Below are 57,671 nucleotides of genomic sequence, written 5' to 3' on the forward strand. Positions count from 1 at the left end.
TCGTCCTGAGCCAGGATCAAACTCTCCGTTGAAAACAAACACCCACGAAGGGTCAATCACTAGCCGAGCAAGAACACCAGCAAATAACTGCTGAATATTCGTTGTCAACCAAAGGAAAATCGTGCAGGACCAAAAGACCCTGCAACGAGGTATTGGCATCGATTTTTGACACGCTGTTGAGTTCTCAAGAATCGGACACACACCATCACCCAGCCACACGACCGGACTCCGGGGCAACCCTTCAATTTTGCCGCGCGTCTGCTTGGGAGTCAAATCCGTGATCCGCCTCTTGGAGGGGCCGGACTCGCTCGCTTGGTTTCCCTTGCGGCGAAGAGAACATTACACGGGGTCCCCGGGATCTCCTAATCGGGCCCCCCGGGCGGCCCCATATGGGCTCTGACCTGCGCAAACGCGCCTCCCGTGCGGCCCATGGGTGCGACCCAGGAGGCCCCTGTGACAGGAGAGACGGGGCGCCCACTCGACCAAGCCGGTGGGCCCCGGTGACAGGAGGGACGACGCGCCCACTCGACCCAGGCGGTGGGGCCCCCGTGACAGGAGAGACCACGCGCCCACTCGACCCAGGCGAGGTGGGGCCCCCGTGACAGGAGAGGCGACGCGCCCACTCGACTGGCAGCGTGAGGCGGGCCCTACGACCGCCGTGCGGGCAGGCGGGTGACCGCGCCGGCTCGGTGGGCGGTCCTCAGGCGACGCGGTCGATGACGATCGGCGCGAGGTCGGGACGCGAACCCTCGGGAGCGATGAGGTATCCGCCCTCGAGCGCCTCGATGGCCCGCTCGAACCGCTCGGGCTCGTCGGTGTGCAGGGTCAGCAGCGGCTCGCCGCCGCGGACGGTCGCACCGGGCTTGTAGTGGATCTCGACCCCGGCCCCGGCCTGGACCGGGTCCTCCTTGCGCGCGCGCCCCGCCCCGAGGCGCCAGGCCGCCACGCCGACCGCGAGGGCGTCGAGCTCGACAAGCACGCCGTCGGCCGGTGCGAGCACGTGGTGCTGCTCCTTGGCGACCGGTTGGGGCGCATCGGGGTCGCCTCCCTGCGCCCGGATCATCCGCTTCCACGCATCCATCGCCCGTCCGTCGGCGAGGACGTCGGCAGGGTCGACGTCGTCCCGGCCCGCGGCGGTCACCATCTCCCGAGCGAGCGCGACGGTCAGCTCGACCACGTCCTCGGGACCGCCTCCGGCGAGGACCTCGACCGACTCCCGGACCTCGAGCGCGTTGCCTGCTGTGAGCCCGAGCGGGGTCTGCATGTTGGTCAGCAGGGCCACGGTCCGCACCCCGGCGTCCGTGCCCAGCCGCACCATGGTCTCGGCAAGCTCGCGCGCCTGGGAGAGCTCCTTCATGAAGGCGCCCGAGCCCACCTTGACGTCGAGCACCAGCGCGCCGGTCCCCTCGGCGATCTTCTTGCTCATGATCGAGGTCGCGATGAGCGGGACGCACGAGACCGTGCCGGTGACGTCCCGCAGCGCGTAGAGCTTCTTGTCGGCCGGTGCGAGCCCCGACCCCGCAGCGCAGATGACCGCGCCGACGTCCTCGAGCTGGCGCATCATCTCGTCGTTCGTCAGCTCGGCCCGCCAGCCGGGGATCGACTCGAGCTTGTCGAGCGTGCCCCCGGTGTGCCCGAGCCCGCGCCCGGACAGCTGCGGCACCGCGACCCCGCACGCCGCGACGAGGGGCGCCAGCGGCAGCGTGATCTTGTCGCCGACGCCTCCGGTCGAGTGCTTGTCGGCGGTGGGCCGGCTCAGGCCCGAGAAGTCCAACCGCTCGCCCGTGCGGATCATCGCGTCAGCCCAGCGCGAGATCTCCCGCGCGTTCATCCCGTTGAGGTAGATGGCCATGGCCAGCGCGGACATCTGCTCCTCGGCGACGACGCCACGGGTGTAGGCGTCGATGACCCAGTCGATCTGCGCGTCCGACAGCTCGGACCGGTCGCGCTTGGTGGCTATGACGTCAACGGCATCGAAGGCTTCGCTCACGGGAGACATCATGTCCCAGCGGTCGCCCGCCCGGCGGGTGTACGCAGGTCGAGGTGTTCAGCCCTCAGCGTGATGCAGGTTGTCGGCCCCGAATGCCTGCGGAAGGACTTCGGTCATGGGCAGCACGCCCTCAGGGGTCATGAGCAGGCACGTCGGCCCGCCGTTCTCCCACAGCAGCTGCCGACACCGCCCGCAGGGCATGAGCGCCTGGCCGTCGCTGCCGACGCAGAAGACCGCGGTGAGGCGTCCGCCCCCGCTGGCGTGCAGGTCGGAGACCATCCCGCACTCCGCGCAGAGGCCCACGCCGTATGCCGCGTTCTCCACGTTGCAGCCCGCCACCACCCGGCCGTCGTCGACGAGGCCGGCGACGCCGACCGGGAAGCCGGAGTAGGGCGCGTACGCGCGGCGCATCAGCTCTTCGGCGCGCTGACGCAGCGCCTCCCAGTCGACCTCGACACCCGCAGAGGCGCCTGTGGGCACCTCCGCGGGAGTGCCGGCATACCCGGAGTCTCTGGGTATGCCGGTCGCGTCCTCGCGTGCCGCGGGCACTAGGCGCCCTCACCCTTGCGGTAGATCTGGCCGTCGGCCGCAGGCATCCTCAGGCGCTGCGAGGCGAAGGCCAGCACGAGCAGCGTCGCGACGTAGGGCGTCGTGCCGGACAGCTCCTGGGGCACGACGTCCGTCGCGGCATACCAGAAGCCGACGAGGGCGCCGACGACGATCGCGATGATGCCCTGCAGGCGACGGTTCCGGCGCACGATCTGCCAGATGCCGATGCCGAGGAGCAGCACTGCGAACAGCAGCAGGAACGCATGGACCGTCGTGCCGCCGCCGCGCAGCTGCGCGGCGTCGGTGTAGCCGAACAAGCCGGCGCCGGCCATCAGGCCACCGGGCCGCCAGTTGCCGAAGATCATCGCGGCGAGGCCGATGTAGCCGCGCCCGCCGGTCTGTCCGTCGCGGAACAGGTTGGCCGCGACGAGCGCCAGGAAGCCGCCACCGAGGCCGGCCAGGCCGCCCGAGATCAGCACCGCCGTGAACTTGTACCGCAGCACGTTGACACCCAGGGACTCAGCCGCGACCGGCGACTCGCCACAGGACCGCAGGCGCAGGCCGAAGGCGCTGCGCCACAGCACCCAGGCCGTCGCGATGAACAGCAGCACGGCGATGATCGTCACGACCGACACGTCCGTGCAGAACGCCCGCAGGATGCCGGCCAGGTCGGAGATGAAGAAGATGTGCTGCTGCTCGATGTCGCCGAGCCAGTCGGACAGCCCCGGCAGGGTGAACGTCGGCAGCTGGTCGAGCGGCGGCGACTGCGTCGGGCCACCACCGGGCAAGGTGCTGAAGAAGCGGACCGAGAGGTACTTGGCGAACCCGAGGGCGATGATGTTGAGCGCCACACCCGAGACGATGTGGTCGACACCGAACGTCACCGTGGCCATCGCGTGGATCGCGCCTCCGATGGCGCCGCCGATGACCGCGCCGACCAGGCCCATCCAGGGCCCCATGTGGTAGCCGAGGAAGCCCGCACCCCACGTGCCGAGGATCATCATGCCCTCGAGGCCGATGTTGACCACACCCGCGCGCTCGGACCACAGGCCGCCGAGACCCGCCAGCCCGATCGGCACGGCGAGGCCGATACCGGCGATGAGAAGACCCGAGGAGTCGATGTCATTGGCGCCCGTGACGACGCGAAGGACCGACAGGACGAAGACCGAGGCAAGGAAGACGCCCACCCACTGTGTCGGGGTGAACCGGAACCGCTTGCCCGCGGGGGCCGTGCTGACCCGCTTGGTGCCGACCTCGAGACCGGTGGCGCTCATGCCGGGGCTCCTTCCACGGCCGGGGCATCGGGTCTCGACGCCGACAGCTCCCGGGCCACGCGCTGCTGCTCGAGGCGGACGTCGGCCCGGCGAATCAGCTCGTAGGCGATGACGACGGCGAACAGGATGATGCCCTGGATGATGAATACGACCTCCGATGCCACACCGGCCCGGATCTGAAGAGCGTTGGACTGGACGTCGAGGAACGACCACAGCAGCGCCGCGACGGCGATCCCGAGCGGGTTGTTGCGGCCGAGCAGGGCGACGCCGATCCCGGCGAAGCCGAGGCCGGCCTGGGCCGTCGTGCCGTAGTAGTGGTCCTCACCGAACAGCAGCGGCATACCGACCAGGCCCGCAAGGGCGCCCGAGGAGATCATCGTCGTCAGGACCATCCGCTTGACCTTGACGCCGCTCGCGACGGCCGCGGTCTCGGACCTACCCGTGGCTCGCAGGTCGAAGCCGAACCGCGTCTTGCCCAGGACGAACCAGTATCCGACGCCGACGATGATGGCGAGGATGAGCAGCGTGTAGACCTTGTTGGACGCCCCGGGGATCAGGCTGAGGCCGTCGAGCTGCGACGACTCCGGGATCGGCTGGGTCGTGATCGTGTTGCTACCGGGCTGTTTGACCGCGACTTGTATGAGCAGCCACTGCACCACGCCGGTGGCTATGGCGTTGAGCATGATCGTGCTGATGACCTCGGAGATGCCGCGGGTGACCTTGAGGTATGCCGCGATGCTGGCCCAGAAGCCACCGGCGAGCATCGCGACGATGATCGTCAGGATGACGTTGATCGGGCCGGGGAACCACGCCTGGCCCGCGAACAGCGCCCCGGTGAAGGCGGCGACGCGGTACTGCCCGTCGACGCCGATGTTGAACAGGTTCATCCGGAAGCCGACGGCCACGGCGACGGCCGACAGGTAGTACACGGTCGCGCCGTTGATGATCTGGACGATCTGCCTCGGCTTCGGCCAGGACAGGATCGTGGCCCACACCTCGCGCACGGGGTCGCCGAGGGCCAGCAGGATCGCGGACGTGAGCAGGAACGCGACGAGCAGCGCCAGGACCGGAGCCGCGACGCCGAGCAGCAGCTTGCGGGGCGAGAAGCGGTTCATCGCTGGTCCTCCGTCCCCGGCGCGGTGCCGGTATCGGGCTCGGCGGTCGGCTGGGCGGTCGGCTGGGCGGTCGGCTGGGCCGTCGGCTGGGCCGTCGGCTCCGCAGTCGGCTCCGCAGTCGGCTCAGCGGTCGGCTCGGCGGTCGGCTCGGCGGTCGGCTCGGCGGTCGGCTCGGCGGTCGGCTCGGCGTTCGCGTCGCTCGCCTCACCGGACGAGTGGGCGGCACCGGTCATCGCTGCGCCGAGGTCCTCGGCGGTCACCGTGTCCGGGTCGAACGTGCCGGTGAGCCGGCCGCGAAGGATGACCTCGATGGTGTCGGACAGGCCGATCAGCTCCTCGAGGTCGGCGGAGATGAGCAGGACCGCGAGGCCGTCACGCCTGGCCTGGCGGATGATGTCCCAGATGCTCGCCTGAGCGCCCACGTCCACGCCGCGCGTCGGGTGCGCCGCGACGAGGACCTTCGGCTGGTGGCTCATCTCGCGGCCGACGATGAGCTTCTGCTGGTTGCCGCCCGAGAGCGACCCGGCCTTGACGAAGATCGACGGGGTGCGCACGTCGAAGTCCTTGACGATGCGCTCGGTGTCGGCCTTGGCCCCCGCGGCGTTGATGAGGTAGCCGCGGGCGTTGGGCGGCTCGGTCTGGTGGCCCAGGATGCGGTTCTCCCAGAGCGGCGCCTCGAGCAGGAGCCCGTGGCGGTGCCGGTCCTCGGGGATGTAGGCGACTCCCGCCTCGCGGATCTCCCGGGTAGCCCAGTCGGAGATGTCGACGCCACCGAGGTGGACGGTGCCGGAGGTCGGCTCGCGCATGCCCATGATGACCTCGACGAGCTCGGCCTGGCCGTTGCCCTCGACGCCCGCGATGCCGAGCACCTCACCGGCATGGATCGTCAGGGAGATGCCGTCGAGGACGTTGCGGGTCTCTCCGTCGCCGGCGAGCACGATGTCCTCCGTGCGCAGCACGACGCGGTCGGTGACCGTCGACTCCTCGGTCTGGGGCGTGGGCAGCTCGGCGCCGACCATCAGCTCGGCGAGCTGGCGCGCGTTGACCGACTTGGGGTCGACCGTGTCGACCGTGGTCCCGCGGCGGATGACGGTGATCGAGTCCGCGACCGAGAGCACCTCGTCGAGCTTGTGCGAGATGAACAGGACCGTCAGCCCCTCGGACTTGAGCCCGCGCAGGTTGTCGAAGAGCTCCTCGACCTCCTGCGGCACGAGGACCGCGGTCGGCTCGTCGAGGATGATGATCTTGGCGCCCCGGTAGAGCACCTTGAGGATCTCGATCCGCTGCCGGGCGCCGACGCCAAGGTCCTCGACAAGGGCATCCGGGTCGACGTTGAGGCCGTATGCCGCCGAGAGCTCGCGGATCTTGTCGCGCGCCTCGTCTCCGATGCCGTAGAGGCGCTCGGCGCCCAGCGCGACGTTCTCGAGGACGGTGAAGTTGTCGGCCAGCTGGAAGTGCTGGAAGACCATGCCGATGCCCTCGCGGATGGCGTCCGAGGGCGAGTGGAGGTTCACCTCGTGGCCGTCGACGTGGATCGTGCCCTCGTCGGGCCGTTGCACGCCGTACAGGATCTTCATGAGCGTCGACTTGCCGGCGCCGTTCTCGCCCACGATCGCGTGGACGGTGCCGCGGCGCACCTTGAAGCCGATGTCCTTGTTGGCCACGACGCCGGGGAACCGCTTGGTGATCCCCTCGAGCTCGACGGCATACTCGGCGGCTGCGGGTGCGGCGGTTCGCTCGGTTGCTGCAGCGGTGATGGCGACTACTCCTCGTCCGGGCCCGGCGTGGGCCGGGCAGAAGGTGGTCACGGCTCTCGGCAGGCCGACCGCCACGGATGGCCACGGACGGTGGGGCTACTGCCGCTTACGCCCGCAACCGGATCCGGGGACGGACACGGCCCGCGACGACGCTACCGCGACGCACGGGCCGTGTCGCCCATCTGGAGCCAATTACTGGCGAGTGTCAGCTCAGGGCTTGGTCGGGACGGTGATCTGCCCCGAGATGATCTTCTGCTTGTAGTCGTCGAGCTGGGCCTTGATGTCGTCGAGGTGGCCACCGGTCGTGGCGTAGTCGACACCGTTGGCCTTGAGGTCGTAGACCTTGTTGCCGGTGATGTTGTTGCCCTCGGAGGCCGACTTGAGGAAGTCGTAGACCGCGACGTCGACCTTCTTGATCATCGAGGTGAGGATGATGTCGCGGACATCCGGCGTGGCCGTCAGGGCCTGGTCGGAGTCGACACCGATGGCCCACTTGCCGGCACCGGCAGCCTTCGCCGCGGTGAAGACGCCCGAGCCCGAGCCACCAGCGGCGTGGTACACGACGTCAGCACCACCCTGGAAGAGACCCTCGGCGGCCGTCTTGCCCTTGGCCGGGTCGTTGAAGCCCGAGAAGTCCGGCGGCTGCGAGAGGTACTGGCTCTTGACGACGATGTTCGGCTTGGCGGCCTTGGCGCCCGCGATGTAGCCGGCCTCGAACTTCTTGATGAGGTCGACGCCGACACCACCGACGAAGCCGACGGTGTTCGTCTTCGACTTGAGCGCGGCGGCCGCGCCGACGAGGAACGAGCCCTGCTCCTCGGCGAAGGTCAGCTGGGCGACGTTCGAACCGGCCGAGTCGGCGGACGCGTCGTCGATGATGGCGAAGTGCACGTCGGGGTTGTCCTTGGCGACCTTGCCGATGGCCTTGGCGTAGGCGAACCCGACCCCGATGACGTGGGTCGCGCCTGCGTCGACGAACTGCTGGAGGCGCTCCTCGGTCGCGGCCTCGCTCTCGCCGTTGACCTGGGTCGCTTCCTTGTACGTGATGCCGAGGTCGGCCTTGGCCTTGTCGAGGCCCGCCGCCGCCGAGGCGTTGAAGGACTGGTCACCGCGACCGCCCACGCCGTAGGCGATGCCGACGACGATCTTCGACGCAGGTGCCGAGCTCGTGCCGCCGGCGGGCGAGGTGTTGCCGCCGGTGGACGTGTTGTCGCTGCTGCTACCGCAGGCGGCGAGGCCGAGCGCAGCAGCCGCGACAACAGCCGCGACCTTGGTTGCAGAACGCAAGGGGTGCTCCTTAAATTCGGTCGGGCCGACGACGACATCGGCCCACATAGCAGGGAAGGGTAATCCCCGCCGCTGCAAGATCTGATCGCCTCGGCACAACTCGCAGGAAGTGTTACCGATCCGCGACCGCTGAGAGCGGCGAAACGCCCCCAAGGGTGCGCGTTCCTGCCAGCTGGGCGGCCGCGGCGAACACCACGCCGGCCAGCGTGCGGGCCCCCACCGGGATGGCGGCCTCGTCGACGACGAGGTCCCCGCGGTGCAGGTCGTAGGTCAGGCCGCCCGGCGTGCGGGTGCCGAGCCGGGCCATGGCCCCGGGGATGTGCGTGAGGTACCAGGCGAAGTCCTCACCGCCGAGGGACTGGGGCGTCGGCGCGACGTACGCCCCCGCACCGGTCACCGCCGCGGTCAGCGCGTCGATGCAGCCGGCCTCGTTCACGACGGGCGGCACGCCCTTGGTGATCGCGACGTCGGCGTGGACGGCATACGGCGCGACGACGGCGTGCACGACCTCCTCGAGGAGGCGCTCGACGCCGTCCCAGATGCTCGCGTCGAGCATCCGGAGGGTGCCGCCCGCCTTGCCGGCGGACGGGATGACGTTGTGCGCACCACCGGAGTGGATGGACCCCCAGACGAGCGCGGCCCCGGCACGCGGGTCGAGCCGTCGCGAGAGCACCGCGGGGACGTCGGTGACGACCTTGGCGAGGGCGTACGTGAGGTCCTGCGTCAGGTGGGGTCGCGACGTGTGGCCGCCGCGACCGGTCAGCGTCACCTCGACCTGGTCGGCCGCTGCGGTGATCGCGCCCACGCGCAGACCGACCTGGCCCGCGTCGAGGCCGGGGTCGCAGTGCATCGCGAAGATCCGGTCGACGCCGTCGAGCCCGCCCTGGGCGACGACGTCCTCGGCGCCACCCGGCATGAGCTCCTCCGCCGGCTGGAAGACGAGGCGCGCAGCGATCCCGGCGCCGCGCAGCCGGCCCTCGACCGCCTTGAGCGCAAGCGCGGCCCCGAGCAGCGCGGTGGTGTGGACGTCGTGGCCGCACGCGTGGCTGACGCCATCGGTCTGTGACGAGAACTCGAGGCCGGTCTGCTCGCGGATCGGCAGGGCGTCGAGGTCGGCTCGAAGCGCGATGCGGTGGGCCGGGTCGGCCGCCCCGAGGTCGGCGATGAGCCCCGTGCCACGCAGCTTGCGCACCTCGATCCCCGCCTGCTCGAGCCGCTGCGCGATCAGGGCCGTGGTGCGGACCTCGCCGCGCCCGAGCTCGGGGTGGGTGTGCAGGTCACGGCGGATCGCGACCAGCTCGTCCACGTGCTCCTCGACGGTCCGGGAGATGGCGTCGAAGGGCACGTGCAAGGCATGGTCGGTCACGAGCAGTGGATTCTAGCGACCGGGAGGGGATGTGGCCGACGACTCGGTCGAGTACGTGGTGCGCCAGGTCGACCGCGCGCTGCCGTTCACGACGATGACCACCAGCTCGTCGGCGGCGACGGTGTGGTGTGACGACGTCGTCGCACACGTCCGCGCCGGCACGGACCCGTTGGCACCGTGGCGCGATGCACTGCGCACGCAGCTCGAGCAGCGCCACGCCACCACGGTCGCGCCGCACATCCCGGCCGCCTTCGTCCTCCAGTGGTGGTGCGAGGTGGTGGCCACGCCGCTTGCGTATGCCGCTGAGCTGGGTCCCTGGCTGATGGCCCCCGGGCCGCGCGGGCTCGGTTTCGAGCTGGCGCCCGGCCTGTACCCGCACCGCATCGTCGTCGACCCGGACCGTGCGGCCGTCGTGACCGACCCCGAGACCGAGCGGCGGCGCGAGCGGGCGCGGGCGGCATACGGGGACCTGGTGTCTGAGGTGGTGGCGACGTTCGCGCCCGAGGTGAAGATGAGCTCGCGGCAGCGCTGGGGCGTCGTCGACGACATGTGGTCGGCCGCCGCGCGGCTCGCGCGAGGTGCTGCCGGCGAGTCGGTGGGCAGTGAGCCGCGACGGGTGTCGTGCTGCTTCATCTTCGCCCTGCCGGGCATGCGTGAGTGCGCCGCGTGCCCGAGAGGCGCTCCCGAAGCCACGCAGGCGGCGAACTAGGGTGGCGCCATGCCCCACGCGCTGCCGCCGTCCGACCTGCTCGTCGTCCACGAGGACGTCCGCGAGGCGCTCGACTCGGGTCGCGGCGTCGTGGCGCTCGAGTCCACGATCCTGGCCCACGGCCTGCCCCGTCCGGACAACATCGAGATAGCGGCACGGATCGAGGCCGCCGTGCGGGACGGCGGCTCCGTGCCGGCGACGATCGCGGTCCTCGACGGCGTCGTCCACGTCGGTCTCGGGACCACCGAGGTCGAGCGCGTCTGCACCGACCCCGACATGGCCAAGCTCTCCATCCGGGATGTCGGAGTCGCTGCGGCGCTCGGGCGGAGCGGGGCGACCACGGTCGCCTCCACCGCGGCGCTCGCCCACCGGGCCGGCATCCGGGTCTTCGCCACGGGCGGGCTGGGCGGCGTGCACCGCGGCGCCTGGGAGACCTTCGACGTGTCCGCCGACCTCGGCGTCATCGCGTCGACGCCGGTGCTCGTCGTGTGCGCCGGGGTCAAGTCGATCCTCGACGTCGCCGGCACGCTCGAGTACCTCGAGACCCTGTCGGTCCCGGTCGTCGGCTATCGCACCGACGCCTTCCCCGGCTTCTACCTCGCCGACTCGGGCCACGAGGTGCCGTGGCGCGTCGAGTCGGCGGAGGAGGCAGCGCGGATCCTGGTCACGCGAGACCGGCTCGGCACCGACAGCGCCGGCGTCGTGCTCGCCAACCCGCTGCCGGCCGCGCACGAGGTCGACCGCGACCTGCACGACCGGCTCGTGGCGGAAGGGCTCGCGATGCTCGAGCGCGACGGCGTCCACGGCAAGGACGTCACCCCGAGGCTGCTCGAGTACTTCCACGACAGCTCCGGGGGTGAGTCGCTGCGCGCGAACGTCGAGCTCGTCCTGTCGAACGCCCGTCTCGCCGGGGAGGTCGCGGCGCACGTCGCGGATTCCAGCAGGCCGGAGGTGTCGGCGTGACCACGCGTCCGGTCGTCGTGGTCGGCGATGTCGGCCTCGATGTCATCACGTTGCCCGGCGGGCCGATCTCCTGGGGCACGGACACCCCGGCATCCGTGCGCCTCGTGCCCGGTGGCGCGGGCGCCAACGCCGCCGCCTGGCTGGCCTGGGCGGGCATGAGCGTCACCGTGGTCGCGCGGGTCGGCAACGACTTCGCCGCCCAGACCGTCGCGCGCGACCTGGCGCAGCGGCGCGTCCACACGGCGTTCGCGGTCGACCCCGCCCTCCCGACCTGCTGCGTCACGGTGATCGTCGATGAGCACGGCGAGCGCACGATGCTCGCGGACCGCGGGGCGAACCGCGCCTTCTGCCCCGACGACGTGTGGTTCGCCGACCTGCCTCACCGGGAAGGCGCCCGACCACACCTTCATCTGTCGGCCTACGTCCTGTTCGACCGCGAGTCGCGCGACGGCGGGCTCGAGGCGATCCGGCAGGCCCGCGCCCTCGGCTGGACGGTCTCGGTCGACCCACAGGCGGCCTCACTCATCCGTCGTGAGGGTGCCGAGCAGTTCCTCTCGTGGGTGGAGGGTGTGGACCTGCTGCTGCCCAACGCCGACGAGCTCGACGCGCTGGGCGGCCTCGACCACACCCTCGAGCACGTCCGCGAGGTGGTCGCGACCTACGGCCCCAACGGAGCCCGGTGGATCGGCGCCAACATCGACGAGTCGGCCCTGGCGCCACGGATCGAGCAGGTCGACTCCACCGGCGCGGGCGACGCCTTCGACGCCGGCCTGCTGTCGGTCTGGCTCAGCGGCGGGTCGCGGATGGCCTCGCTGCGCGCCGGCATCGAGGCGGGCACCACAGCGTGCCTCCGCCTCGGAGCGCGACCCAGCTGACCCGGCATACGGCCCTCGGCCTTGTTGTGTGGTGCCGGACGGACGCTCAGTTGTCCCCTTGGCACCACACAGCGCCGGGTATGCCGGCCGGCTCAGAAGGTCTCGCGGGGCTGGTAGGTGCCCCACACCTCGCGAAGGGCGTGTGCGACCTCGCCGCCGGTGGCGCGCGCCGCGAGCGCGTCCTTCATCGGGTAGAGGACGTTGTCGGTGCCGCGGGCGGCTTCCTGCAGCTGCGCGAGGGCCGCCTTGACCGCGGCGTCGTCGCGCTCGGCCCGTAGTCGCTCCAGCCGGCGGCACTGGTCGGCCTCGATAGTCGGGTCCACACGGAGGGGCTCGTACCGCTCCTCCTGGTCGAGCGTGAACCGGTTGACGCCGACGACGGTGCGCTCGGCGCTGTCGATCTCCAGCTGCACGCGGTAGGCCGAGCGCTCGATCTCCGACTTCTGGAAGCCCTGCTCGATGGCGGCGACGGCTCCACCCTTGTCCTCGACGGCCTGAATCAGCTCGAGCGCCGCCTTCTCGATCTCGTCGGTCATGGACTCGATGACATAGGAGCCCGCGAACGGGTCCACCGTCTTGCACACATCCGTCTCGTAGGCGATGACCTGCTGCGTGCGCAGCGCGAGGCGCGCGGCCTTCTCGGTGGGCAGCGCGATCGCCTCGTCGAACGAGTTGGTGTGCAGTGACTGGGTGCCACCGAGCACCGCGCCGAGGCCCTGCAGAGCGACGCGCACGAGGTTCACCTCCGGCTGCTGGGCGGTCAGCTGCACCCCGGCGGTCTGGGTGTGGAAGCGCAGCATCATCGACTTCGGGTTCTGCGCACCGAAGGTGTCGCGCATGATGCGGGCCCAGATGCGGCGCGCGGCACGGAACTTGGCCACCTCCTCCAGGAGCGTCGTGCGCGCCACGAAGAAGAAGGACAGCCGCGGCGCGAAGTCGTCGACCTGAAGGCCGGCCGCCTCGGCCGCGCGGACGTACTCCATCGCGTTGGCGATGGTGAAAGCGATCTCCTGAACGGGCGACGCGCCCGCCTCGGCCATGTGGTAGCCGCTGATGGAGATGGTGTTCCAGCGCGGCATCTCCTTGTGGCAGTAGGCGAAGACATCGGCGACGAGACGGAGGGACTCGCGCGGCGGGTAGATGTAGGTGCCTCGGGCGATGTACTCCTTGAGCACGTCGTTCTGGATCGTGCCCGCAAGCTGCTCGCTCGAGACGCCCTGCTCCTCGGCGACGAGCTGGTAGAGCAGCAGCAGCGTCGAGCCCGGGGCGTTGATCGTCATCGAGGTCGAGATCTCGCCGAGCGGAAGGCCGTCGAAGAGCACCCGCATGTCGTCGATGCTGTCGATGGCGACGCCGACCTTGCCGACCTCACCATGGGAGATGGGCTCGTCGGAGTCGTAGCCCATCTGGGTCGGCAGGTCGAAGGCGACCGAGAGCCCGCCGGTGCCGGCCTTGACGAGCTGGTGGTAGCGCTGGTTGCTCTCCTTGGCGGTGCCGAAGCCGGCATACTGCCGCATCGTCCACGGGCGGCCGGTGTACATCGAGGGGTACACCCCGCGCGTGAACGGGTACCGGCCGGGCGCGCCGAGCCGTGCGGACGGGTCCCAGCCGTCGAGGGCCGACGCGTCATAGACGGGCTCGATGGGCAGGTCGGACTCGGAGCGCGCGCCAGTGCTGTCAGCCATGCTTCGAGCGTATCGGCGCTGGTCGGCGCAGGTCTCGGGCCGAGGGCCGAACGTTGCCGATCTCACGTTCATGCCGGTATGCCGTTCCGCTGGGCCGACCGGCCGGCCACCGCGCGGGTCAGCCGGGCTCGTCGGCGGGCCAGCCGCGGGTGACCTCGGTCCGGTGCTGCTGCCACTCGGACTCCATCGTGCCGAGCCGCTCGGCGAGGAACTCGAGGAACGCCACCGACAGCTGGATGCGGCGGCCGGCGCGGGTGGCGGTCCCGCCGACGGCCGGCACACCCGCTCGGAGGTTGGCCTCGATCTGGGACAGGACCCGGTCGCGCGAAAGCATCGCCCCGTGCCACGCATCGGCCTGGACCACGTACACGTCCCGCCGCGAGCCGCGCTCGCGCTCCTTGCCGATCAGGTACGTCTGGGTGAGGTAGCGCACCGCACCGGAGATGGCTGCCGGACTCACGTCGAGGGCCTCGGTCAGCTCGGCCGCGGTCATCCGCCCGTCGTCGTCGGCAAGCAGCTGGGCGAAGACCCGGCTGGCCAGCCGCGGCATACCGGCGTCGGTCAGGGTGTCACCGAACCGCTCGACGTAGGTCGCCACTGCGCGCTCGTCACGCTTGCCGCCTCGCCCTGCTGAGCTCATGTCGCCTCCCATGGTCTGTCAGCGATTTTAACGAAATTTTTACGTTCAGTAAATGCTGAATGTTGTGTATCGTCGTTGGTATGACCTCAGCGATCCAGGTCAACGACCTGCGCAAGACCTTCGGAGCCACGGTCGCCCTCGACGGGCTCGACCTCGACGTGGCCACCGGAGAGATCCACGGCTTCCTCGGCCCCAACGGCGCCGGCAAGTCCACGACCATCCGCATCCTGCTCGGCCTGCTCCGCTCCGAAAGTGGCAGTGCCTCCCTCCTCGGCGGCGACCCGTGGCGCGACGTCGAGTCCCTGCACCGGCGGCTGGCCTACGTCCCGGGCGACGTCGCACTGTGGCCCAACCTCACGGGCGGCGAGGTCATCGACCTGCTCGGCAAGCTTCGTGGCGGACTCAACGAGAAGCGCCGCGCCGAGCTGCTCGAGCGGTTCGACCTCGACCCCACCAAGAAGGGCCGGTCGTACTCCAAGGGCAACCGTCAGAAGGTGGCCCTCGTCGCGGCCCTGGCCTCGGACGTCGAGCTGTTCCTGCTCGACGAGCCGACCTCGGGACTCGACCCGCTGATGGAGGCGGTCTTCAAAGAGGCCGCCCGCGAGCTCCGGGAGCGCGGCGCCACGATCCTGCTCTCCAGCCACATCCTCAGCGAGGTCGAGTCGCTCTGCGACCGGGTCAGCATCATCCGGGCCGGGCGCAACGTCGAGTCCGGCACGCTCGACCAGCTGCGGCACCTGTCGCGCACGACGGTGGACGCCACGCTCGAGCGCACGATCGAGGCCGCCGAGCTCGACCAGGTGCCGGGGTTGGCCGACCTCGCTGTCACCGACCACCATGTCGTGTGCGCCGTGGAGACCCAGCACCTGGGTGACCTGCTCGCCGTCCTCGGCCGGCACGGCATCAGGACGCTGACCAGCGCGCCGCCCACGCTCGAAGAGCTCTTCATGGAGCAGTACCGCTCGACCGCAGCCGGCCCCGACGGTGAGCAGCCTGCTCGGGAGGCGGCGACCACCCGATGAACGGCTTCACCGGAACCGGCGCCCTCCTGCGCCTCGCAGCCCGGCGGGACCGGGTGCTCATCCCCGTCAGCATCCTCGTCCTCGTCGTTTTCGTCGCCGGCTCGGCACAGGCGACCGTGGCGCTCTATCCCGACACCGGATCTGCGCTCGGTGCGATCGGCGACATCTTCAAGAACCCGGCCCTCGTCGCGATGTACGGCCCGCTGACGAGCATGACGCTCGACGCGTTCGCGGTCTTCAAGACCATCCTGCTCGGCGCCGTCTTCCTCTGCCTGCTCGCCTACATCGTCGTGCGCAGGCACACCCGGACAGAGGAGGAGGAGGGACGGCTCGAGCTCGTCGGGTCCGGCGTCGTCGGTCGGCGCGCGCCCCTCGCAGCCGCGGTCCTGCTGGGGACCGTCGCCGTGCTCGTCACGGCCCTGCTGATCACGATCTCCGCGATCGGCGTCGGCCTCGACCACACCGGCTCGGTCGCTCTCGGCGTCGCCTGGCTGACGATCGGGCTGACCTGGGTCGGCGTGACCGCCTTCGCGGCCCAGCTCACCGAGACCGCGCGTGGCACCGCGACGTTCTCGCTCGGGGCTCTCGGGGTCGCCTTCCTGCTCCGCGCCGTCGGCGACACGGCCGCAGACGACAGCCCGCTCCGCTTCCTCACGTGGATCTCTCCCCTGGGCTGGGGCGAGAAGGTGTCTCCCTACGGCGAGAACCGCCTCTGGCCGCTGCTACTCGGCGTCGCGGCATACGCAGCGCTCACCGCGACCGCCTTCTACCTGCTCGAGCGACGCGACCTCGGCGCGGGCATCATCCCGCCCCGGCCGGGCCCCGCCCGGGGGCGGATGTCCACCATCGAGGGGCTGACCGCGCGGCTGGCCCGGGGCACGGTGATCGGCTGGGTGGTCCTTTCGGTGTTGCTCGGCTCGGTCGTCGGGTCCATCGCCGGGAACGTCCAGTCCCTCATGGACTCCCCGCAGACCGCGGAGCTGCTCCGCAAGCTCGGCAGCGGCGTCGGCTCCCTCGTCGATACGTTCTTCACGGCGGAGCTGCACATCGCGGCGATCGCCGTCGCAGCGATGGGGATCTCGCTCGTCACGCGGATGCGCTCTGAGGAGACGTCCATGCGTGCGGAGTCCGTCCTCGCGACCGCGGTGACCCGCATCCGGTGGGGCCTGGCGCACGCCGGCACGGCAATGGTCGCCACGACCGTCGTCATGGCCCTCGTCGGTGCGTCCGCGGGACTCGTCGACGGCCGCCGCACGGGTGATGTCGCCGGCTCGGTGGGACGGCTCGTCGCAGCATCGCTCGTGACCCTGCCCGCGATCTGGGTGTGCATCGCGATCGCTGTCGCCTTCGTCGGCCTGGTGCCGCGGTTCACCGGGCTCGTCTGGGCGGTCCTCATCGCGTTCCTGCTGCTCGGCGAGTTCGCGACCATCTTCGGGCTGCCGGACTGGACGACGAACCTGTCGCCGTTCGGACACGTGCCGGCGCTTCCTGGCGGGACCTTCCACGCCACCCCCGTCGTCGCGCTCCTCGTGATCGCGGCCGCGGTGATGGCCATCGGGCTCGCCGGGCTGCGGCGCAGAGACCTCCCGGCCTGACGTCGAGACCCGTCAGTCGGCGGATCAGCTGCACCGGTGTGCCGCCAGAGCAACCGGCCACGCAGACTGATCCGCCGACTGATGCCCGTCGACATTGCGTCGGCGGTTGAGTCGGCGGATCAGTCGGCGGATCAGTCGCTACGGTGTGCTCCATGACTGCGATCCCCGGCTTCTGGGCCGTGATTCCTGCCGGCGGAGCCGGCACGCGACTCTGGCCGATCTCGCGCCGGCAGTCACCGAAGTTCCTGCACGACCTGACCGGGTCCGGGCAGTCCTTGCTGCGTGCGACGTGGGACCGCCTCGAGCCACTGGTCGGCGAGCAGATGCTGGTCGTCACCGGCACCGCCCACGAGGACGCCGTCCGGGCGCAGCTGCCGATGCTCGGCCATGACGCGGTTGTCGGAGAGCCGTCGCCGCGCGACTCGATGCCGGCCATCGGCCTCGCTGCGGCGATCCTCGAGCGTCGCGACCCGGAGGCCGTCCTCGGCTCCTTCGCGGCCGACCACGTCATCACCGAGCCGGACGCCTTCCGAGCGGCGGTCACCGAGGCCGTGGCCCTGGCCCGCCTGGGCGAGCTGGTCACCATCGGCATCGAGCCGACCCACCCGGCGACCGGCTTCGGCTACATCCGGCTCGGTGCCCGCCTCGACGTCCCGGACGCCCCGAGCGCGCACCGGGTCGACGAGTTCGTCGAGAAGCCCGACAAGGCGACCGCCACGGCATACCTCTCCACGGGTGAGTACCGGTGGAACGCAGGCATGTTCGTCGTCGGAGCGACGACCCTGCTCGAGCTGCTCGCGCAGCAGCACCCCGACATGGTCACCCACCTGAGGACGATCGCGGCCGACCCGCGACGGATGCGTGACCTGTGGCCGACCCTGCCCAAGATCGCCATCGACCATGCCGTCGCCGAGCCGGCCGCCGCCGCGGGACGGGTCGCCGTCGTGCCGGCCGCTCTCGGCTGGGACGACATCGGAGACTTCGCGTCCCTGGCCGGCCTCGTGGCTCCCTCGGCCGAGCTCCCGGGGATCACGGCCATCGGACCGGCCGATGACATCATCACGATCGACTCGAGGGCCACGGTCGCGACGGGTGGCCGCCTCGTGGCCCTCATCGGGGTGGAGGACCTCGTGGTCGTCGACACCCAGGACGCCCTGCTCATCACGCGCCCCGACCGGGCCCAGGACGTCAAGAAGATCGTCGAGGCCCTCACCGCCCTCGGACGCACCGACCTCACCTGAGCAGCGATGGCCACGGCAACCGCCTCAAGGGAGTCCGCCGCGACCGGCGCGCGCAGTGTCACCGGCGCGGGCGCCACCGTCGCGATGGTCGCGCTCGCCTGGGCCGTCGCTCTCCCCCGGCTCGTGCCAGGCACGACGGGCGACCACGGGACCTATGTCTCCGTCGCCGAGCGCCTGCTCGCCGGTGACCGACTGTACGTCGACGTCTGGGACAACAAGGACCCGCTGTTCTACTACCTGCTCGCGGCCGGCCGGTTCGCCACACCGCTCGCGGACATCGTCATCGAGGTGCTCTGGGTCGTCGTCGCTGCGGTGGCCGTCTTTTCCATCGCGCGTATGGCCGGTGTACCGCGCCTGCTCGCGTTCGCCGCGGCTTTCGGCGGAGTGCCCCTTCTGCTGACCGGCGCGGCCTACGAGCCGGGCATGACGCACCTGCCCGGGGTCGCCCTCATCCTCGCGGCGGTCGCCGTCGCGGCCCGCAGGCGGTGGGTCGTCGCGGGCATCGTTGTCGCCCTGATCCTGTTCCTCAAGCTCATCGTCGTCCCCGTCGCCGTCGCAGCAGTCCTCGTGGTCGCCATCCACCGCCGTGCCTGGAGTGGACTGCTGCGGGCGGGAGCCGCTGCGGCAGTGACCGCGATCGCGGGCGTCGGTGTCCTGTGGGGGCGCGGCGAGCTCGGCGGTTGGCTGCAGACGTTCGAAGCCAACGTCCAGTACGCCGAGGGCGACCTGTCGGCGTCACGGTATGGCGGTGCGGTCGGACACGTGCTCCGCGCTTTTCCAGAGGACTCGCGCGGTGCCGGCCTCGCCACCGTCGCCTCGATCGTGTTCGCGCTGCTCGTCATCCGCCGCTCGACCGCCCCGGGGTCGGGCGGCCCTGCTGGGCCTGCTGACGCGGCGCTGGTCCGAGCCATGCTGTGGGATGCCACAGCTGTGACCCTGCTGCTGGGGCTGGCTGTCATCGCCGTCACCGCCACCTGGCCGCATCATCTGCAGGCCCTCTACGTGCCGGGCGCGCTCGCGCTTGTCCTGGTCGCCGAGCGCCTGTCCCAGCCAACCGAGAGCTGGCGGGCGGTGGTCGCCGTCGCCCTCGCGGCATACCTCATCGGCGGCGCCCTGCACCCCTACTACTCCCTCACGGCCGTTCGTGACCTCGGCGGGCACGTCCAGGAGCTCCGCGGCCCCTCGCCGGACAGCCGGGTGCTCCAAAGGCTGCCGCAGGTTGGGACCTACGCGCGCGCGGGCTCGAACGACGTCACGGCCCACGCCATCGGGCTGCGCGACGAGGCGCTCGCCTGCCCACGCTTCCACCAGTACTCCATCGACACTGCGGCCACGCTCCAGGCCGTGGCTGCGTGCCTGCCGACGGCCGACGCGGTCATCGTCGACGACACGCTCCAGCCCGAGCCGGACGCGCCGCAGTGGAACGCCTATGTGGCCCGTGTCCGCGCGCTCGTGGCCACCGGTTACGTCTGTGTGCCGACGTCCGTGTCTCAGGTGTGTCTCAAGCAGGGACGGTGAGGGGCAACCTGTAGTCAGAAGGGTTGTCACCCACCCGCCATCGGACACACCCCCGCAGGTCGCCCACCGGCGACCTGCGGTCGGCACTGTGGAACTGTGCGAGTCGCGATCGTGACCGAGTCGTTCCTACCGAGTGTCAACGGCGTCACCAACAGCGTGTGCCGGGTCGTCGAGCACCTCACCGAGAGTGGGCACGACGTCACCGTCATCGCACCGAGGACCCGGGAGCAGGGTCCCGTCACCTTCTTCGGCGCGGCCGTCCACCGCGTCACGTCCCTGCCCGTCCGGCAGTTCGACGTCGGGCTGCCGATGCCCGAGATCGAACGCGTGCTCGAGGGGTTCGCACCCGACGTCGTGCATGTCGCCAGCCCGTTCGTGCTCGGGGCAGGCGGCCTCGCCGCGGCCCGCCGGCTCGAGCTGCCCAGCGTCGCCGTCTTCCAGACCGACATGGCCGCGTACGTGCGGCAGCACACGCCAGGAGCGGCCGGCACCGCCGCGGCCGCGACGACCTGGCGGTGGATCCGACGGATCCACTCGTGGGCCGACCTGACGCTGGCACCGTCGACCCCGTCGCTGGCTGACCTCCGCAGCCACGATGTGCCGCGAACTGCCTTGTGGGGCAGGGGTGTCGACGCCGCACTCTTCAACCCGGCCTGGCGCCTGGATGCTCTGACGCGGGCGATGCGCCGGGACCTTGCGCCGGACGGGGAGCTGCTCATCGGCTACGTCGGACGGCTCGCGCCGGAGAAGGAGGTCGAGCGGCTCGCGGGGCTGGCCGACCTGCCGGGCACGCGTCTCGTCGTCGTCGGCGACGGCCCGTCGCGAGCCGTGCTCGGAGCGGTGCTCGCCGAGGCGGTCGCCTCGTCGCCGGGCCGGCCGAACCGCTCCCCCGTGTTCCTCGGTGCGCGCCACGGCGACGACCTGGCCCGCGCCTACGCCTGCCTCGACGTGTTCGTCCACACAGGCACCGCCGAGACCTTCGGCCAGACGATCCAGGAGGCCGGCGCGACCGCCCTGCCCGTCGTCGTGCCCCGGGCGGGCGGCCCTGTCGACCTCGTCGACGACGGCGTGAACGGCTACCTGTTCGACCCCACGGGCGAGGGCTCCCTGCGCGACCAGGTATGCCGGGTGCTCGCGTCCGAGCGGCACCGTGCGGACCTCGGCCGGCGCGGTCTCGAACGGGTCCGCGACCGGTCGTGGGCGAGCGTCGTCGCGCGTCTCGTGGAGCACTACGAGCACGTGCTCGCCGTCCGTCGAGACGCAGGCGTGCGCGCGCCGGCCGCCTGAGCCGCCACGCCGACAAAGCGATCGCGTCAACAACCACCATCGAGGCGGGCCCGGACCTAGAGTGATCGACGGCGCCCGGCCAACGACGGTGGAGGTTCTGACGATGAGTGGTACGCGACTCGACTATGGGTCGGCGTCGGGCGGTTCTGCCCCAGGGGGTGTCGGCGCCCCCGGCAGAGCACAGCTCGCGGAACGCACGCTCCGAGTCGACCGGTGGTGGGTTCAGCCGGTCGTCACTTTCGTCCTGCTCACGCTGTGGCTGCTCTATGCACTCGTGCGGACCGTCTCTCAGCGGGCCTACTTCGTCGAGGAGTACCACTACCTCTCGCCGTTCTCCTCGCCCTGTGTCTCCGCATCGTGCATCCCGGCGTCCCGCGACTTCGGCACGTGGTTCGGCGAGTTCCCGCCCTTCGTGCCCTTCGCGCTGTTCATCCTGCCGTTCCTGCTCGGCTTCCGCCTCACCTGCTACTACTACCGCAAGGCCTACTACCGGTCGTTCTGGCTGTCGCCGCCGGCCTGCGCGGTGGCCGAGCCCCACGGGTCGTACACCGGTGAGACCCGATTTCCGCTGATCCTGCAGAACATCCACCGCTACTTCTTCTACGCGGCCCTCGTCGTCTCGGCCCTCAACACCTACGACGCCATCCGTGCCTTCCACGGCGCCGACGGCGGCTTCGGCATCGGCCTGGGCACGGTGATCATGGTCGTCAACGTCGGCTTCCTCTGGCTCTACACGACGTCATGCCACTCGTGCCGCCATCTCATCGGCGGCCGCCTCAAGCACTTCTCGAAGCACCCCGTCCGGTACCGCGCCTGGACCGTCGTGTCCCGGCTCAACACGCGGCACATGGAGCTCGCCTGGATCACCCTCGGCACGCTCATGCTCACGGACGCCTACATCGCCCTCGTCTCCATCGGGGCCATCACCGATCTGAGGTTCGTCAACTGATGAGCGCCGAGCTCGAGACCTATGACTACGACGTCCTGATCGTCGGTGCCGGAGGAGCCGGGCTTCGTGCGGCCATCGCCGCGCGCGAGGCGGGCATGCGCACCGCGATCGTGTGCAAGTCCCTCTTCGGCAAAGCCCACACGGTCATGGCCGAGGGCGGGATCGCCGCGAGCATGGGCAACGTCAACAGCAACGACAGCTGGTCGGTGCACTTCGGCGACACGATGCGAGGCGGCAAGTTCCTCAACTCGTGGCGCATGGCCGAGCTGCACGCGAAGGAGGCTCCCGACCGGGTGTGGGAGCTCGAGACGTACGGCGCATTGTTCGACCGGACCGCGGACGGGCGGATCAGCCAGCGCAACTTCGGCGGCCACGAGTACCCCAGGCTCGCTCACGTCGGGGACCGCACCGGCCTCGAGCTGATCCGGACCCTGCAGCAGAAGATCGTCTCGCTCCAGCAGGACGACGCGCGTGAGACCGGCGACGCCGAGAGCCGCCTCATGGTCTTCGCCGAGTGCACCATCACCGAGCTGCTCCGGGACGCCGACGGGACCGTCGCCGGCGGCTTCGGTTACTGGCGCGAGTCCGGCCGCTTCGTGCGGTTCAACGCACCGGCCGTCGTCCTCGCCACTGGCGGGATCGGCAAGTCGTTCAAGGTGACCTCGAACTCGTGGGAGTACACCGGCGACGGCCACGCGCTCGCCCTCCGGGCCGGCTCGACGCTCGTCAACATGGAGTTCGTCCAGTTCCACCCGACCGGCATGGTGTGGCCGCCGTCGGTCAAGGGAATCCTCGTCACGGAGTCGGTGCGCGGCGACGGCGGCATCCTCAAGAACTCCGAGGGTCGGCGGTTCATGTTCGACTACGTGCCCGACGTGTTCCGCGGCCAGTACGCCGAGACCGAGGAGGAGGGCGACCGCTGGTACACCGACCCCGACAACAACAAGCGACCACCGGAGCTGCTCCCTCGTGACGAGGTCGCCCGCGCGATCAACTCCGAGGTCAAGGCAGGCCGCGGGTCGCCCCACGGCGGGGTCTTCCTCGACATCGCCTCGCGCCGCAGCGCCGCCGAGATCATGAAGCGGCTGCCCTCGATGCACCACCAGTTCAAGGAGCTCGCCGACGTCGACATCACGACCGAGGCGATGGAGGTCGGACCGACCTGCCACTACGTCATGGGCGGTGTCGAGGTCGACCCCGACACGGCCGCAGCCGCCCGAGTGCCAGGGCTGTTCGCCGCCGGCGAGGTGTCGGGCGGGATGCACGGGTCGAACCGGCTCGGTGGCAACTCGCTCTCGGACCTGCTCGTGTTCGGCGCCCGTGCCGGGGCCAGCGCTGCGGCATACGTCGACGGGCTCGGGCAGACGCGGCCCGAGGCGCCGCAGGCGGCCATCGACGCCGCGGCCGCGGCGGCGCTCGCGCCGTTCGAGGAGGAGGGCGGCGAGAACCCGTACTCGCTCCACCAGGAGCTGCAGCAGACGATGAACGACCTCGTCGGCATCATCCGCACCGCGCCCGAGATCGAGCGAGCCCTGGCCGCCCTCGAGGACCTCAGGGCGCGCAGCCGGCACCTCACCGTCGAAGGCCACCGGCAGTTCAACCCCGGCTGGCACCTCGCGCTCGACCTGCACAACATGCTCGCCGTCAGCGAGTGCGTCGCGCGAGCCGCCTTGCAGCGCAAGGAAAGCCGCGGCGGGCACACACGCGACGACTATCCCGGCATGAACCCCGAGTGGCGCTCGAAGAACCTCATCTGCTCGATGACACAGGACGGCACCGGGATCACGGTCGAGGAGCAGCCGAACCCGCCGATGCGCGACGACCTGCTGGCCCTGTTCACGCGCGCCGAGCTCGGCAAGTACCTCACCCCGGACGAGCTGGCAGCCCTGCCCGAGCCGGCCGGACGAAGCGAAGGGAGCGGGTCATGAGCTACGACGCGACGTTCCGGGTCTGGCGGGGCGACGAGACCGGCGGCGAGCTCGTCGACTACACCGTCGAGGTCAACGAGGGCGAGGTCGTCCTCGACGTCATCCACCGGCTCCAGGCCACGCAGGCCAGTGACCTCGCGGTCCGCTGGAACTGCAAGGCGGGCAAGTGCGGGTCGTGCAGCGCCGAGGTGAACGGCATACCCCGCCTGTTGTGCATGACGCGGATGTCGACCTACGCCGAGGGCGAGACGGTCACGGTGACCCCGATGCGGACGTTCCCGGTCGTTCGCGACCTCGTCACCGACGTGTCCTTCAACTACGCCAAGGCCCGTGAGATCCCGGCGTTCGCGCCGCCGGACCTCGCACCCGGTGAGTACCGGATGGCTCAGGTGGACGTGGAGCGCTCGCAGGAGTTCCGCAAGTGCATCGAGTGCTACCTCTGCCAGAACACCTGCCACGTCGTGCGCGACCACGAGGCCAACAAGGACGCCTTCGCCGGGCCGCGGTTCCTCATCCGTGCCGCCGAGCTCGACATGCACCCCCTCGACGCGCGCACCGACCGCGCCGACCTCGCCCGCGACCAGCAGGGCATCGGGATGTGCAACATCACCAAGTGCTGCACCGAGGTCTGCCCCGAGCACATCCGGATCACCGACAACGCCATCATCCCGATGAAGGAGAGGGTCGCCGGCCGGCACTACGACCCACTCGTCTGGCTCGGCTCCAAGATCGGCCGTCGCAAGTCCTGAGCCCCAGCCCACCCGTCGAGGAGGGCGCGTGACGGCATACGGAACGCGCTTTGTTGAAATTGTCACAGTCGACCGTCTACCCCGGAGTAGCGAGCGGGGGCGCCGAAGCGCGGCGATAAGGTGCGTCCGTGGCCACCAACACTCTCCCCGAGGCGGGGGCACGTAAACCTGCCGCGGCACACCGCACCACCGTGTTCATGAAGCTGCTCATGGCCGTGTCCGGTGCGTTCTTCGTGCTCTACGTGTTCCTGCACATGTACGGAAACCTCAAGATCTTCGGCGGTGTCGCTGAGTTCGACGACTACGCCCTGCACCTGCGCACGATGTTCACGCCGTTCCTGCCGTTCGGTGGCCTGCTGTGGATCCTGCGGGTCCTGCTCGTCGTCGCGCTCGTCGTGCACGCCTGGTCGGCGTTCTACCTGTGGAGCCGGGCCCGCGGGGCTCGGACGACGCGCTACGTCGCCAAGGAGGCGGCGAAGGCGACGCTCCGGAGCAAGGTGATGCGCTGGGGCGGAGTGGCGATCCTGCTGTTCCTCGTGTGGCACCTGCTGCAGTTCACGATCCTCAAGTTCAACGTCGGCCCGGACGCCGTATCCGGTGACAGCGCAGGCGAGCTCGTCATCTCGAGCTTCCAGGTCTGGTGGGTCGTGCTGATCTACCTGCTCGCTCTCGTGGCCCTCGGCCTGCACCTGTGGCACGGCGTCTGGAGCGCAGCGCAGACGCTCGGGTGGACCGGAAGCGCCCGGACCCGGAGGCGCGCGAAGTACCAGGCCACGATCATCGCGCTCGTCATCAGCGTCGGGTTCGCGCTGCCGCCGCTCGCGATCCTGTTCGGAATCGTCAAGGGGAGCTGACCGATGACCACGACAGCCAACGCACCGCTCATCCACGGCCTCTACTCCGAGGGCGACCCGATCCAGGACACCAAGTCGCCCGAGGGACCGATCGCGGACCGCTGGAGCACGCGCAAGTTCGAGGCGGCCCTGGTCAACCCGGCCAACCGGCGCAAGCTCTCGGTCATCGTCGTCGGCACCGGGCTCGCGGGAGGCGCGGCCGCCGCGACGCTCGGTGAGGCCGGCTACCGCGTGAAGACCTTCTGCTACCAGGACTCCCCGCGTCGCGCGCACTCGATCGCGGCCCAGGGCGGCATCAACGCGGCCAAGAACTACAAGGAGGACGGCGACTCGACCTACCGCCTCTTCTACGACACGGTCAAGGGCGGTGACTACCGCTCGCGCGAGTCCAACGTCTACCGCCTCGCCGAGGTCAGCACCAGCATCATCGACCAGTGCGTCGCGCAGGGCGTGCCCTTCGCGCGCGAGTACGGCGGCCTCCTCGACAACCGCTCCTTCGGCGGGGTCCAGGTGTCGCGGACGTTCTACGCCCGCGGCCAGACCGGGCAGCAGCTGCTCCTCGGCGCCTACCAGGCGCTCGAGCGCCAGGTGGCCGCCGGCACCGTCGAGATGTTCAGCCGCCACGAGATGCTCGAGCTCGTCGTCGTCGACGGACAGGCCCGCGGCATCATCGCCCGCGACCTGGTGACAGGTGAGGTCGAGACCCACCTGGCCGACGCCGTCGTGCTGGCGAGCGGTGGCTACGGCAACGTCTTCTTCCTGTCGACCAACGCGATGGGCAGCAATGTCACCGCGACGTGGCGCGCGCACCGCAAGGGCGCCTACTTCGGCAACCCGTGCTACACGCAGATCCACCCGACGTGCATCCCGGTCTCGGGCGAGCACCAGAGCAAGCTGACGCTCATGTCGGAGTCGCTGCGCAACGACGGGCGGATCTGGGTGCCCAAGAAGGCCGAGGACTGCGACAAGGACCCGCGGCAGATCCCCGAGGAGGACCGCGACTACTACCTCGAGCGGATCTATCCCTCGTTCGGCAACCTGGTCCCCCGCGACATCGCCTCTCGCGCAGCGAAGTACGTCTGCGACGAGGGCCGGGGTGTCGGCCCGAAGGTCGGCGACTTCCGCCGCGGCGTCTACCTCGACTTCACCGACGCGCTCAAGCGGATGAGCGCCGAGGCGATCGCCGAGAAGTACGGCAACCTGCTCGACATGTACCAGCGGATCACCGGCGAGAACCCCTACGAGGTGCCGATGCGCATCTACCCCGCGGTGCACTACACGATGGGCGGCCTGTGGGTCGACTACGACCTCCAGTCGAGCATCCCCGGCCTCTTCGTCACCGGTGAGGCGAACTTCTCCGACCACGGGGCCAACCGGCTCGGCGCCTCGGCCCTCATGCAGGGCCTGGGCGATGGCTACTTCGTGCTGCCGCACACCATCCGCGACTACCTCGCCAAGGGTCCGTACCCCCAGCTGGACGAGAGCCATCCCGACGTCGTCGAGGCGAAGGCGGCGGTCGACTCCCGCGTGTCCCGGCTGCTGTCGATCAACGGCGACCGGTCGGTCGACTCCTTCCACCGTGAGCTCGGCAGCATCATGTGGGAGTACTGCGGCATGGAGCGGAGCGAGGAGGGCCTCCTCAAGGCCATCGACCTCATCCGCGGGCTGCGCGACGAGTTCTGGCGCAACCTCAAGGTGCTCGGGTCCGCCGAGACCCTCAACCAGAGCCTCGAGAAGGCCGGCCGCGTCGCCGACTTCCTCGAGCTCGGCGAGCTGATGTGCATCGACGCCCTGCACCGTCGGGAGTCGTGCGGTGGGCACTTCCGCGCCGAGAGCCAGACCGAGGACGGCGAGGCGCTGCGCCACGACGACGAGTTCGCGTACGTCGCGGCGTGGGAGTGGGGCGGTGAGGGCGGGGCACCCGTCCTGCACAAGGAAGACCTCGTCTACGAGTTCGTCGAGATGAAGCAGCGGAGCTACAAGTGACCGAGAACACCCCGATGAACCTCACCCTCAAGATCTGGCGCCAGTCCGGTCCGACGGCGAAGGGCGAGATGGTGACCTACCCGGTCACGGACATCTCCCCCGACATGTCCTTCCTCGAGATGCTCGACGTGCTCAACGAGCAGCTGAACGCCCGCGGGGAGGAGCCGATCGCTTTCGACTCCGACTGCCGCGAGGGCATCTGCGGCATGTGCGGTCTGATGATCTCCGGCAAGGCGCACGGCCCCGAGGTCACGACGACCTGCCAGCTGCACATGCGCTCGTTCAAGGACGGCGACGAGATCACCATCGAGCCGTGGCGGGCCGACGCCTTCCCGGTGATCAAGGACCTCGTCGTCGACCGCACGTCGTTCGACCGGATCATCCAGGCCGGCGGCTTCATCAGCGCGAACACCGGCGCGGCGCCGGAGGCCCACTCGGTCCCCGTGCCCAAGCCGAAGGCGGACCGGGCTTTCATGGCCGCGGCCTGCATCGGCTGCGGCGCCTGCGTCGCGGCGTGCCCCAACGCCTCCGGCATGCTCTTCATGGGCGCGAAGATCACTCACCTGGGCGAGCTCCCGCAGGGCCAGCCGGAGCGTGACGCGCGGGTCGTCACCATGGTGAGCCAGCACGACGCCGAGGGGTTCGGCGGCTGCACCAACATCGGCGAGTGCTCCCTGGCCTGCCCCAAGGAGATCCCGCTCGACGTCATCAACCAGCTGAACCGGGACCTGCGCCACGCGCTCGTCCACCGTGAGGTGCTGTAGACCTGGCGACACTTCGTCCGACCGCCCGCCCCGGACCTCCGGGGCGGGTTAGTCTTTCCCGGCGATGACGACTGCTGACCGGAGCCAGCGACGCCCGTGGACGATCCCCGTCGCGGGCGCCCTGCTCAGCGCAACCGCACTGAGCCTGTCCGTGACGACTGCGGGAGCCACCGAGCCGGCCATCGCACCAGGCATGGGGTCGGCTGGCGCCCCGGCTCCCGCGCCCGCTGCCTGGCACGCCGTCGCGCCCGCCGCTGCTCCGGCCGCCGGGCCGACGTGTGCGCCCTGGCAGACCCCGACCGTCGTGCCGCCCGGCGTCGTGCTCACCCCACGGGTGTTCCCGAGCGCCGGGCCGACGACGCCCACGACTGCTCCCGTGACGCCAAAGGCGACGGTTACGACGCCACCGCGCCCCGGCGCGCCGATCAAGCCCGCCAAACCCGCCAAACCCGCCAAGCCGCGGACCGTATGCCGTAACGCGCCTCCCACGCCGTTCGCCCACCCCGCATGGGCCGCGGACACGGTCGTCGGAGGCTCCCGGCTCGGGTCGGCCGGCGTCGTGGTCGACGCCCGTCCAGGGGTGCCTGCACCCCCTGACGTCTTCGACGTCTCCTACGTCATCGCCGACCTCGGCACCGGCGAGATCCTGGCCGCAAAGTCGCCGCACGCGTGGCTACGCCCGGCGAGCACGCTGAAGACGCTGACGGCGCTGACCCTGATGCCGCGGCTCGACCCCCGCACCGTGGTCCGAGCGAGCACGGACGCGCAGAACGCGGAGGGATCGCGGGTGGGAATCATCGCCGGCAACCCCTACCCGGTCCACAGCCTCTTCGACGCGATGCTGATGTTCTCGGCCAACGACGCCGTCTACACGCTGGCCGACGCGGCCGGCGGCTACGACCGCACGGTGGCGTTGATGAACGAGACGGCCCAGCAGATCGGCGCCTTCGACACCTTGGTGGTCGACCCGAGCGGTCTCGACGAGGGCAACCAGCGCTCGAGCGCCTACGACCTTGCGCTCATCGCCCGGCAGGCCATGCTGCTCCCGGCTTTCCGCTCGACGATCGTCAAGCGCGACGCGGTCTTCCCGGGTGGCAAGGACCTGTTGGGCAAGGTGTGGAAGCCGTTCCACATCTACAACATCAACGACCTGCTCAGGCACTACCCGGGTGCCGTGGGGATCAAGCCGGGCCGGACCGATCGTGCCCAGCACACGTTCATCGGCGCCGCGACGCGCGGCGGCCGCACTCTCGTGGTCGCCCAGATGGGCAGCGTCACCGGCTCGTGGAAGCCGACCGCGGCGCTGCTCGACTGGGGCTTCGCCAACGCGGGGCGGGTCACGCCGGTCGGACGTCTCGTCTCACCGGGCGAGGCGACACCACCGAGCGCGACGACGGCGACAGCCGCGACGCCCTCGGCCGGACCGGCGACGCCCGCCGCCGGTATCACCACGCCCCCGCCGTCGTCGGTCGAGCTGGCGGTGGCGTCCCTCGTAGGATCGGGCCGTGGGTCGCTGCTTCTCGTCGGAGGCGGCGCATTCGCGGTGCTGGTCGTCGCCATCGCCACCATCCTGGGTGTCCGTCGAGCCCGCCGCCGCCGCGAGGGAACGTCCTCCTGACTTCCGAAGGGCCTCGGGTCAAGCCGTCAGGCCGGACGGGCTACCAGCACAAAGTGGACGTACTTCATGTCCCCGAAGGGCAGCGGCACCACACGTGACGCCAGCCGCCGGATCCGGCTGGCGCTGTCTGCCCAGCGCCGGCCCATCGTGTTGGCGCCCACACAGCTCTCGACGATGAAGCCGCAGTCCCGGAACATCTCGACCATCGTGGCCCGGGTGAAGAAGCGGACGTGGGTGCGATCGAGGGTCCCTTGGTCGACGTAGTCCCAGCGACCTCGGAGCAGCTTGTAGACGACGGGCGCGTACTGGATGCTCGGGATCGCGGCAACGACACGCCCATTCGGCGTGAGGTACCGGGGCACCTGCCTCAGAACCCCCCATGGGTCGAGGATGTGCTCGAGCACGTCGTTGAAGCAGATCACGTCGAACTGCTCCCGGCTGCCCTCCAGTACATCGGGGAAGTAGCCCTGCAGCACGTCGTCGAAGCCGTGCCCCTCGAGTGCATGTGCGGCCTGGCTGGTGACCGCCTCGATGCCGACGATGCGGGCCGACGGACCGAGCAAGGCACGAAGGGTGGGCCCGAACCCCCCGCTGCCGCAACCTACATCGAGCGCCGAGCGAGCGCCGCGGGGCACGTGGGGCGCCACGTCGAGGCGGGCGTTGTCCACATAGACGTCCTGTTGCGGTGGTTGCACGTCACTCCCTGAGAACCGTGGGTGACCGGCGACCGCCGAAACCCTTCCGAATCGTGTTCAGGCCCATCATCGCCGTTACACCCAGCACCATGCCCGCAGCGACACTGAGCAGGTCGGTCTTTCGCGACGCGGCCCGGCCCGCGTGCGGCAGCTCGGCGGGTGGTGACTGGGCAGGCGGCAACGGAGCGGCTACGGCATCCGGGCGTGCCCCCCCACCTCCCGTCGCGATGTCCTGGGCCGTCGCCGTCGTCGGGATGCCGAGCCGCTCGATGGACGGGCCGATTCCGGGTTCGCCGAAGCGCTCGACGTCGACGTTCGCGGCGGCCCACGCCGCTGACAGCAGGATGATGCGCGAGATGAGGTTGAGCCAGAAGAGAAGGCCGACCGAGACGGCGACGGCGCCAAGAAGTGGGTTCGACGTCACCCGGCTGACGAGGTAGCCACCGATCAGCTTGAGCAGCGTGATCGCGAGCGCGCCGAGCACGGCGCCGTCGCGGACGTTACGCCACGGCAGCGAGATCCGCGAGAACATTCGCAGCAGGATGACCATGATGGCGGTGTCTAGGGTGACACCGAGCACGAACCCGAGCACGCCGACCAAGGGTCCGGTGCCGCTCAGCCCGAGCCAGCTTGCGACGGTGCCTGTCCAGCCACCGACCGCACTCGTGACGAAGGCCGACACGAGGATGGCCGCCCCGAGCGTCACGAGGGCGAACAGGTCGCGGACCCGCCGGAACACGACGTTGTCGCTCGACGCCTTGAGGCCGAACAAGCCCCGGATCCCGGTGCGCAAGGCGCCCACCCAGCCAAGCCCGGCGAGCAGGAGGGTGACGAACGAGATTACGCCGGTGATGGTCAGGGTCAGGCTGGAAGGCGCCTGGATGCTGATGACGCCGTTGGGGGTCTCCGGTGTCTTGACCATGCCGGGGAACGCGTCGTTGACCGACTGGACGAGGGTCTGCATGACGTCCGGCCGGTCCTTCAGGATGGTCCCGAACACCGCGAAGGCGAGCGCCAGGGCCGGGAAGAGCGAGAAGAACGCGAAGTACGCGACCCCAGCCGCCAGGAGGTTGCCGTTGGCGATGGCGTAGCGCAGCCAAGCCTCATACGGTCGCGAGGCCTTGACCCACGCGGTCACCGCCTGGAGCCTCGGCACCGGTCAGCCTCCCGACAGCTCGAACTCGTAGACCGGCCGCCACACGTCATCCGCGCCCAGCTCGTAGAGGTAGTAGGCGGTCGCAGGAAAGGCGACGCTGAAGTCCGCAAGCTCGTCGAAAGCACGGTTGAGGGCCTCGAGGGGCACGTTGTGCGCGATGGTGACGTGGGGGTGGTAGTTGAAGTCGAGCTCCCGCTCCACCGGACCCGAGCGCAGGTTCGCCTCCAGCCCCTCGCAGGCGGACACCCCCTGAGCGACCTGGATGAAGACGACGTCGGAGACGGGTCGGAACGTTCCGGTGCCGCGCAGTACCACCCTGAAGGGCGCATGCGCGGCGGCGACCTTGGCGCAATGCTCGCGGAAGGCGGCATAGAGGTCGTCGTCGACCTCCGTGGGAGGCAGCAGCGTGATGTGAGCGGGGATCTGCCATGCGGACAGGTCACCGAAGCCGGCGCGACGCTCCTGGAGGAACTCACCGTGCGGTGACGGGATCGGGATCGAGACACCGATCGTCGTGGGATGGCCAACACTCACGAGTCCGACAGTATCGAACGGTCCGTGCGCTCAGACGCTGACGTGCCTAACCTGACTGCGTGACCGAGCCGAAGACAGCACCGCACCAGCCCAGACTGCGGATCGCCGTGCTCTTCGTCTCCGACTGGAGCCACGAGTTCCGAGACGTACTCGATGGAAAAGTGCCCACGCACCGGCTGTTCGGCATCTGGGAGCTGGCGGAGCGGGGCCACGACGTGCGGCATCTCACGCGACCGGGGCGTCGAGACCGCAGCTCCGCCCGCTGGATGCTCGCACAGGGCCTGTGGTTGCTGCGCACCCAGCGGCAGATCGACGTCATCGTAGCCACCCATGAGGCTGCAGCGCTGCCGGCGCTCGCGTTGCGGCGGGTGGGGCTGCTGCGCCGGCCGGTCGTCGTGCTTACGGTCGCTGCGCTCGACGCCGTGCGACGTGGTCGAAAGGGCCGTACGTACCGATGGGCCCTTCGCGGTGCCGACGTCGTGACTGTCTTCGCGTCGAGCCAGCGCGAGCCGCTGGCAGTGGCGCTGGGAGTGCCGTCGAGGCGGGTACGTTTCGTACCCATGGGCGTCGACGTGGCCTGGTTCGTCCCTTCAGACGATCTCAGTGGGGGTCCCGACGTGCTCTCGGTGGGAACGAATGACGGCAAGGACTTCCCCACCCTAGTCGCGGCCCTCGACGACCGCCTCGACCGGACGACGTGCGTCATCGTCACCGATCCAGCCAACCGTGCCGCAGCTCAGAGGGTGCCAGGTGCCGAACGCGTCGAGTTCCGCTCGGACGTGCCGATTGTTGATCTTCGTCGCCTGTATGCCGCCGCGCGAACGCTCGTGATCCCGTTGCGCGAGTCGTCCGTCTCCTCCGGACAGACGGTCCTGCTCGAGAACCTCGCAATGGGCAACGAGGTCATCGTGAGCGACGTCAGCGGGATAAGGGACTACGTCGCGCCGGGAGTAGTGCGACTCGTCCCACCCGGCGACATAGCCGCGATGCGTCGCGCTCTCGACGGCATCGAGAGCCGGGACAGCGACGACGACGACGCCGCACGCCGCCGGCAGCACGTTGTCGACCGCTTCACCACAAGGCAGCTGGCGGCCGCGATCGAGGAGCTCGCTCTGGAGTCCGCGCTGCCCTGAGCCACTGACGGACGCGCTCAACAGCCCAACCGCGCAGGCGGCCAAGCGAACGCTCAGCGGCCCGGTCGCGGCAGCAGGCCGACCTTGTCGTAGACCCGACGAACCGTCGCCTCCGCGACCTCCCGGGCGCGCGCCGCGCCGTCGGCAAGGATGCGGTCGAGCTCGGCCGGGTCCGTCATCAGCTCCAGGGTCCGGTCGCGGAACGGCGTCACCGCCTCGACGACGACCTCGGCGACATCCTTCTTGAGGTCCCCGTAGCCCTTGCCTGAGTAGTCGGCCTCGAGCTCGCCGATCGAGCGGCCGGACAGGGCGGAGTGGATCGACAGGAGGTTCGAGACCCCGGGCTTGTTCTCCTCGTCGAACCGGATGTCGCGCTCGGTGTCGGTGACCGCCGACTTGATCTTCTTGACGACGCGGCTGGGCTCGTCGAGCAGGCTGACGAGGCCGGCGTCCGTTGCGGCCGACTTGCTCATCTTGGCGGTCGGGTCCTGCAGGTCCTGGATCTTCGCCGTCGCCTTCATGATGTGCGGCTCCGGGACGACGAGCGTGTCGCCGTAGCGGGTGTTGAACCGCATCGCGAGATCGCGCGAGAGCTCGAGGTGCTGGCGCTGGTCCTCTCCGACCGGCACGACGTCGGCGTCGTAGATGAGGATGTCGGCGGCCTGGAGGACCGGGTAGGTGAAGAGCCCGACGTTCGTGTTCGTGCCCTTGGCCGACTTGTCCTTGAACTGGGTCATCCGGCTCGCCTCGCCGAACCCCGTCAGGCAGCTGAGGATCCAGTTCAGCTCGGTGTGCTGCGAGATGTGGCTCTGGACGAAGAGCACCGACCGTTCGGGGTCCACGCCGCCGGCGATGAACTGCGCTGCCGTGATCCGGGTGCGCTCCCGCAAGACCGACGGGTCGGTGGCCACGGTGAGGGCGTGCAGGTCGGCGACGAAGTAGTACGCGTCGTGGGTCTCCTGCAGCCGCACCCACTCGACGAGCGCACCGATGTAGTTGCCGAGGTGGAGCGAGTCGCTCGTCGGCTGCATGCCGGACAGGCTGCGCGGTGTGGAGGTCGGGACGGTGGGCGTCGAAGGCATGGGTGCATTCTGGCCCATAGACCGGCCGGGACCGCACGGAGTCCGGAAGTCAGAGGGCGTAGTCGACGACGACGGGTGCGTGGTCGCTCCACCGCTCGGCATACGTCGGGGCCCGGCCGACGTAAGCCCCGGTGGCCCGCTCGGCGAGCCGTCTGGTCGCGAGCTGGTAGTCGATCCGCCAGCCGGCGTCGTTGTCGAACGCCTTTCCCCGCCAGGACCACCAGGTGTACGGGCCTGGGCCCTCGCCCGCCAGTCGCCGGTGCACGTCGGTCCAGTCGCCCGCCTCGAACCACCGGTCGAGGTAGGCCCGTTCGGCCTCGAGGAAGCCGGACTTGGTCAGGTTGCCCTTCCAGTTCTTGAGGTCCGCCTCGCGGTGGGCGATGTTGAGGTCGCCCGTGACGACCATGAGGCCGCCCGCCGCAGCCGCGCGCCCCATCCTGCGGGTCATGGCCTCGAGGAAGGCGTACTTGACCGTCTGCCGGTCGGTCCCTGCCTCACCGGTCTGGACGTAGGTCGAGGCGATGGTCATGGGCCCGAAGGGTGTGGAGACCTCCGCCTCCACCCACCGCCCCGCGTCGGCGAAGTCGCCGTCCAGCCCCACCGCGTATGCCGTGTGGGGCTCCCTGGTCGCGACCGCCACCCCGGCGCGTCCTTTCGCATCACCCTCGGTGTGCGCGACCGACCAGTCCCCCATACCGATCTCGGCGAGCACCTTGGCCAGCTCGGTGTCGCTCGCGCGGACCTCCTGCAGACACAGCACGTCCGGAGCCGCCTGCTGCAGCCATGGGACCGCCCCGCGACGGGCGGCGGCGCGAATGCCGTTGACGTTGGCCGACACGATGCGCATGCGCAGATTGTGCAGGAGTCCGCCGACAGGGATTCCCCCGGGCCGGTCGCGCCGGGCTGCCTAGAATGCGGTCGTGCCGTCTGACGCCCTCGCCATCGCACCTGCCATCCTCGCCGTCGTCCTGGTCGTCAGCGCCGTCGGCAAGCTCCGATCACCGCGACGCTCGGCCGAGGCGTTCCGCGACCTGAGGGTGCCCGCCCCGTTCAACAGCACGCCGGCGGTCGAGGCGCTGCCCTGGGGCGAGATCCTGCTCGCGCTGCTGCTCCTCGTCGCGAGCGGCTGGCTCGGCGTCGTAGCCGCGGTGGCCTCGGTGCTGCTCTTCACGGCATACCTGCTTCTCGTCGTGCGCGCGCTGGGCTTCGACGTCCCGGTGGACTGCGCGTGCTTCGGCGAGTTCGCGCCGGGGCAGATCGGCCGGCGCACGGTGGTGCGCAACGGGTGGCTCGTCGCCTTGGCGGTGCTGGGCCTCGTCGGGTCGTTCGGCGGCGACTCGCTGATCGGACGCGTCGTCGACGGCACCGCCCCCTGGTGGTGGCTAGCGTCCGCGGCCGCAGCCGCGGTCACGACGCTGCTCGTGGTCGGCGGGCCGGCTCTTGCGGCCGGAGGCAGCGAGGCTACGTCGAGCACGTACGGGTTGGAGGAAGGGGACTACCTGCGGACACGCACCCCGGCAGTCCCCGTGACCTTCGCCGACGGCTCGGGCTCGACCTTGCGCCAGCTGTCGACCACCCGAGCTCAGCTGCTGCTGTTCGTCTCGGAGACCTGCGGCAGCTGCGAGGGGATCATTGCGGCAGTGCCCGAGTGGCGCGCCGCAATGCCACAGATCGATGTCCGGCTCGTGCTGGCCGCGCCCGCCGACGCGTCGTCACTCGCCTCGGCGATGGAGCCCAAGACGATCCACGACCTGGACGGATGGGTCAGGGAGTCGTTCGGCACGACCTCGACGCCCTCGGCCGTGCTGCTCGGCGTCGACGGCCTACTTGCTGGCGGACCAGTCGTCGGCAGCGAGGCCGTGCCGGCCTTCGTGGCCGACATCCACGGCCAGCTTCAGATCAGCACCTGACAGGTCGGGCGGGCGGCCTGCGCAGAGCAGGCAGCTGGACGTGCAAGAGACGCAGGACGCGGGCGCCGTATGGCGCCCGCGTCACTGCGTCTCGCTGATTGCTGAAGATCAGGGAAGCGGGAAGATCTCGTCGGCCGGGATCGGGCAGGACCCGCCGCCGCCTTCCTGGGTGGGCGGCGTGGTGCCGAGCAGCGTCGTGGCGGTCTGCGTACCGCTCGGGCTACCGCAGTTCACGGTGTTGTTGCAGTCGAAGACCCGGTAGCTGACGGTCACCACGGAGTTGGCGCTCGTCCCGGTGATGTTCGCCGACGTGTAGACGAAGACGCGCTGGCCGGTCACACCGTCCGGCGTGCAGAAGACGTGGTCCGGGTTGGTGCCGGCACAGTTGCTGCACGTGCACGACAGGTTTCCGCCAACGACCTTGATCTTGAAGGTGCCGACGTCCGCGATCCCCTGCACGGTGATGTTGGTGATCTCCGTGATGGCGTCGCGTGGGTTGGGGCCCAGCACGTTGTTCGCCACCATCTCAAAGACGAAGCCCTTGAAGGTGCTCGAAGAGTTACCGGGGAGCTTGCAGGCCCGACCGGTGAAGCTCAGCAGTCCCTCGGAAGCGGCAACGGTGGGTGCAGCACCAGCGACGACCACCGCCGGAACCGCCCACGCTGCCCCCTTGACAACCGAGCGCCGGCTCGGAGACGTCGACGACTCGACGCCATGGTTGTTCGACATGTATAAATCCCCCACTCGATGATTACCCCGAGACGCGGTGCCAACATACCGGATACGGGCGCCCTGCATAGCCCGTTCGTGTCATTTGTGGACGAACGACAGAGGTCACGATTCGGCCACGACAACGTGCTCGTCGGAAAGTGCGTGGACAGCCTCCCACACCGCCTGCTGCGGGTCCACACCGACGGGCCGGCCGAGCCGGTCGACAAGCGCTCGGACGAGCGCGTCGAGTCTGATCGGGTGCCCATCCGCACCATCGAGCACATCGAGCAGCGCCGAGCCCAGCGGTGAGAGCACGGCGACCCGATGACCTTGGCTCGTCGCGACCAGGACGGCGCTGCCGTCATCGGTGTCCAGCCGGTCCACGACATCGGCCAACCGGACGAAGACCTCGCCCTGTGTCTTGTTCATGCGGCCCCCAGCAAGAGCGCAGCGACGACTGGCTCGAGGTCCTCCGCGTCGTGGTAGCGCAGAATGCGCAAACCCCCCACTCGCTCGACGAGATCGGCGAGGACACGCAACGGGCGGTCCAGGGCTGCGAGTGAAGAGGTCTCCGGAGCCAGGGCCACCAGGGCTTCGAGCAGGTCGACCCGCTCGACGCGGACCGGCTCACCGCGATCCAGGTCGCGCCGCAGCACGACCAGGGCTGCGAGCCAGGGGTCGACCCTGGGCAGCTCAAGTCCGAGCTCGTCGGGAGGGATCTCATCCTTGTGCATGAACGCGTCCGGACGACGAACCGACAGCGGCTTGGCGTAGGGGACCACCGAGCCGTCGGGCTTGACCCCCACGGTCTCGTCGGTGAGGTAGCCGCGCCCCGGTCCGAGCGTGCGCACCACCGTCGTCTTGCCCGTGCCACCTGGCGCAACGACGGCGATAGTTGCACCAGTCTCCTGGTCGCACAGGGCGCCGGCGTGGAACATCAGCAAAGAGCCCGTCCGAGCACGGATGGCAGCCGCCGTGACCTGCTGAGTCAGGCCCGGCATGGCCCGGGCCAGCGCGTCCTCCGTGTCGTCGTCCGGCGCCGCGGCCGTGACCGTCGCGACAATCTCACCGGACCCGCCGTTGCTCTGCGCGAGGCATAGTCCCCAGCTCCGCTCGACCGCCGCATGCATCTCACGGCTCGGCACGAGAATCCGCACGGTCACGCCGAGAGCCTGGACATCGACGGCCAGGTCAGCGGCACGCTCCTTGGTCATGCCCTCTTCCCCACCGTTGTCAGGCGAGCGATGACCGTGGCCATCTGCTCAACTCGATGGCTCCAGTCGATCGCTCCGAGCGGCCGATGCTTGTCCGTGCGAACGGCCGCACTCGAGGCCCTGCCGGTCGGCTCGGCGCCGGCCTCCGTCGGCACGGCGAGCGCGTTCAACACCGCTGCGACGAAATAGTCGTCGGGCGCCACGACGACATGCGGGTCGCCGGTATCTCGAAAGCCGGCCACCGGGGACGCGACCACGGGACGGTTGGAGGCGGCATACTCGTACGCCTTGATCGGGTCGAGGCTGTCAGTGAACGGCGTGACGACGTGGGGAACCACGAGCACGTCAGCGCGCTGTAGATAGGCGGGCACGGCGTCACTGGGGCGTGCGCCGAGCAGGATCACCCCTGCCTCCACCAACCGCGCACGCTCCGCCGGCTGCAGCGCGTCCGGGCCGAGCATCACCAGGTGCCCAGGGCCGGTCAAGGCCTCGGCGACCATGACGCACAGCTCGATGTCGAGCCTGTCCGAGTGCAGCGTGCCGGCGTAGAGCGCGACAGCGCCGGCGGGAAGGTCGGCTGGACGCTCGTGCTCGATCAGGTACGCCGCCGTGTCCACGCCGTTGGGGATGAGGGTCACGGGCCGGGTCGCTCCCTTGGTCTCTGCGAGCCGGGGCGAACACACGACCACCTCGTTGCAGCGCGAGAGCAGCACCGCTTCTTGCGCCATGACTCGCTCGATAGCGACCGTGGGTCGCTCGGCCGCGGTCCAGTCATCGGTGATGTCGTAGAGCGAGGGCCACGAGGTCGCCGATACGAGCAGCGCCCCGGTCGGGTCGTTGACCCACAACACCGGGTCGACGAAGTCGAGCTTGCGGGTCGCCCTCAGCACCTGCCTGGCCCAGCGCTCGTCGACCCGGGCGTCGACTCGCCGGGGTAGCCACTTTGTCGGTTCGAGAAGCCAGAGCCGCCCAGCCGGTATGCCGCTCTGCCCGGACTCGGGACGAAGTCCCCGCCCACGTCGGGACTCACCTCCGCCGAGCGCAGCATGCAGCGGGTCCGTTGCGGGCTCGACGAACAGCACCCGCAGGTCGGGGTCGCGGCGCAGCAGTCCAGCGACGAGATGCTGGTTGCGCCGCCAGACGGTGTCCCACGCTTCTAGCGAGGTGACCACGAGGTCCACCTCAGACCACCGCTTCGTAGACCAGGGCAGTCTGCGCCGCCTGGTGTTCCGGCGTGAACCCCGCGCGCTGGATCTCCTGAAGCGCTGCGCCGTAGGCGTCGCGTCGCGCCGGGTCATTCGCGAGGCCGACGAGCAGGCCGGCCGCCGCGTCCACATCGCCCGGAGGATGTAGCGCAGCACCGCTGACGATGCCCGCCGTCTCCAGGTGGCCGCCCGCGGCGACCGCGACGACCGGCAGCGCCGTGGCCATGGCCTCGAGCACGGTCAGCCCGAGACCCTCGACGCGGCACGGCGCGAGCAGGACCGCGCTACGCGACATCAGGGCGACGACGTCGTCGCGATGTCCGAGGAAGAGGGTCGCGGCCGACAGGCCGAGCTCGCCCACGAGCTTCTCGAGCCGCTCCCGCTCGCCGCCGTCGCCCGCCACGTCGAGCCTCCAACCGGCGCCGGCGAGCCCGGAAGCCGCGAAGGCACGGATGGCAAGGTCGGTCTCCTTCTCGGGCTCGAGCCGCTGTGCGAGCAGGACGACGTTCTCGCGATCGCCCGCGACCGGGGTGCCGGCGAAGATGTCGACGCCAGGGTGAACGACGACACTGTCGCCCGCGATGCTGTCGGCAACCCATCGGCTGATGGCCAGCTGCCTGGACACCTGGGTGGCCGCTGCTGCCCCGACAAGCGCGGACACCGGGTTGCTGCCGCGGGTTCGAGCAAAATGACGCGTCACGACGAGAGGCGTGTGACCGCCGAGGAGCCCTGTGGCACAGGCGATCTCAGCAGCAGTCATGTGCGCATGGACGACATCGGCGCCGCGCGCGACCTGATGGACAGCTCGCAGCACCCCCGTGACGGTCGTGGCGTCGATGGTGCGAACGCCGTGACCGATGGCGGCTCGCATGCGCTCCTGATGACCGCCGATCACGATGACCTGATCACCCCGTGCGAGCTGCGCCCGCGCGAGGCGGGCTACGTGGCTCTCCACTCCCGCAAAGGCGTCAGACCGCACCGCGTGAACGATCCTCACGACGCCACCCCGCCGAGGTCAGCTGCCGGATGGTCGCGCAGTGCTGCGAGAACCTCGAGATAGCGACGGGCAACGGCCGACCACGAGTGCTCCTCGGCGCTGCTGCGCGCGGCAGCACGCATCGGCCCTGCGTCGCTTGCGAGCACCCGTCGGAGACCCTCGGCCAGCAGGTTCGGCGACGGCGTGACGATCGCACCGTTGACGCCGTCCTCGATGACGTCAGGCACGCAGCCCGTCGGGCTCGCGACGACTGGCACGCCGCATGCCAAGGCCTCGAGGACGACGAGGCCATACGACTCGTAGGCACTGGGCATCGCGAGCACGTCGGCGGCGTGCAGCCACTGCCTCGGGTCCGGCTGCGCCCCGGCGAAGTGGAGGCGCCGGCCGAGCGCGAGCGCCGGTGGCGACGAGGACTCGGCGGCGATCATGTCCGGGGTGCCTCCGACGACGAAGAGGTGGGTGTCCGACGCCAGTGTCGCAACGGCCTCGACCAGCGCGGGCAGCCCCTTGCGCCCGAACTCGTTGCCGATGAAGAGCACGACGCGCTCGTCGCGTCCCAGGCCAAGCCGCTCGCGCGCTGCATCACGCTCGGTCGGACTGGCCGGCCGGAATCTCTCGATATCGACGCCGTTGCCGATGACGACCGTGGGGATGCGCAGACCTGGGTAGGTCTGGCGCAAGATGCGTTCCTCGTCGGACACGAGGTTGACCACGAGACGATGGATGCCGGGGTGTCCGTAACGCCATCGGTCCCGGACGCTCGTGAATGCATGGACGGGGTTGCGCATCATCCGCAGCCAGTAGTGGCCGCGGGCGCGCATGGCCGCCTGCACTATCCCGTGGTTGACGTACACGTCGCCTGCCAGCGCGTCGTTGTGGCAGATCGACAGATGGTCCGGGTGTGCTCGAAGGAACCGTCGAGCACGGCGCGTCCCGATGGTGGAGAACCATACGACGCGAGCCAAGAGGGCCAGGCGCCCAGAGACACCTCCGCGGGCCATGGGCAGCCACGCTCCGCCGGCATCCTCGATGGTGAACCTCCGCACGTCGATCCCTGCACGGCTCCATTCCTGCTCGAGATGGTGCGCCACGGCGCCCACCCCCGTGCCCGGCCCGATCTCAGGGGTGATCTGGACGATCGTGGTCATGCGCTGCCCGCGACAATACTGGTCGGCTTCGGAGCTGGGCGCTCCGCCTCTCGGTCGGCGTAGGCCTTGGCGCCCAAACAGATCCCGAGCACGACGAAGGGCACCGAGCCCTGGACCGCCGACCAGAACAGGTCGAACTGTCCCTGTACAAGACGGTTGATGAGCACGGCCACCGCCACCGATCCATAGACCGGGTCGAGCTTCCACGCCACGCGGAGCGCGACGAGCATCATCGCCACGAAGGCGGCAAGACCGACGATTCCAGCGGACGTCAACACCTCGATCTCGGCGTTGGGCGGCTGGAACTGCACGGCGAACCGGTCGGTGTACCACCAGCGCAGCCCGACGCCGAACCATGGGTCGGTGCTCCACACGTCCATGGAGTCCTGGAACCAGGTGATCCTCTGGAAGACCGAGTTGAACTGGTTGCCCGACTGGACCTGGTCCTGCACCAGGTTGGTGACGAAGATGACGAGCGGCGCAGCAAGCAGCAGCACGAGCTTGGAGCGCCGCCGCTCGGAACGGGACCTCAGCACGAGCACGAACACCGCCGCCACGAGCCCGATGACCGCCTGACGTGACTGCGTGAGCAGCAGTGCAGCCACCATGACGCCCGTCAGGACGAACGAGAGTCGTTTCGACAGTCCTACCCAGTCGGGCCTCGCGTAGGTGATGGTCGCCCCGATCGCGCAGAGCGTGCCCACGAAGTTCTTGTGCATCCCGTAGGGGAAGCTGACGTAGACCGGGCCGTAGTAGCCCTTGGCGAGCCACTGCACGCCCTCCACGATGGTGATCACGGACAGGACCGTGATGGTGAAGATGATCAGGCGCATCCCGATACGCCCATGTCCGTTGGCGCCGACCGCCCAGCCGACGAGCAGGGCCCCGGACACCGTCATCCACGCGTGCAGCCACTCCACCGCGTTCGCGGTGTACGGGTTGTTGACGACCGTGATGAGCGTGGCGAACTGGTACGCCGCGGACGCCCAGAGCACGGCACGCACCCCGGGTAGGAACGGTCGTCGCGCGAGGAGCACTGCCGGGACCGTCGCCGCAGCGAGCACGAAGTCGGAGACGGACAGGTCGACATTGCCGCTGCCGACGCGCATGACCACGAACAGCATGGGCAGGATGGCGAGCGGGATGAGGCCCGGCTGCACCGCAGTGACGCCGATGGCCAACACAGCGATGGCGATGACGACCGCCGCGTCTGGGGCCATGCCGGCGAACCAACCGACCGCAACGACGAGCAAGAGCGCGCCCGTGATGAGGACCAGTCGGGCGAAGCTGCCACCCCACTTCCCCCGCACGACCGTCGTAGCGCTCACGAGGCCTCCTCGATCCGGCGAGCCTCGAGCGAGTCCGCAGGCCGCTCCTCGGCTCGCGCCGGGCCGGTCAGGTAGAGGTGCATCCGCACCCGGGCCGCGCGACGGCGCTCGTCGCGAAGCACCAGCGCGCGCGTAGCGGAGCCAACGATCTGCCCCGCTCGTGCGACCTGCCAGCCCGTCGCGCCGTAGTGCTTTCGTAGGTAGATCTCCTGCGCTGCGTGGAAGTGGCGCTCACGCCGGCTGGGATCGGTGCTGGTCGCGGCGCCGACGTGAGTGGCGCGTGCGTCCGGCACGAGCGCGTGGCGCCAGCCGAGCCGGCTCGCGCGGTAGGCCCAGTCGGTCTCCTCGGCATACAGGAAGAACCGCTCGTCGTCGAACCCGCCCACCTGGTCGAGCGCCTCGCGTCGGAGCAGCAGGACCGAGCCGATGACATAACGTCCCCGACGTCGCCCGCCGAAGCCCACTGCGTCGACCCACGTAGCGCCTGGCGAGGGGTAAGGCCACTCGACGCGAGACTCCTTGCCGTCGGCGTCCACCTGCACCGGGCCGACGCTCGCCAGATCCGCTTCGGCGTCCAGGGCTGCGTGCAGTCGGTCGACATCTGCCGCCTCGACGACCGCATCAGGGTTCACGAGGAGGACGTCAGCCGTCGGGTCGGAGTCACGCAGCCCGATGTTGACGCCCGCTGCGAAGCCCCGATTGCGACCTGCGTCGACATAGCGGGCTCCGGCCTGCTGTGCCACGACGCGCACCTGCGGAGATGAGGAGTTGTCCACGACCGTGACCGACCTGCCACGCAACGGTGCGAGAGCCCGGGCGAGCAGCTCCGGCTGACCGTAGGCAACGATGACGACCTGAAGAGGCCTCGCTGCCAGCGCGTCGCGTTGCGGGGTGTGGATGGCTGACTGCAGCAGCCGTTCGTGCTCGACCGCGACATGCTCCCATGACGAGGCGCCGGCTCGAGCCAGGCCCGCGTCGCGCAGTCGGCGTGCGACCTCCAGGTCGGTGCCCACCTCCAACAGTGCCTTGGCAAGGTCGGAAGCGCTGCCCTCGGGGACCACCACCGCCGCGTCGCCGACCACCTGCGGCAGCGCGCCACTGTCGCTCACCACGACGGGTGTGCCGCACGCCATCGCCTCCAGCGCGACCCGGCCGAACTGCTCGACCCAGGTGGTGGTCGTCAGCGAAGGCACGGCCAGCACGTCGACCGAGCGGTAGAAGTCAGCAAGCTGATCCGCGCCCAGCGCGCCGAGCAGCTCAACTCGGTCGGCGACGCCGAGAGACGCGGCTCGCGCCCGCACGGTTGAGCGCTCGGGGCCGTCGCCGGCGATGCGGGCGTGCAGAGACGCCTCGAGGGCGAGAGCCTCCAGCAGGACATCGACTCCCTTTGCCTCGTCCAGCCGGCCGGCAAACCCGACGAGGACGTCGGTGGTCGCCCGGCTGGCGCGGCGTGGGGAGGCTTCCGCGCTCGGCTTGAACACTGTCAGGTCGGTGCCGAGGTCGATCGTCCGTGCGCGCCCAGGGAAGCCCTTGCGTTCGACGATCCGGCCCGCGGCGACATTGCACACGTTGACCCCGGCAGCATTGCGAAGGGCCCACCGCTCCAACCATCTGAACGGGACGGGGTAGGACTTGTCGATGTTCTGCGCGGAGTAGAGGACGTACGGCGCGCGCTGACCACGTAGGCGCCTCAGCAGCAGCACCTCCGCGGCCGCCAGCGAGAACGGCTCCTCGTGAATGTCGATGACGTCGACTTCCTGGCCGAGCGCGCTCCAGAGCGGCCTCGGGTCGTAGAGGAACAGCGCAGGGTGCCGCCCGACCGTCCGGACCGGCGTGACCTCCTCCGACCTGCGCGCTGCCAGACGAACGAGCCTGCCGCCCTCGACCCACGCAGCGGCCGAAAGCAGGCTGACTCGGTGGCCGCGGTCGCGCAGCACCCGTTCGCGCTCGCGCCACGCGTCCACGACAGCGCTGTGGGACACCCGCAGTGCCCACATCAGCATTCCTCCTGCCCGTGCTCGCCGCCGCGGATGTCTCAGTCGCGGCACAACCACTTGGATGATATGGGAGGATGCTGCCACGTACTGTCGAGTTGGGCCGGGGGCAAGGTGACATTCCGGGAGTTCCTCAGCGTTCTGGGAGCACGTTGGCGGATCATCGCGGTGAGCCTTCTCGCGGTGATCGCTGCCACGGCCGTCCAGACGATGCTGACGCCTGCCACCTACTCGGCCAGCGCCAAGATCTACCTGCGAGCTACTCAGCCGCCCAAGCCGAGCAACGGCAACCAGGTGACCACATTCGCCGTCTCGGCGAGCGACCTTGCGACGTACGTCGAGATCCTCACGGCGCCCCCGATCACGGATCCGCTGCGTCAGCGGCTCGGCCTCCCCCCGGGCACGCCACTGGGCCTCTCGGGCGTCGTGTCGCCAACGACCAACATGCTCACGATCACGAGCACCGGTGGGGATCCGAAGCTGGTAGCCGACATCGCCAACGAGGCAGGCCCGGTGCTCGCCGATGCCGCCAAGACCTTTTCGCCGCTGCTCGCCAACAACGGGCAGGCTGTCGAGTCGCAGGCGATCGCCCCCGCCGCCGTGCCTGACGAACCAACCTCTCCGAATGCCAAGCGGAACCTCGCGCTCGGAGCCCTGCTCGGTCTGGCGCTGGGGATCGGACTGGCGCTGCTGCGCCACTCACTCGACACCAAGGTGCGCACGGAGGAGGACATCAAGGCACTGTCGCCACGGCCGATCCTCGGCGATATCCCACTTGTGAAGGCGGCCAAGGATGGCCTCCTGTCGATCGAGACGGACCCGCACGGCAGGCACGCCGAGTCGATCCGCAGGTTGCGCACCAACATCCTGTTCGTCGACGTGACGACGGGCGGCCACTCCTTCGTGGTCACCTCGTCGGTCCCAGGCGAGGGCAAGACCACCACGACGATCAACCTCGCCCTGGCGATGGCGGATGCGGGCTCCAAGGTGCTGCTCATCGACGGCGACCTGCGCAACCCGTCCGTGGCGCGCACGATGGGCCTCGATGGATCGTTCGGCCTCACCACACTGCTCCTGGGCCATGCCGAGCCCGACGACGTGATCCAGCGCTGGCGGCAGACCACGCTGCACGTGCTGCCGGCAGGCCCGGTGCCTCCAAACCCGAGCGAGCTGTTGGGGTCTGAGCCGATGGAACAGCTGTTCGGCAAGCTTTCGCACGAGTTCGACTTCATCCTCGTCGACAGCCCACCCGTCGTGCCCGTCATCGATGCGGTGCTGATCAACAAGCTGACGCACGGCCTCATCATGGTCGTTGGGGCAGAGCGCACCAGGAAGAAGGACCTCACGAGCGCGGTGCACTCGCTCGAGACGGTAGAGGCACCGATTGCCGGGTTTGCCATCAACATGGTCTCCGCAGCGGGCTCGACGGCCTACCGCTACGGGTACTACGGCTACAACCGGGACGCCAACGTCAAGCTGAGCCGTCGTGAGCGTCGTGAGCATCGCAAGCGGCGAGCGTGAGATAGCGCCCGCGTCAGTTGGGGTGCCCTGCCGTTCGCTCGATGATGCCGCGCTCCTCGAGATCTGACACGAGACGCCGTACGTCGCCGGCCACGCGCTCCTCAGTCTCGTCGAACGCGGCGGCCACACGGCGCACCCATCCGCTAGCCAGACCCGTCGTCGCCTCGGTCCAGATCGTCGCTGCAGGCCCCTCGAGAACAAGCAGCGGCCCGTCCGGAAGCCGGACCACATAGACCGGGTCACCCTCTTCCGCGACGACAACCCCGACGTCGTCCGAGGGCCGGAACGCGGGGCTCATCCGCGCCCTCCTCCGCGCTGCGCCCGTCGCCGGGCCACCTGCTCACGCACACCGCGGACCGGACGATCGAAGAACTCGGCGACGACCTCGCGCTTCGTGACCGGACGTCCCCGCACGATCGTGAGGTGCTCGACGTTGACGAGGACCGAACGCCCGACGACGGATGCCTTGGCCCGGAAACCGCGGGCCGCGCGCATCCTGGCCCGCCACTCGTCGAGGCGGGTGCCACCGCGCGCCGCGACCCTCCAGAGGTCGTATGCCGGATCGTCGGAATGCTCGTCCAGCCGGCCCGTGATCACCGAGAAGGCGAGTCCAGCATCGAGCCGGTCGACCCAGCCGAGTATCTCGGACCGCAGGCCCTCGTCCGCCGTGGTCCAGACCCTCTCCACATCACGCGCGGCTCGCCCGTCGTGCTCCCTGGCCCTCGCGGCATGCAGCAGGAGCAGCAGGGCATGGGCGCTTCGAGACGGGACCGTGCAGCGGACACCGCCCAGACGAGCCTCTGCCCGGTCGGCCCACAGCTCGGCGAACGCAAGGTCAGGCGTCGGGCCGGTTCCGGGGAAGAGTCGGTGGAGGTCCAGCAGCCCGAACAGCTCGTGGCGCAGTGTGGCCGAGTGCTCGAACGACGAGCCGTACGCGAACGTGTTGATCAGAACCCATCCGTGACGCTGAAGCTCATTGAGGAGCGGCCGCACGTGCGCAGGCCTGACGAGCACATCAGCATCGGAGTAACCGCGCTGCCCGACGAGCTCCGCGTCGAGGGCCGCACCCTTGACGTGGAGCACATCGACCCGGCAGTCGTTGGCCACCCACTGCACCACGGCGTGTGCGAAGCCGATCCGCACATCGAGAGGCACCGGCGGCTCGGCGGTCGGGACGCCGGCCGCCCCCTGAGCTGCCATCGAGCGAACCCCCATAGACTGCGGGCGGACTGGTCGATCGCACCATAACAGTGAGTTGGTCGGCCGACGCAGTGTCGCCAAAGGCGCCCAGGCGTCCGCCGGGACACAAATCTGTAACCGGGGGTGGTTGGGGGTGCGACGTGAGCGTGTGATGTGGGCGGTAACCGCCGTCGTTTCGGCGTTGCTGTTCGTCGCGATCGGGTGGTGGTGCGGTCGGACTGACTCGGGTCGTCAGGTCGACGACACCCTCACGAACGTCGTCCTCACGATCTTCCCTGACTTCCTGCGCCGGGCGCTCGACCAGTTCGCACGCCCTTTGGTCATCGTGATACTGGCCCCGATCGCGCTGGTCCTTGCGCTCCTCGGGGTCGCGCGGCGTGCGTGGGTCCGCGTCCTCACGGCCACCTTCATCGCCGTGCTGGCCCCCTTCCTCTCGCTGCAGCTGTCAGTTCAGGCCCTCCTGCACCTGCCGGACGACGCCTACCCGTCCGACCACGCCACGGTGGCGTTCGCGCTGCTGGTCTCGGTGGTAGTGCTGTGGCCGGCGCCAGTCGGACAGCGTGGCCTGGTTGTCGCCAGCGCGGTCGCCCTCGCGACAGGCATCGGCAATGTCAGCTGGTATGCCCACCACGTCAGCGACGTCCTCGGAAGCGCCCTCCTCGTCACTGTGGTGTCGGCGCTCGCCCTGACGGTGGCGGGGCACGCGGCGACGAACGTCAGGCTGTCAGATCGCGACTGAGCGCCACACCCGTGCGTGCCCCAGAGCAGTCGCTTCCCAGGTGAAGGCTCGCGACCGAGCCTGGCCACGAGCGGCCATGCGCACTACCTCGGCCGACCCGGACAGGACGTCGACCACGGCATCGGCTATGGCCCGCGCAGTCGGATCCACCAGCAGTCCGCCGTCGCCGACGACCTCGGGCAGCGAGGACCGGTTGGACGCAACCACAGGCACACCAGCAGCCATCCCCTCGAGGGCCGGAAGACCGAACCCCTCGTCAAGCGAGGGCACCACGACGGCGGACGCGGCGGCATACAGCCTCGGCAGCAGGTCGTCGGGAACCCTTCCGACCAAGCGGACCCTAGGCAGCGCCGCGAACAGCTCGGAACGTCGTGGGTGGGGCGGCCCGGCGAGAACCAGCGTCGTGTCGGGCATGGCCGCATGGATGACAGGCCAGGCCTCTGCCAGCGCCCTCAGGTTCTTTCGCTCGGACGCGCCGCCGGCCGTCAGGACGAAGCGACCTGTCACCCCGAACGACGCCAGAGCCGCGCGATCGAGTGGCTCCGCGTCGAAGTAGCGGGCCTCCACACCGTTGGGAACAACATGCGGCGCCGCGATGCCCAGCAGGTCTACTGCCTCGCCCGCCGTGAACGCAGAAACGCAGACGACTGCAGCGGCACGCCGCAGCTCCTCAACAGCCGCTGGAACCGGGTCGGCCTCGTCGGCATACCTCCAGGCGACGACGTCGTGGAGCGTCACGACCTCAACGGGCGCGGGTGGCAGCTCCAGGTTCATCCGGTGGACCAGGCCCGACCGCGCGTAGAGCACCCGCCCCAGTGCGGCCCGGCCGGAGGCGCCCGCCCGCCCAACCCACCCCATGGGAAGCCTCGTCGTGCCGGGCAGCGTGGACCGGAGCGACCGCGCGACCGAGCGCCGAACCTGCCAGTCCTCACCCCGCGCCGACTCGCGAAGAGCCCATGCCGCCCGAGACGCGACGTGCTCCTGGTAGGCCTGGGCACCCATGGGGACGGCGGTGGCGATGGTGGCGATGGTGAGGCGAGGCACGCTCGCATCGTAGGGTGAGTGCCACCCGCACGACCGACCCTTGAAAGGTGGTTCGTGGCCCGCCGCGTCGCCCTCGTCACGTCGTCCTATCACCCCTATCACGGCGGGGTGGAGTCGCACGTCCGCCATGTGGCCCGGGAGCTCGTGGCGTTGGGCCATGAGGTCGAGGTATGGACCGTCGACCGCGGAGACAACCTCGGCACCCAGACCGTGGACGGGATCGCCGTGCGGAACCTTCCCACCCCCCTGCCAGCCCGCTCAGTCGGGTCGCTCAGGCGCTTCGCCCTGGCGGGCCCGCGCGCCTGGCGGGCATGGCGTCGGGCAGCGAGATCATTCCGTCCCGACGTGCTTCACGTGCAGTGCTACGGCCCCAACGGCATATACGGCGCTGCCCTGGCACGACGTGCCCGGCTCCCCCTTGTCGTCTCATCCCATGGCGAGACCTTCGCCGACGCACATGGAGCCTTCGACGAGTCCGCACTGCTGCGGCACGGGCTTCGCATCAGCATGGCGTGGGCGGCAGCGGTAACCGGTTGCTCGCACCTGGTGACCGAAGACCTGAAACGACGCTTCGGGGCCAAGGCGGCCGTCGTCGTGCCGAACGGCGTCGACCGTAGCGCGGCGCAAGGTCGGGCCGGGCACCGCGAGCGCAGCCTCGTCCTCGGTGTCGGCCGCCTCGAGCACAACAAGGGCTTCGACCTGCTCGTAGACGCCGCCGCTGGACTTCCTCCTGACATCTCCGTCGCTATCGCCGGCGACGGAACCCAGCGGACCCCGCTCGAGCTGCAGATCGGGCGAGCGGGCCTGTCGGGACGTGTCCGCCTGCTCGGAGCCCTGGAGCCTGAGGACGTCGCGGACTGGATGTCCCGTGCGACGGTGGTCGTCGTTCCAAGCCGGGTGGAGGCGTTCGGCATCGTCGTTCTGGAGGCCTGGCAGGCTGGGGCGCCCGTCGTCGGCACAGCGTTGGGCGGCCCCGCCGACCTCATCACCGATGGCGTCGACGGGCTGGTGGTCGACCCCCGCGACACCGAGGCTCTGGCCTCGGCGGTCAAGGAGGTGCTGGCCGACCCCGCGGCAGCGGCACGCCTTGCCGCGGCGGGCGCGTCGACCGTCCTGGGCTACACGTGGCGCTCGGTTGCCGAGGCCTACGAGACAATCTACGAGGCGACCTCCGCGAGAAGGAAACGTGGCCGCGGGGCGGCGCTCAGTGCGAGTCGCGTCCCTCGTGTGCCGTACGGGCCGTGAGCAGCTGCACCGCAAAGGTCGCCTGGCGCTGCACACGTGCGGGCACGGCACGCTGCACTGCCGCGGCATCGTCCCTGGCCAGCCCGGTGCGACAGATCCGCACCAGCGCCACGTAGAGCGCCGCGCCGACCACGGCTGCGCCGATCGCCCGGGCTATGGGTGGGCCGGGGGCCTGGGCCCCGGTGACATACAGCGCCACTGCGAGGGCCGATCCGAGGAAGGCGGGCAGCGCGTCGCCCATCGCCGTCCCGACGGGAATCTCGAGGGCCTGCAGCTCGCGGGTCGCCAGGATCATGAGGCTTGTCAGCACGCCCGCAGCGTTGGCGATGACTGCGCCCCAGACCCCCAGCGTCGGGATCAGGGCGACGGCCAGCCCCAGGTCCACGACGAGCGCCGTCGCGTTTGCGACCAGGATGGATCTGCCGGAGAGTCGGGCCGAGACGAAGGCGAAGACGGGGCCACCGACCGTCGCTATGCCTGCGGAGACCCCGAGCGCCAACACCACGGGCGAGGCGTCAGCGAACTCGGCCCCGTAAAGGACCGGAACCAGCAGGGCCAGGGGCGCGAGGGCGGCCGCCTCGACGCCGCCGACTATCGTCGACCCGGCTCGGATGACCCTGCGGAAGGCCGGACGGATCGCGCCCTCGTCAACTTCGCGCAGCCCGGAGATGGCCGGGATGAGCGGCCCGACGATGGCCTGAGCCGGGGCGAACGCGTGGACGGCGAGACCGAAGGCGAGGGCGTAGATGCCCAGCTCGGCGGGAGTTGCGAGCCAGTTCATGACGAACACCTCGCTGCGCGAAGACACGAGGCCACCGATGACGCCCGCGATGCCCATCGGGATGGCGAACCGCCAGAAGCCGTCGGGCATGCGTCGGGGGAAGACGGGCCGGAGCACCGCCCAGCGATACTCCGGGGATATCCGGAACATGCACAGCAACACCGCGGTGCCGCCGACGATGAGCCGGGTCGCCCAGACCGCGTCGGGCGTTCGGACCGTGAGTGCGACCACCAGCACGGCGGCCTGCGTGGCGATAGTGGTGACAAGCGCGATCTTTGCACCGTCGGCTGTCTTGTTCTCGATGCCAAGACAGGCCGCGGCGCCGTCGAGGGTGGACGGAATGACGACGCCGAAGAGGATCGCCAGGGCCATGGCCCCAGCGGGCACGTCGGCGCTGAACAGAACCACCCCGGTGAGCACGGGCATGACGAAGATCAGCCGGAAGCCTTGCCACTGTGAGAGCAGCCGGGCCACGTCGGCTCGACGCCCTGCCGCGTGCGCCTTGGCGCCGAACTGGATCACGGCGGTGGCTACGCCGGTGGTGAGCAGGCTGGAGACGAACTCCATCAGGGCCGTGAGGAGTGCAAGCCGGCCGTAGTCGGCGGCGCCGAGGACTCGGGCAACCACGAGGTTGACGGCGAACGCGATGGGGATCGCAATCAGGGTGTGGATGGCGGTCCAGGCAGCCCCACGAACCGCGTGCTGCTGCAGGTTGCCCGCGCTCATCGCCGACGGGTCGTCGCCCACCTCGCGTGCGGCCGCGGGGTCGATCACAGACCGATCGGTCAACGCGTCTATGGCTGACTCCTCGTCCAGGACCTCGCTATGGTCCCGAACGTCGCGGTCCTCCGCGTCCTCACGCCCGAGGGCGGCGTCGGACTGGTCCGCCGCGTCAGGAGTGTCGGGCCCAGCGGGCACGGGATCAGCGGGTTGTGCGACGGTCGGCGATACGCGTCCGAGCCGCAGCGGTGGTGCCGACCGCGAGGCCGCCCAGCACGGCCGACGCGTGGAGGGCCCGGCCACCGACCGACCTGACCCGCTGCGCGGGCGTCCGGTCGCGGTCGACGAGTGCCCTCGCCCCGTCGGCGACGTTCCCGCCGACGCCGCGCAGAGCCGTCGCGTAGTAACGGCGCAGGATGGGCGCGCCGAGGCCGAAGGCGTGAGAAAGCAGCACGACGTGGTTGCGGTAGCCGTAGTAGGTGTAGCGGACGTCGAACCGGCGTCCCTTCGTGTAGGGCGCGGCGACGTGCTCTACGAGTGCAGTCGGGGTGTAGACGATGCGGTGGCCGGCCCGACCGAGGCGCAGCATGATGTCGCTCTCCTCGCGCAGGCAGGTCCCCGGGTAGTAGTCGAGAATGCCTCCGATGCTCTCGAGCGCCGAACGACGCACCGACATGTTGGCACCGAGGACGTGGTCGACGTCCAGGTCATGGCCGGTGTCCGCGGCGAAGTTGCCGGTCAGGGTGCCGTCCGGGAGCAGCTGCCCGACCTCATCGAGCCCCTCATGCTCCTCGCCGGGACGTCCGTTGCTGGCACGCCCACCCACAGCCCCAACGGACGAGTCGGCATACGGAAGGACGAGGTTCTCGAGCCAGTCGGGCTCTGCATAGGCGTCATCGTCGATGAACGCGACGAGCTCGGACCCTGTCTCGGCGACACCGATGGCGCGCGAGGTGGCGAGTGTGCCGGGCCCTGCGTCGTTGCGCACGTACCGCACACCCGGGAAATCGGCGACGACGTCGGCCGTGAGCCGGTGCGGAGATGAGTCGACCACGACGATCTCAGTCGGTGTGAGCGTCTGACGGGTCAGGTGATCGAGGCAGATCCGCACGTTGTCCGGGCGGTTGAAGGTCGCGACGACGACGTCGACCGACGGGCTGGAGCCGGGCATGTGCGGCAGTATCGCATCTACGGGTAGGTTGCCGACGCATAGCCAAAACTCGACACCCGATTCGACGCGGGCGGCCCCGGGGGCGCTAGCCTCGGCGCCGTGAAGGGGGCAGGGTCACGGACGGGGTCGAGCACGCAGGATCGCGCGCTGCGCGTCGCCGTGCTCGACCACACGGCTGAGCTCGGCGGCGCTGAGCTCGCTCTCGTGCGCCTGCTCGGCTGCCTCGACCCCCAACGGGTCGTGCCTGTCGTCGTCCTCTTCGCGCACGGCGACCTGGAAGAGCGCCTGCTCGCTGACGGACATCGGGTCGTCGTCGTGCCTCTCGACCCCGGGCTGCGCGCGACGGGTCGCCACGCGGTGCCCGGCATACGTAGTGCCCTGCGCGCTACCGGCTTCGTCCGCGAGCTCGTGAAGACCCTCCGTCGGCTGGACGTCGACGTGGTGTACACCACGTCCCTCAAGGCCGACCTCGCTGGCGCCGTCGCGGCGCGCCTCGTGCGGCGTCCCCTCGTGTGGCACGTGCACGACCGGATCGAGCGCGACTACCTACCTGCCAGCAATGTCCGGCTGTTCCGCCGGTTGGCACGCCACGCACCGCAGGCCGTCGTCGCCAACTCTGCAGCGACGGCGCGGACCCTGCCAGGCGCGCGACGTCTCAGCGTTGTCCACCCGGGCCTCGCCACAGAGCAGGTGGCGCCTGGGCCCAGGCAGTGCCAGCCGTCGAATCCTCCGACCGTCGGGATGCTCGGTCGGATCAGCCCCACGAAGGGCCAGCTGGAGTTCGTGCGGGCCGCGCGTCGGGTCGCCGACCACCGCCCGGACGTCCGCTTCCGGATCGTGGGAGCCGCGTCCTTCGACCTGGGCGACTACGAGGCGGCAGTCCGGTCGGAGGTGCGCCGACTCGACCTCGCCGACCGCGTCGAGCTCGTGGGTTTCGTGGCCGACCCCCGTGTCGAGCTCGACCGGATGACCGTCTGTGTCCACTCCGCCCTCGTCCCGGAGCCGTTCGGTCAAGTCGTCACCGAGGCGATGGCCCGTGGTGTCCCCGTGATCGCGACCCGCGGCGGTGGGGTCGACGAGATCGTGCGAACCGACCCGGGCGACGACACAGGCCTTCTCGTCCCGCCGGGCGACGACGCCGCCCTGGCAGAGAGTGTCCTCGCGGTCCTCGAGCACCCCGAGGCCGCGTTGGCCAGAGCCGAACGCGCCTATGCGGACGTGTCTCGCCGGTTCCTCGCCGCAGATGGTGCCGAGGCGCTGACGAGGGTGTGGCTGGACGCCGCGCGCAGCTGACTCAGAGCGCGTCGACAGCGGCCTCCGTATGCTGTCTGCTCGGCGGACGCGGCCCGGCAGACGGGGCGCGACGTGGGAGGCCCGGTCTGCGGGCCGCAGTCAGGTGAGGAGCCGCATGACCCGACGTCCACGTGTGGCGATCGCACACGACTACCTGACCCAGCGGGGTGGCGCGGAGCGCGTCGTGCTGGCGATGCACCGCGCCTTCCCTGACGCGCCGATCCACACGACGCTCTTCGACCCGGAGGGCACGTATCCGGAGTTCGGTGACGCCCGCATCCTCACGTCGCCGATCAACCGGATCGCGCTGTTGCGCCGCGACCACCGGGCCGCGTTGCCCCTGCTGCCGTATGCCGTGTCGCGCCTTCGCGTCGACGCCGACGTCGTCATCGCGTCGAGCTCCGGGTGGGCCCACGGCGTGCCGACCAGCGGCCGCAAGCTCGTCTACTGCCACGCCCCCGCGCGGTGGCTCTACCAGACCGACGCTTACCTCGGCGGCCCGGCGTCCGAGACGACCCGGGGCAAGGCCCTGCTGGCCCTGAGCGGTTGGCTCCGGCGGTGGGACCGCCGGGCGGCCGAGTCCGCCGACCGATACGTCGCGAACTCGACGGTGGTCCGCGACCGGATCGAGGCGGCATACGGGATCGCAGCGGACGTGCTGCCCGCCCCGTACGGCATCGACCCGCTCGGCGAGCAGACCACCGTCGGGGCCCTGGCCGACTGGGCGGACGGCTACCTGCTGCTGGTGTCACGGCTGTTGCCGTACAAGAACGTCGACGTCGCCATGGCAGCCGTGCGGGACCTGCCCGAGCGGCTCGTCATCGTCGGGTCCGGGCCGCTCGAGGCGCGGCTGCGGGCCGAGGCGCCCGAGAACGTCCGCATCGTCACCGGGCTCAGCGACGCGCAGCTGCGCTGGACGTACGCCCGCGCGCTTGCCCTCGTGGCGCCGAGCCTGGAGGACTACGGGCTGACCCCACTGGAGGCGGCGGCGTTCGGCGTGCCGACCGTGGCCCTGCGCGCCGGCGGGTACCTCGACACGGTCGACGAGGCGGTCAACGGACAGTTCTTCGAGACACCCACCGCGCAGGACCTGCGGGCGGCGGTCGTCGCCGCGCGCAGCCGAACGTTCGACACCGACGCCGTCAGGGCGCACGCGGAGCACTTCTCCGAGCCCGTCTTCCACCAGCGGCTCCGCGGCCACGTGGAGCAGGTTCTCGCCGACTGACCGCCGGTCAACGAGTCGTCGGGCTTCAGCTGATCGAGTGGATCGCGAGCACCCACGCGACGACGGGGGCGCCGATGACGAGGATGATCGCCAGGACGCGGTATGCCGCAGCGTGGACGTAGACCTTGGCCAGCACTGCGGCGAGGATCCCCACCGCGAAGACGCCGAGGGAGTACGTCGCGAAGGTCGCACTCAGCTCCACGATCTCGGGCGACTTGGTGACGTTCGCGATGGTCGCTGCCTTGCCGGCCGGTCCCCACGGTGCGGGCAGCGGCGCCTGAGCCAGCAGCAGGACGGCGAGGGCGAGCACGTCGGTCTTGACGTAGGAACGCTGCAGGGTCGCGGCCTCCCGGCGGCTGGGGATCGACGACACCACCGTCTGCCTCGGGGGCGTCAGGGCTCGCGGGAGGGTCAGCAGGATGCCGGGGAGGCCGACCAGCACGGCGAGCAGGGCCGCGTACAGCTTCGGCCGGTTGTCGGAGGCGAACGCGAACACGCTGACGATCGGCTCGGTCGCCCGGGTCAGCAGCCACACGTACCCGACGAAGAGGACGACGGCGCCGATGGTGAGGGGTACGTCGGTGCGCAACCGTCGTCGTCCACCTCGAGCCATGGCGGAAAGTGTAAGCAGCAGTGCGAAGTGCTCCCGCCACCTACACTTGCGCCGTGGACAGCACCCGTGAGGTCGAGAACGACCTGTTCGAGCCCGGCCTCGATGGTGTCGACGGAGGATCCGGCGACGGACCTGGGGACGACGGCCCAGGCGACGCCGAGGAATCCGGCTCGCGCCGGGAGCGCAAGCGCAACCGCAAGGTCCTCATCGCTGCGCTCGTGCTGCTGCTCGTTCCGGTCCTCGCGGTGGGCGGCTACCTCGTCTGGCTTAACCAGATCGTGACGAACAACGTCCGCCAGGAGCTGCTCCTGCCCGACGGTCCTGCCGCAGCGGCACCCACCGACTCGTCCGGCAAGACGATCGACATCCCGCAGGGCACCGGGACCAACTACCTCATCATCGGCAACGACGCGGGCCCCGACCGCGTCGGGGCGCGCTCCGACGTCATGGTGCTCGTGCATGTCCCGGACGACCACCGCGACGTCACCCTGATCCACTTCCCGCGCGACCTCTACGTCTCGATCCCTGGGCACGGAAAGAACAAGCTCAATGCCGCCTACGCGTTCGGCGGCGGGCCGCTGCTCGTCACGACGATGCAGAACCTCCTCGGCATCCGGATCGACCACGTCGCCATGCTCGGCTTCGAGGGTTTCAAGAAGATGACCGACGCCGTCGGTGGCGTCGACGTCAACGTCGAGGAGTCGTCGAAGGGGGACGGCAAGGTTTTCACCAAGGGCATCCAGCACATGGACGGCGACACGGCGCTCGTCTTCGTCCGGCAGCGCTACATGCTCAGCGAGGGTGACATCTCCCGTGGCCGCCGCCAGCTGGCCTTCGTCAAGGCGCTGATGCTGAAGACCCTGACCAAGGACGTGCTGACCAACCCGCTCAAGCTGAAGGACTTCATCGACGCCGCGACGAGCAACCTCACCATCGACCAGCGGCTCGATGTCGGCCAGATGCGGTCGGAGGCGTTCGCGATGCGTGGTCTGCGCGGCGATGACATCCACTTCATCACCGCGCCGTTCACCGGCTTCGGGACGACCGCAGCGGGCGCCTCGATCGACATCGTGGACACGGTGAAGATGGGCCAGCTCGGCGACGCGATCCGCAACGACCAGCTGGAGTCGTACCAGCAGTAGCAGTCGCCGTCAGGCCTTCTGCCAGGTGCGCAGCCCGCCGTCGGCGGTCCACGTCTCGCCGCCGTTGAGGATCCATCCGGCGTCGGCGGAGACCCACAGCCCGACGTCGCCCTTCTTGGGGGTGGCGGTCCGGACGCAGGTCACGACGG

Annotated in this window: 52 protein-coding genes (1 of these 52 running past the window's edge); 23 read left to right on the forward strand and 29 right to left on the reverse strand. The window is 70.0% G+C overall.

The window, feature by feature from the left end; all coding sequences use genetic code 11:
- Positions 1–700: 700 nt before the first annotated feature.
- The 7 genes from ACYVLP_RS16390 to ACYVLP_RS16420 all read right to left on the reverse strand — a co-directional run bounded on the left by ACYVLP_RS16390 (position 701) and on the right by ACYVLP_RS16420 (position 9,338).
- The gene (locus ACYVLP_RS16390; RefSeq protein WP_460628411.1) at positions 701–1,990 is read right to left on the reverse strand and encodes a thymidine phosphorylase; all 1,290 of its coding nucleotides are present in this window, start codon (positions 1,988–1,990) and stop codon (positions 701–703) included.
- A 57-nt stretch (positions 1,991–2,047) separates the two neighbouring features.
- Positions 2,048–2,470: a cytidine deaminase gene (locus ACYVLP_RS16395; protein ID WP_460628674.1), complete on the reverse strand. Its 423-nt coding sequence runs from the start codon at positions 2,468–2,470 to the stop codon at positions 2,048–2,050.
- 68 nt (positions 2,471–2,538) lie between these two features.
- Complete coding sequence (locus tag ACYVLP_RS16400; protein ID WP_460628412.1) at positions 2,539–3,813, reverse strand: ABC transporter permease; 1,275 nt, start codon at positions 3,811–3,813, stop codon at positions 2,539–2,541.
- Entirely contained in the window at positions 3,810–4,928 is a 1,119-nt protein-coding gene (locus ACYVLP_RS16405) for an ABC transporter permease (protein WP_460628413.1), read from the reverse strand. The genes ACYVLP_RS16400 and ACYVLP_RS16405 overlap by 4 nt, the downstream gene beginning before the upstream one ends.
- Entirely contained in the window at positions 4,925–6,592 is a 1,668-nt protein-coding gene (locus tag ACYVLP_RS16410) for an ATP-binding cassette domain-containing protein (protein WP_460628675.1), read from the reverse strand. Before ACYVLP_RS16410 ends, ACYVLP_RS16405 begins: the two co-directional genes overlap by 4 nt.
- Before the next feature lie 303 nt (positions 6,593–6,895).
- On the reverse strand, positions 6,896–7,972 hold the full coding sequence (locus tag ACYVLP_RS16415; protein ID WP_460628414.1) for a BMP family lipoprotein: 1,077 nt from the start codon (positions 7,970–7,972) through the stop codon (positions 6,896–6,898).
- Positions 7,973–8,084: 112 nt separating this feature from the next.
- Positions 8,085–9,338, reverse strand: coding sequence for an amidohydrolase (locus tag ACYVLP_RS16420; RefSeq protein WP_460628415.1), 1,254 nt, complete (start codon positions 9,336–9,338; stop codon positions 8,085–8,087).
- Positions 9,339–9,369: 31 nt separating this feature from the next.
- Between ACYVLP_RS16420 and ACYVLP_RS16425 the strand changes: the two genes are divergently transcribed.
- The 3 genes from ACYVLP_RS16425 to ACYVLP_RS16435 are packed head-to-tail and all read left to right on the forward strand — an operon-like array spanning position 9,370 to position 11,885.
- Positions 9,370–10,047 (forward strand): (2Fe-2S)-binding protein, encoded by a 678-nt coding sequence (locus ACYVLP_RS16425; RefSeq protein ID WP_460628416.1) that lies wholly within the window; start codon positions 9,370–9,372, stop codon positions 10,045–10,047.
- A 9-nt stretch (positions 10,048–10,056) separates the two neighbouring features.
- Positions 10,057–11,010, forward strand: a complete 954-nt coding sequence (locus ACYVLP_RS16430; RefSeq protein WP_460628417.1) for a pseudouridine-5'-phosphate glycosidase — start codon at positions 10,057–10,059, stop codon at positions 11,008–11,010.
- Positions 11,007–11,885, forward strand: a complete 879-nt coding sequence (locus ACYVLP_RS16435) for a carbohydrate kinase family protein (protein WP_460628418.1) — start codon at positions 11,007–11,009, stop codon at positions 11,883–11,885. The genes ACYVLP_RS16430 and ACYVLP_RS16435 overlap by 4 nt, the downstream gene beginning before the upstream one ends.
- A 92-nt stretch (positions 11,886–11,977) precedes the next feature.
- Here the strand turns inward: ACYVLP_RS16435 and ACYVLP_RS16440 are convergent, their stop codons facing one another.
- Entirely contained in the window at positions 11,978–13,570 is a 1,593-nt protein-coding gene (locus tag ACYVLP_RS16440) for an acyl-CoA mutase large subunit family protein (RefSeq protein WP_460628419.1), read from the reverse strand.
- Between the two features lie 118 nt (positions 13,571–13,688).
- A complete protein-coding gene (locus tag ACYVLP_RS16445) occupies positions 13,689–14,210 on the reverse strand; it encodes a GbsR/MarR family transcriptional regulator (RefSeq protein ID WP_460628420.1) in 522 nt (173 codons plus the stop codon).
- A gap of 80 nt (positions 14,211–14,290) precedes the next feature.
- Between ACYVLP_RS16445 and ACYVLP_RS16450 the strand changes: the two genes are divergently transcribed.
- From ACYVLP_RS16450 to ACYVLP_RS16505, 12 genes are all read left to right on the forward strand, one after another.
- Positions 14,291–15,232 (forward strand): ABC transporter ATP-binding protein, encoded by a 942-nt coding sequence (locus tag ACYVLP_RS16450; protein ID WP_460628421.1) that lies wholly within the window; start codon positions 14,291–14,293, stop codon positions 15,230–15,232.
- Positions 15,229–16,827 (forward strand): ABC transporter permease, encoded by a 1,599-nt coding sequence (locus ACYVLP_RS16455; RefSeq protein ID WP_460628422.1) that lies wholly within the window; start codon positions 15,229–15,231, stop codon positions 16,825–16,827. Before ACYVLP_RS16450 ends, ACYVLP_RS16455 begins: the two co-directional genes overlap by 4 nt.
- A 152-nt stretch (positions 16,828–16,979) precedes the next feature.
- Entirely contained in the window at positions 16,980–18,068 is a 1,089-nt protein-coding gene (locus ACYVLP_RS16460) for a mannose-1-phosphate guanylyltransferase (RefSeq protein WP_460628423.1), read from the forward strand.
- A gap of 6 nt (positions 18,069–18,074) precedes the next feature.
- The gene (locus tag ACYVLP_RS16465; protein ID WP_460628424.1) at positions 18,075–19,586 is read left to right on the forward strand and encodes a hypothetical protein; all 1,512 of its coding nucleotides are present in this window, start codon (positions 18,075–18,077) and stop codon (positions 19,584–19,586) included.
- A gap of 96 nt (positions 19,587–19,682) precedes the next feature.
- Positions 19,683–20,873, forward strand: a complete 1,191-nt coding sequence (locus tag ACYVLP_RS16470; RefSeq protein WP_460628425.1) for a glycosyltransferase family 4 protein — start codon at positions 19,683–19,685, stop codon at positions 20,871–20,873.
- A gap of 103 nt (positions 20,874–20,976) precedes the next feature.
- Entirely contained in the window at positions 20,977–21,822 is an 846-nt protein-coding gene (locus ACYVLP_RS16475; RefSeq protein ID WP_460628426.1) for a hypothetical protein, read from the forward strand.
- Positions 21,822–23,750 (forward strand): fumarate reductase/succinate dehydrogenase flavoprotein subunit, encoded by a 1,929-nt coding sequence (locus ACYVLP_RS16480; RefSeq protein ID WP_460628427.1) that lies wholly within the window; start codon positions 21,822–21,824, stop codon positions 23,748–23,750. Before ACYVLP_RS16475 ends, ACYVLP_RS16480 begins: the two co-directional genes overlap by 1 nt.
- Positions 23,747–24,499, forward strand: a complete 753-nt coding sequence (locus ACYVLP_RS16485) for a succinate dehydrogenase/fumarate reductase iron-sulfur subunit (protein WP_460628428.1) — start codon at positions 23,747–23,749, stop codon at positions 24,497–24,499. The genes ACYVLP_RS16480 and ACYVLP_RS16485 overlap by 4 nt, the downstream gene beginning before the upstream one ends.
- Positions 24,500–24,627: 128 nt before the next feature.
- Positions 24,628–25,353 (forward strand): succinate dehydrogenase cytochrome b subunit, encoded by a 726-nt coding sequence (locus ACYVLP_RS16490; RefSeq protein WP_460628429.1) that lies wholly within the window; start codon positions 24,628–24,630, stop codon positions 25,351–25,353.
- A gap of 3 nt (positions 25,354–25,356) precedes the next feature.
- Positions 25,357–27,339 (forward strand): fumarate reductase/succinate dehydrogenase flavoprotein subunit, encoded by a 1,983-nt coding sequence (locus ACYVLP_RS16495; RefSeq protein ID WP_460628430.1) that lies wholly within the window; start codon positions 25,357–25,359, stop codon positions 27,337–27,339.
- Positions 27,340–27,353: 14 nt separating this feature from the next.
- Positions 27,354–28,103 (forward strand): succinate dehydrogenase/fumarate reductase iron-sulfur subunit, encoded by a 750-nt coding sequence (locus ACYVLP_RS16500; protein ID WP_460628676.1) that lies wholly within the window; start codon positions 27,354–27,356, stop codon positions 28,101–28,103.
- 64 nt (positions 28,104–28,167) lie between these two features.
- Positions 28,168–29,721: a D-alanyl-D-alanine carboxypeptidase family protein gene (locus ACYVLP_RS16505; protein WP_460628431.1), complete on the forward strand. Its 1,554-nt coding sequence runs from the start codon at positions 28,168–28,170 to the stop codon at positions 29,719–29,721.
- Positions 29,722–29,747: 26 nt separating this feature from the next.
- Here ACYVLP_RS16505 and ACYVLP_RS16510 read toward each other — a convergent pair whose 3' ends face one another.
- Genes ACYVLP_RS16510 through ACYVLP_RS16520 form a run of 3 tightly spaced genes read right to left on the reverse strand, consistent with a single transcriptional unit; the run spans position 29,748 to position 32,106 of the window.
- Positions 29,748–30,416, reverse strand: coding sequence for a class I SAM-dependent methyltransferase (locus tag ACYVLP_RS16510; protein ID WP_460628432.1), 669 nt, complete (start codon positions 30,414–30,416; stop codon positions 29,748–29,750).
- Position 30,417: 1 nt separating this feature from the next.
- Positions 30,418–31,554, reverse strand: coding sequence for a YihY/virulence factor BrkB family protein (locus ACYVLP_RS16515; protein WP_460628433.1), 1,137 nt, complete (start codon positions 31,552–31,554; stop codon positions 30,418–30,420).
- Between the two features lie 21 nt (positions 31,555–31,575).
- Positions 31,576–32,106, reverse strand: a complete 531-nt coding sequence (locus ACYVLP_RS16520) for a 2'-5' RNA ligase family protein (protein WP_460628434.1) — start codon at positions 32,104–32,106, stop codon at positions 31,576–31,578.
- Positions 32,107–32,165: 59 nt separating this feature from the next.
- Here ACYVLP_RS16520 and ACYVLP_RS16525 point away from each other — a divergent pair, with 59 nt between their 5' ends.
- Positions 32,166–33,239: a glycosyltransferase gene (locus ACYVLP_RS16525; RefSeq protein ID WP_460628435.1), complete on the forward strand. Its 1,074-nt coding sequence runs from the start codon at positions 32,166–32,168 to the stop codon at positions 33,237–33,239.
- A gap of 53 nt (positions 33,240–33,292) precedes the next feature.
- Here ACYVLP_RS16525 and trpS read toward each other — a convergent pair whose 3' ends face one another.
- Both trpS and ACYVLP_RS16535 read right to left on the reverse strand, forming a co-directional pair.
- Positions 33,293–34,339 (reverse strand): tryptophan--tRNA ligase, encoded by a 1,047-nt coding sequence (gene trpS, locus ACYVLP_RS16530; RefSeq protein ID WP_460628436.1) that lies wholly within the window; start codon positions 34,337–34,339, stop codon positions 33,293–33,295.
- Positions 34,340–34,370: 31 nt separating this feature from the next.
- A complete protein-coding gene (locus ACYVLP_RS16535; RefSeq protein WP_460628437.1) occupies positions 34,371–35,168 on the reverse strand; it encodes an exodeoxyribonuclease III in 798 nt (265 codons plus the stop codon).
- A 73-nt stretch (positions 35,169–35,241) separates the two neighbouring features.
- On the opposite strand from ACYVLP_RS16535, the gene ACYVLP_RS16540 reads away from it, so the two are divergent.
- Positions 35,242–36,231 carry a MauE/DoxX family redox-associated membrane protein gene (locus ACYVLP_RS16540; protein ID WP_460628438.1) on the forward strand — a complete coding sequence of 330 codons (990 nt, stop codon included), beginning with the start codon at positions 35,242–35,244 and terminating at the stop codon, positions 36,229–36,231.
- A gap of 108 nt (positions 36,232–36,339) precedes the next feature.
- On the opposite strand, the gene ACYVLP_RS16545 is transcribed toward ACYVLP_RS16540, so the two are convergent.
- The 8 genes from ACYVLP_RS16545 to ACYVLP_RS16580 all read right to left on the reverse strand — a co-directional run bounded on the left by ACYVLP_RS16545 (position 36,340) and on the right by ACYVLP_RS16580 (position 44,837).
- Positions 36,340–36,960, reverse strand: coding sequence for a hypothetical protein (locus ACYVLP_RS16545; protein WP_460628439.1), 621 nt, complete (start codon positions 36,958–36,960; stop codon positions 36,340–36,342).
- Positions 36,961–37,065: 105 nt separating this feature from the next.
- Positions 37,066–37,371 carry a hypothetical protein gene (locus ACYVLP_RS16550; protein ID WP_460628440.1) on the reverse strand — a complete coding sequence of 102 codons (306 nt, stop codon included), beginning with the start codon at positions 37,369–37,371 and terminating at the stop codon, positions 37,066–37,068.
- On the reverse strand, positions 37,368–38,156 hold the full coding sequence (locus ACYVLP_RS16555; protein ID WP_460628441.1) for a hypothetical protein: 789 nt from the start codon (positions 38,154–38,156) through the stop codon (positions 37,368–37,370). The genes ACYVLP_RS16550 and ACYVLP_RS16555 overlap by 4 nt, the downstream gene beginning before the upstream one ends.
- Positions 38,153–39,328 carry a glycosyltransferase gene (locus ACYVLP_RS16560; protein WP_460628442.1) on the reverse strand — a complete coding sequence of 392 codons (1,176 nt, stop codon included), beginning with the start codon at positions 39,326–39,328 and terminating at the stop codon, positions 38,153–38,155. Before ACYVLP_RS16560 ends, ACYVLP_RS16555 begins: the two co-directional genes overlap by 4 nt.
- A 10-nt stretch (positions 39,329–39,338) precedes the next feature.
- A complete protein-coding gene (locus tag ACYVLP_RS16565) occupies positions 39,339–40,358 on the reverse strand; it encodes a glycosyltransferase family 4 protein (RefSeq protein WP_460628443.1) in 1,020 nt (339 codons plus the stop codon).
- Positions 40,355–41,506, reverse strand: a complete 1,152-nt coding sequence (locus ACYVLP_RS16570) for a glycosyltransferase family 4 protein (protein ID WP_460628444.1) — start codon at positions 41,504–41,506, stop codon at positions 40,355–40,357. Before ACYVLP_RS16570 ends, ACYVLP_RS16565 begins: the two co-directional genes overlap by 4 nt.
- Positions 41,503–42,834, reverse strand: a complete 1,332-nt coding sequence (locus ACYVLP_RS16575; RefSeq protein ID WP_460628445.1) for an O-antigen ligase family protein — start codon at positions 42,832–42,834, stop codon at positions 41,503–41,505. The genes ACYVLP_RS16570 and ACYVLP_RS16575 overlap by 4 nt, the downstream gene beginning before the upstream one ends.
- Positions 42,831–44,837 carry a glycosyltransferase gene (locus tag ACYVLP_RS16580; protein WP_460628446.1) on the reverse strand — a complete coding sequence of 669 codons (2,007 nt, stop codon included), beginning with the start codon at positions 44,835–44,837 and terminating at the stop codon, positions 42,831–42,833. Before ACYVLP_RS16580 ends, ACYVLP_RS16575 begins: the two co-directional genes overlap by 4 nt.
- 60 nt (positions 44,838–44,897) lie before the next feature.
- On the opposite strand from ACYVLP_RS16580, the gene ACYVLP_RS16585 reads away from it, so the two are divergent.
- The gene (locus ACYVLP_RS16585; RefSeq protein ID WP_460628677.1) at positions 44,898–46,349 is read left to right on the forward strand and encodes a tyrosine-protein kinase domain-containing protein; all 1,452 of its coding nucleotides are present in this window, start codon (positions 44,898–44,900) and stop codon (positions 46,347–46,349) included.
- A gap of 13 nt (positions 46,350–46,362) precedes the next feature.
- On the opposite strand, the gene ACYVLP_RS16590 is transcribed toward ACYVLP_RS16585, so the two are convergent.
- Positions 46,363–46,647 (reverse strand): PqqD family peptide modification chaperone, encoded by a 285-nt coding sequence (locus ACYVLP_RS16590; protein ID WP_460628447.1) that lies wholly within the window; start codon positions 46,645–46,647, stop codon positions 46,363–46,365.
- A complete protein-coding gene (locus ACYVLP_RS16595; RefSeq protein WP_460628448.1) occupies positions 46,644–47,549 on the reverse strand; it encodes a nucleotidyltransferase family protein in 906 nt (301 codons plus the stop codon). Before ACYVLP_RS16595 ends, ACYVLP_RS16590 begins: the two co-directional genes overlap by 4 nt.
- Before the next feature lie 133 nt (positions 47,550–47,682).
- Between ACYVLP_RS16595 and ACYVLP_RS16600 the strand changes: the two genes are divergently transcribed.
- Complete coding sequence (locus ACYVLP_RS16600) at positions 47,683–48,288, forward strand: phosphatase PAP2 family protein (protein ID WP_460628449.1); 606 nt, start codon at positions 47,683–47,685, stop codon at positions 48,286–48,288.
- Here ACYVLP_RS16600 and ACYVLP_RS16605 read toward each other — a convergent pair.
- Positions 48,274–49,332 carry a glycosyltransferase family 4 protein gene (locus ACYVLP_RS16605; RefSeq protein ID WP_460628450.1) on the reverse strand — a complete coding sequence of 353 codons (1,059 nt, stop codon included), beginning with the start codon at positions 49,330–49,332 and terminating at the stop codon, positions 48,274–48,276. The genes ACYVLP_RS16600 and ACYVLP_RS16605 overlap by 15 nt on opposite strands.
- Before the next feature lie 54 nt (positions 49,333–49,386).
- Here ACYVLP_RS16605 and ACYVLP_RS16610 point away from each other — a divergent pair, with 54 nt between their 5' ends.
- The gene (locus ACYVLP_RS16610; protein ID WP_460628451.1) at positions 49,387–50,577 is read left to right on the forward strand and encodes a glycosyltransferase family 4 protein; all 1,191 of its coding nucleotides are present in this window, start codon (positions 49,387–49,389) and stop codon (positions 50,575–50,577) included.
- Here the strand turns inward: ACYVLP_RS16610 and ACYVLP_RS16615 are convergent.
- Together ACYVLP_RS16615 and ACYVLP_RS16620 are read right to left on the reverse strand one after the other, a co-directional pair.
- Positions 50,537–52,132: a lipopolysaccharide biosynthesis protein gene (locus tag ACYVLP_RS16615; RefSeq protein WP_460628452.1), complete on the reverse strand. Its 1,596-nt coding sequence runs from the start codon at positions 52,130–52,132 to the stop codon at positions 50,537–50,539. The genes ACYVLP_RS16610 and ACYVLP_RS16615 overlap by 41 nt on opposite strands.
- 148 nt (positions 52,133–52,280) lie before the next feature.
- Positions 52,281–53,249, reverse strand: a complete 969-nt coding sequence (locus ACYVLP_RS16620) for a glycosyltransferase family 2 protein (protein WP_460628453.1) — start codon at positions 53,247–53,249, stop codon at positions 52,281–52,283.
- A 99-nt stretch (positions 53,250–53,348) separates the two neighbouring features.
- On the opposite strand from ACYVLP_RS16620, the gene ACYVLP_RS16625 reads away from it, so the two are divergent.
- Both ACYVLP_RS16625 and ACYVLP_RS16630 read left to right on the forward strand, forming a co-directional pair.
- Complete coding sequence (locus tag ACYVLP_RS16625; RefSeq protein ID WP_460628454.1) at positions 53,349–54,542, forward strand: glycosyltransferase; 1,194 nt, start codon at positions 53,349–53,351, stop codon at positions 54,540–54,542.
- Positions 54,543–54,657: 115 nt separating this feature from the next.
- Positions 54,658–55,767 carry a glycosyltransferase gene (locus ACYVLP_RS16630; RefSeq protein WP_460628455.1) on the forward strand — a complete coding sequence of 370 codons (1,110 nt, stop codon included), beginning with the start codon at positions 54,658–54,660 and terminating at the stop codon, positions 55,765–55,767.
- A gap of 25 nt (positions 55,768–55,792) precedes the next feature.
- Here ACYVLP_RS16630 and ACYVLP_RS16635 read toward each other — a convergent pair whose 3' ends face one another.
- Positions 55,793–56,380, reverse strand: coding sequence for a hypothetical protein (locus ACYVLP_RS16635; RefSeq protein WP_460628456.1), 588 nt, complete (start codon positions 56,378–56,380; stop codon positions 55,793–55,795).
- A gap of 53 nt (positions 56,381–56,433) precedes the next feature.
- On the opposite strand from ACYVLP_RS16635, the gene ACYVLP_RS16640 reads away from it, so the two are divergent.
- Positions 56,434–57,522 (forward strand): LCP family protein, encoded by a 1,089-nt coding sequence (locus tag ACYVLP_RS16640; RefSeq protein WP_460628457.1) that lies wholly within the window; start codon positions 56,434–56,436, stop codon positions 57,520–57,522.
- Positions 57,523–57,531: 9 nt separating this feature from the next.
- Here ACYVLP_RS16640 and ACYVLP_RS16645 read toward each other — a convergent pair whose 3' ends face one another.
- Positions 57,532–57,671: the end of a hypothetical protein gene (locus ACYVLP_RS16645; RefSeq protein ID WP_460628458.1), read on the reverse strand. Its footprint extends 805 nt past the window's final position; 140 of the gene's 945 nt are visible here — the last part of the coding sequence; its start codon lies beyond the right edge, outside the window; its stop codon occupies positions 57,532–57,534.

Source organism: Intrasporangium mesophilum (assembly GCF_054783095.1).

Bases quoted from the DNA above. Each gene is read 5' to 3' on its own strand.
- ACYVLP_RS16430 (WP_460628417.1), top strand. From the start codon at position 10,057: ATGCCCCACGCGCTGCCGCCGTCCGACCTGCTCGTCGTCCACGAGGAC.
- ACYVLP_RS16620 (WP_460628453.1), bottom strand. From the start codon at position 53,249: ATGCCCGGCTCCAGCCCGTCGGTCGACGTCGTCGTCGCGACCTTCAAC.
- ACYVLP_RS16635 (WP_460628456.1), bottom strand. From the start codon at position 56,380: ATGGCTCGAGGTGGACGACGACGGTTGCGCACCGACGTACCCCTCACC.
- ACYVLP_RS16450 (WP_460628421.1), top strand. From the start codon at position 14,291: ATGACCTCAGCGATCCAGGTCAACGACCTGCGCAAGACCTTCGGAGCC.
- ACYVLP_RS16480 (WP_460628427.1), top strand. From the start codon at position 21,822: ATGAGCGCCGAGCTCGAGACCTATGACTACGACGTCCTGATCGTCGGT.
- ACYVLP_RS16455 (WP_460628422.1), top strand. From the start codon at position 15,229: ATGAACGGCTTCACCGGAACCGGCGCCCTCCTGCGCCTCGCAGCCCGG.
- ACYVLP_RS16485 (WP_460628428.1), top strand. From the start codon at position 23,747: ATGAGCTACGACGCGACGTTCCGGGTCTGGCGGGGCGACGAGACCGGC.
- ACYVLP_RS16595 (WP_460628448.1), bottom strand. From the start codon at position 47,549: ATGGCAGCTCAGGGGGCGGCCGGCGTCCCGACCGCCGAGCCGCCGGTG.
- ACYVLP_RS16440 (WP_460628419.1), bottom strand. From the start codon at position 13,570: ATGGCTGACAGCACTGGCGCGCGCTCCGAGTCCGACCTGCCCATCGAG.
- ACYVLP_RS16475 (WP_460628426.1), top strand. From the start codon at position 20,977: ATGAGTGGTACGCGACTCGACTATGGGTCGGCGTCGGGCGGTTCTGCC.
- ACYVLP_RS16505 (WP_460628431.1), top strand. From the start codon at position 28,168: ATGACGACTGCTGACCGGAGCCAGCGACGCCCGTGGACGATCCCCGTC.
- ACYVLP_RS16585 (WP_460628677.1), top strand. From the start codon at position 44,898: ATGGGAGGATGCTGCCACGTACTGTCGAGTTGGGCCGGGGGCAAGGTG.
- trpS (WP_460628436.1), bottom strand. From the start codon at position 34,339: ATGGGCCAGAATGCACCCATGCCTTCGACGCCCACCGTCCCGACCTCC.
- ACYVLP_RS16535 (WP_460628437.1), bottom strand. From the start codon at position 35,168: ATGCGCATCGTGTCGGCCAACGTCAACGGCATTCGCGCCGCCGCCCGT.
- ACYVLP_RS16445 (WP_460628420.1), bottom strand. From the start codon at position 14,210: ATGAGCTCAGCAGGGCGAGGCGGCAAGCGTGACGAGCGCGCAGTGGCG.
- ACYVLP_RS16465 (WP_460628424.1), top strand. From the start codon at position 18,075: ATGGCCACGGCAACCGCCTCAAGGGAGTCCGCCGCGACCGGCGCGCGC.
- ACYVLP_RS16550 (WP_460628440.1), bottom strand. From the start codon at position 37,371: ATGAACAAGACACAGGGCGAGGTCTTCGTCCGGTTGGCCGATGTCGTG.
- ACYVLP_RS16570 (WP_460628444.1), bottom strand. From the start codon at position 41,506: ATGACCACGATCGTCCAGATCACCCCTGAGATCGGGCCGGGCACGGGG.
- ACYVLP_RS16500 (WP_460628676.1), top strand. From the start codon at position 27,354: ATGAACCTCACCCTCAAGATCTGGCGCCAGTCCGGTCCGACGGCGAAG.
- ACYVLP_RS16590 (WP_460628447.1), bottom strand. From the start codon at position 46,647: ATGAGCCCCGCGTTCCGGCCCTCGGACGACGTCGGGGTTGTCGTCGCG.
- ACYVLP_RS16545 (WP_460628439.1), bottom strand. From the start codon at position 36,960: ATGTCGAACAACCATGGCGTCGAGTCGTCGACGTCTCCGAGCCGGCGC.
- ACYVLP_RS16630 (WP_460628455.1), top strand. From the start codon at position 54,658: ATGACCCGACGTCCACGTGTGGCGATCGCACACGACTACCTGACCCAG.
- ACYVLP_RS16495 (WP_460628430.1), top strand. From the start codon at position 25,357: ATGACCACGACAGCCAACGCACCGCTCATCCACGGCCTCTACTCCGAG.
- ACYVLP_RS16580 (WP_460628446.1), bottom strand. From the start codon at position 44,837: ATGCTGATGTGGGCACTGCGGGTGTCCCACAGCGCTGTCGTGGACGCG.
- ACYVLP_RS16400 (WP_460628412.1), bottom strand. From the start codon at position 3,813: ATGAGCGCCACCGGTCTCGAGGTCGGCACCAAGCGGGTCAGCACGGCC.
- ACYVLP_RS16405 (WP_460628413.1), bottom strand. From the start codon at position 4,928: ATGAACCGCTTCTCGCCCCGCAAGCTGCTGCTCGGCGTCGCGGCTCCG.
- ACYVLP_RS16555 (WP_460628441.1), bottom strand. From the start codon at position 38,156: ATGACCAAGGAGCGTGCCGCTGACCTGGCCGTCGATGTCCAGGCTCTC.
- ACYVLP_RS16460 (WP_460628423.1), top strand. From the start codon at position 16,980: ATGACTGCGATCCCCGGCTTCTGGGCCGTGATTCCTGCCGGCGGAGCC.